At 69.2% G+C, this 56,870-nt stretch carries 43 protein-coding genes, 1 tRNA gene, 1 rRNA gene and 1 pseudogene (1 of these 46 running past the window's edge); 14 read left to right on the plus strand and 32 right to left on the minus strand.

Going from position 1 to position 56,870, the window contains the following annotated elements:
• The 5 genes in view from PV679_RS15325 to PV679_RS15345 are tightly spaced (at most 60 nt apart) and all read right to left on the minus strand, a layout consistent with a single transcriptional unit that may run on beyond the window.
• Nucleotides 1-127 carry the 5' end (the start) of an ATP-dependent DNA helicase gene (locus PV679_RS15325; RefSeq protein ID WP_319680775.1) on the minus strand. 1,844 nt of this gene lie to the left of the window's left edge, so only the first 127 of its 1,971 coding nucleotides appear in the window; the start codon lies at nt 125-127; its stop codon lies off the left edge, out of view.
• A gap of 38 nt (nt 128-165) precedes the next feature.
• Nucleotides 166-1,995 (minus strand): IucA/IucC family siderophore biosynthesis protein, encoded by a 1,830-nt coding sequence (locus tag PV679_RS15330; protein WP_319680776.1) that lies wholly within the window; start codon nt 1,993-1,995, stop codon nt 166-168.
• 60 nt (nt 1,996-2,055) lie between these two features.
• Nucleotides 2,056-2,790: a GNAT family N-acetyltransferase gene (locus PV679_RS15335; RefSeq protein ID WP_319680777.1), complete on the minus strand. Its 735-nt coding sequence runs from the start codon at nt 2,788-2,790 to the stop codon at nt 2,056-2,058.
• Between the two features lie 40 nt (nt 2,791-2,830).
• Entirely contained in the window at nt 2,831-4,744 is a 1,914-nt protein-coding gene (locus tag PV679_RS15340; RefSeq protein WP_319680778.1) for an IucA/IucC family protein, read from the minus strand.
• A gap of 28 nt (nt 4,745-4,772) precedes the next feature.
• Complete coding sequence (locus PV679_RS15345; protein ID WP_319680779.1) at nt 4,773-6,137, minus strand: diaminobutyrate--2-oxoglutarate transaminase family protein; 1,365 nt, start codon at nt 6,135-6,137, stop codon at nt 4,773-4,775.
• Between the two features lie 294 nt (nt 6,138-6,431).
• On the opposite strand from PV679_RS15345, the gene PV679_RS15350 reads away from it, so the two are divergent.
• A complete protein-coding gene (locus PV679_RS15350) occupies nt 6,432-7,652 on the plus strand; it encodes a hypothetical protein (protein ID WP_319680780.1) in 1,221 nt (406 codons plus the stop codon).
• 195 nt (nt 7,653-7,847) lie between these two features.
• On the opposite strand, the gene hflX is transcribed toward PV679_RS15350, so the two are convergent.
• The 6 genes from hflX to miaA all read right to left on the minus strand — a co-directional run bounded on the left by hflX (nt 7,848) and on the right by miaA (nt 15,822).
• On the minus strand, nt 7,848-9,338 hold the full coding sequence (gene hflX / locus PV679_RS15355; RefSeq protein ID WP_319680781.1) for a GTPase HflX: 1,491 nt from the start codon (nt 9,336-9,338) through the stop codon (nt 7,848-7,850).
• 124 nt (nt 9,339-9,462) lie between these two features.
• Entirely contained in the window at nt 9,463-10,998 is a 1,536-nt protein-coding gene (locus PV679_RS15360) for a M1 family metallopeptidase (protein WP_319680782.1), read from the minus strand.
• A 133-nt stretch (nt 10,999-11,131) separates the two neighbouring features.
• Nucleotides 11,132-13,207 carry a RelA/SpoT family protein gene (locus tag PV679_RS15365; RefSeq protein ID WP_319680783.1) on the minus strand — a complete coding sequence of 692 codons (2,076 nt, stop codon included), beginning with the start codon at nt 13,205-13,207 and terminating at the stop codon, nt 11,132-11,134.
• Between the two features lie 138 nt (nt 13,208-13,345).
• Nucleotides 13,346-14,257, minus strand: a complete 912-nt coding sequence (gene dapF / locus PV679_RS15370; protein WP_319680784.1) for a diaminopimelate epimerase — start codon at nt 14,255-14,257, stop codon at nt 13,346-13,348.
• 63 nt (nt 14,258-14,320) lie between these two features.
• The gene (locus PV679_RS15375) at nt 14,321-14,758 is read right to left on the minus strand and encodes a hypothetical protein (RefSeq protein ID WP_319680819.1); all 438 of its coding nucleotides are present in this window, start codon (nt 14,756-14,758) and stop codon (nt 14,321-14,323) included.
• Nucleotides 14,759-14,883: 125 nt separating this feature from the next.
• On the minus strand, nt 14,884-15,822 hold the full coding sequence (gene miaA, locus PV679_RS15380) for a tRNA (adenosine(37)-N6)-dimethylallyltransferase MiaA (RefSeq protein WP_319680785.1): 939 nt from the start codon (nt 15,820-15,822) through the stop codon (nt 14,884-14,886).
• Between the two features lie 463 nt (nt 15,823-16,285).
• On the opposite strand from miaA, the gene PV679_RS15385 reads away from it, so the two are divergent.
• Nucleotides 16,286-16,528, plus strand: a complete 243-nt coding sequence (locus tag PV679_RS15385) for an antitoxin (RefSeq protein ID WP_319680786.1) — start codon at nt 16,286-16,288, stop codon at nt 16,526-16,528.
• A gap of 114 nt (nt 16,529-16,642) precedes the next feature.
• Here the strand turns inward: PV679_RS15385 and PV679_RS15390 are convergent, their stop codons facing one another.
• Both PV679_RS15390 and miaB read right to left on the minus strand, forming a co-directional pair.
• Nucleotides 16,643-17,383 carry a class III extradiol dioxygenase subunit B-like domain-containing protein gene (locus tag PV679_RS15390; RefSeq protein WP_319680787.1) on the minus strand — a complete coding sequence of 247 codons (741 nt, stop codon included), beginning with the start codon at nt 17,381-17,383 and terminating at the stop codon, nt 16,643-16,645.
• Between the two features lie 64 nt (nt 17,384-17,447).
• On the minus strand, nt 17,448-18,935 hold the full coding sequence (gene miaB / locus PV679_RS15395) for a tRNA (N6-isopentenyl adenosine(37)-C2)-methylthiotransferase MiaB (protein ID WP_319680788.1): 1,488 nt from the start codon (nt 18,933-18,935) through the stop codon (nt 17,448-17,450).
• Between the two features lie 98 nt (nt 18,936-19,033).
• Here miaB and PV679_RS15400 point away from each other — a divergent pair, with 98 nt between their 5' ends.
• The gene (locus PV679_RS15400) at nt 19,034-20,032 is read left to right on the plus strand and encodes a TAXI family TRAP transporter solute-binding subunit (protein WP_319680789.1); all 999 of its coding nucleotides are present in this window, start codon (nt 19,034-19,036) and stop codon (nt 20,030-20,032) included.
• A gap of 14 nt (nt 20,033-20,046) precedes the next feature.
• Here PV679_RS15400 and PV679_RS15405 read toward each other — a convergent pair whose 3' ends face one another.
• Both PV679_RS15405 and PV679_RS15410 read right to left on the minus strand, forming a co-directional pair.
• On the minus strand, nt 20,047-21,438 hold the full coding sequence (locus PV679_RS15405) for a HAMP domain-containing sensor histidine kinase (RefSeq protein ID WP_319680790.1): 1,392 nt from the start codon (nt 21,436-21,438) through the stop codon (nt 20,047-20,049).
• A gap of 6 nt (nt 21,439-21,444) precedes the next feature.
• Complete coding sequence (locus PV679_RS15410) at nt 21,445-22,158, minus strand: response regulator transcription factor (protein WP_319680791.1); 714 nt, start codon at nt 22,156-22,158, stop codon at nt 21,445-21,447.
• Between the two features lie 249 nt (nt 22,159-22,407).
• Here PV679_RS15410 and PV679_RS15415 point away from each other — a divergent pair, with 249 nt between their 5' ends.
• The 8 genes from PV679_RS15415 to PV679_RS15450 all read left to right on the plus strand — a co-directional run bounded on the left by PV679_RS15415 (nt 22,408) and on the right by PV679_RS15450 (nt 28,682).
• Nucleotides 22,408-23,193: an amino acid ABC transporter ATP-binding protein gene (locus PV679_RS15415; RefSeq protein WP_319680792.1), complete on the plus strand. Its 786-nt coding sequence runs from the start codon at nt 22,408-22,410 to the stop codon at nt 23,191-23,193.
• Nucleotides 23,194-23,279: 86 nt separating this feature from the next.
• On the plus strand, nt 23,280-24,119 hold the full coding sequence (locus PV679_RS15420; RefSeq protein ID WP_319680793.1) for a glutamate ABC transporter substrate-binding protein: 840 nt from the start codon (nt 23,280-23,282) through the stop codon (nt 24,117-24,119).
• Nucleotides 24,120-24,193: 74 nt separating this feature from the next.
• Complete coding sequence (locus tag PV679_RS15425) at nt 24,194-24,868, plus strand: amino acid ABC transporter permease (RefSeq protein ID WP_319680794.1); 675 nt, start codon at nt 24,194-24,196, stop codon at nt 24,866-24,868.
• Nucleotides 24,865-25,770, plus strand: coding sequence for an amino acid ABC transporter permease (locus tag PV679_RS15430; protein ID WP_319680795.1), 906 nt, complete (start codon nt 24,865-24,867; stop codon nt 25,768-25,770). The genes PV679_RS15425 and PV679_RS15430 overlap by 4 nt, the downstream gene beginning before the upstream one ends.
• A gap of 143 nt (nt 25,771-25,913) precedes the next feature.
• Nucleotides 25,914-27,521: an FAD-dependent monooxygenase gene (locus PV679_RS15435; protein WP_319680796.1), complete on the plus strand. Its 1,608-nt coding sequence runs from the start codon at nt 25,914-25,916 to the stop codon at nt 27,519-27,521.
• 71 nt (nt 27,522-27,592) lie between these two features.
• Entirely contained in the window at nt 27,593-27,640 is a 48-nt protein-coding gene (locus PV679_RS15440; RefSeq protein WP_311314449.1) for a hypothetical protein, read from the plus strand.
• A 74-nt stretch (nt 27,641-27,714) separates the two neighbouring features.
• Nucleotides 27,715-28,284, plus strand: a complete 570-nt coding sequence (locus PV679_RS15445) for a cysteine dioxygenase (RefSeq protein WP_319680797.1) — start codon at nt 27,715-27,717, stop codon at nt 28,282-28,284.
• Nucleotides 28,281-28,682 (plus strand): rhodanese-like domain-containing protein, encoded by a 402-nt coding sequence (locus PV679_RS15450; protein ID WP_319680798.1) that lies wholly within the window; start codon nt 28,281-28,283, stop codon nt 28,680-28,682. Before PV679_RS15445 ends, PV679_RS15450 begins: the two co-directional genes overlap by 4 nt.
• 52 nt (nt 28,683-28,734) lie before the next feature.
• Here the strand turns inward: PV679_RS15450 and recX are convergent.
• The 5 genes and pseudogenes from recX to PV679_RS15475 all read right to left on the minus strand — a co-directional run.
• Nucleotides 28,735-29,382, minus strand: a pseudogene (gene recX, locus PV679_RS15455) (recombination regulator RecX); the annotation flags it as partial.
• Nucleotides 29,325-30,446, minus strand: coding sequence for a recombinase RecA (recA, locus tag PV679_RS15460; RefSeq protein ID WP_319680799.1), 1,122 nt, complete (start codon nt 30,444-30,446; stop codon nt 29,325-29,327). The gene recA and the pseudogene recX, both read right to left, overlap by 58 nt.
• A gap of 266 nt (nt 30,447-30,712) precedes the next feature.
• Nucleotides 30,713-31,867, minus strand: a complete 1,155-nt coding sequence (locus PV679_RS15465) for an AI-2E family transporter (protein ID WP_319680820.1) — start codon at nt 31,865-31,867, stop codon at nt 30,713-30,715.
• 195 nt (nt 31,868-32,062) lie between these two features.
• Complete coding sequence (locus PV679_RS15470) at nt 32,063-32,257, minus strand: DUF3046 domain-containing protein (RefSeq protein WP_319680800.1); 195 nt, start codon at nt 32,255-32,257, stop codon at nt 32,063-32,065.
• 49 nt (nt 32,258-32,306) lie between these two features.
• Nucleotides 32,307-32,519 carry a hypothetical protein gene (locus PV679_RS15475; protein WP_416069729.1) on the minus strand — a complete coding sequence of 71 codons (213 nt, stop codon included), beginning with the start codon at nt 32,517-32,519 and terminating at the stop codon, nt 32,307-32,309.
• Nucleotides 32,520-32,609: 90 nt separating this feature from the next.
• Between PV679_RS15475 and PV679_RS15480 the strand changes: the two genes are divergently transcribed.
• Nucleotides 32,610-37,229, plus strand: a complete 4,620-nt coding sequence (locus PV679_RS15480; protein WP_319680801.1) for an ATP-dependent helicase — start codon at nt 32,610-32,612, stop codon at nt 37,227-37,229.
• Nucleotides 37,230-37,287: 58 nt separating this feature from the next.
• Nucleotides 37,288-38,064, plus strand: coding sequence for an Fpg/Nei family DNA glycosylase (locus PV679_RS15485; RefSeq protein WP_319680802.1), 777 nt, complete (start codon nt 37,288-37,290; stop codon nt 38,062-38,064).
• Here the strand turns inward: PV679_RS15485 and PV679_RS15490 are convergent.
• From PV679_RS15490 to PV679_RS15535, 10 genes are all read right to left on the minus strand, one after another.
• Nucleotides 38,047-38,289 carry a hypothetical protein gene (locus tag PV679_RS15490; RefSeq protein WP_319680803.1) on the minus strand — a complete coding sequence of 81 codons (243 nt, stop codon included), beginning with the start codon at nt 38,287-38,289 and terminating at the stop codon, nt 38,047-38,049. The two genes, PV679_RS15485 and PV679_RS15490, sit on opposite strands and share 18 nt — an antisense overlap.
• A gap of 756 nt (nt 38,290-39,045) precedes the next feature.
• On the minus strand, nt 39,046-39,516 hold the full coding sequence (locus PV679_RS15495; protein WP_319680804.1) for a DNA starvation/stationary phase protection protein: 471 nt from the start codon (nt 39,514-39,516) through the stop codon (nt 39,046-39,048).
• A 137-nt stretch (nt 39,517-39,653) separates the two neighbouring features.
• A complete protein-coding gene (locus PV679_RS15500) occupies nt 39,654-40,037 on the minus strand; it encodes a helix-turn-helix domain-containing protein (RefSeq protein ID WP_319680805.1) in 384 nt (127 codons plus the stop codon).
• A gap of 109 nt (nt 40,038-40,146) precedes the next feature.
• Nucleotides 40,147-40,671, minus strand: a complete 525-nt coding sequence (locus tag PV679_RS15505; protein WP_319680821.1) for a nicotinamide-nucleotide amidohydrolase family protein — start codon at nt 40,669-40,671, stop codon at nt 40,147-40,149.
• Nucleotides 40,672-40,709: 38 nt separating this feature from the next.
• A complete protein-coding gene (pgsA, locus tag PV679_RS15510; protein WP_319680806.1) occupies nt 40,710-41,378 on the minus strand; it encodes a CDP-diacylglycerol--glycerol-3-phosphate 3-phosphatidyltransferase in 669 nt (222 codons plus the stop codon).
• Nucleotides 41,375-42,928 (minus strand): 30S ribosomal protein S12 methylthiotransferase RimO, encoded by a 1,554-nt coding sequence (rimO, locus tag PV679_RS15515; RefSeq protein ID WP_319680807.1) that lies wholly within the window; start codon nt 42,926-42,928, stop codon nt 41,375-41,377. Before rimO ends, pgsA begins: the two co-directional genes overlap by 4 nt.
• 49 nt (nt 42,929-42,977) lie before the next feature.
• The gene (locus PV679_RS15520; protein ID WP_319680808.1) at nt 42,978-43,928 is read right to left on the minus strand and encodes a helix-turn-helix domain-containing protein; all 951 of its coding nucleotides are present in this window, start codon (nt 43,926-43,928) and stop codon (nt 42,978-42,980) included.
• A gap of 242 nt (nt 43,929-44,170) precedes the next feature.
• Nucleotides 44,171-46,975, minus strand: a complete 2,805-nt coding sequence (locus PV679_RS15525) for a DNA translocase FtsK (RefSeq protein WP_319680809.1) — start codon at nt 46,973-46,975, stop codon at nt 44,171-44,173.
• Nucleotides 46,976-47,079: 104 nt separating this feature from the next.
• Nucleotides 47,080-47,748 carry a two-component system response regulator gene (locus tag PV679_RS15530; protein WP_319680822.1) on the minus strand — a complete coding sequence of 223 codons (669 nt, stop codon included), beginning with the start codon at nt 47,746-47,748 and terminating at the stop codon, nt 47,080-47,082.
• A 277-nt stretch (nt 47,749-48,025) separates the two neighbouring features.
• Nucleotides 48,026-53,533 carry a HAMP domain-containing protein gene (locus PV679_RS15535; protein ID WP_319680810.1) on the minus strand — a complete coding sequence of 1,836 codons (5,508 nt, stop codon included), beginning with the start codon at nt 53,531-53,533 and terminating at the stop codon, nt 48,026-48,028.
• A 281-nt stretch (nt 53,534-53,814) separates the two neighbouring features.
• On the opposite strand from PV679_RS15535, the gene PV679_RS15540 reads away from it, so the two are divergent.
• Complete coding sequence (locus tag PV679_RS15540) at nt 53,815-56,463, plus strand: SpoIIE family protein phosphatase (protein WP_319680811.1); 2,649 nt, start codon at nt 53,815-53,817, stop codon at nt 56,461-56,463.
• A 70-nt stretch (nt 56,464-56,533) separates the two neighbouring features.
• On the opposite strand, the gene PV679_RS15545 is transcribed toward PV679_RS15540, so the two are convergent.
• Both PV679_RS15545 and rrf read right to left on the minus strand, forming a co-directional pair.
• Nucleotides 56,534-56,606: transfer RNA gene (locus PV679_RS15545), tRNA-Thr, on the minus strand.
• A 157-nt stretch (nt 56,607-56,763) separates the two neighbouring features.
• A 5S ribosomal RNA gene (gene rrf, locus PV679_RS15550) occupies nt 56,764-56,870 on the minus strand; the annotation flags it as partial.

Genomic DNA, 56,870 nt, shown 5'->3' on the forward strand with positions numbered 1-56,870 from the left:
GCAGATGGGACGGGGCGTCGATGGCTTCGGCCACGGCCTCGGCCATGGTGACCTGGCCTGGCCGTTCCACACCGCCGACAGAGGCGACAGCGGCATGGAGGAGCTCGGGAAGTGATGGCTTCGTCATAGCCCGACCACCCTACGGGGCGACACTGACAACGGCGATCACTCTCCCGTCCGCACCACGGCCAGCGGGTTGGGAACCGTACCGTGCACAGCGGCGTGCGGCCGCTCGGAGCGGTCTCGGTATCCGTCGAGATGGAGGCGGTTGCGATTGAGACAGAGACGCTCGATACGCGGTGTGAGCAGGTCGAATGTCTCGAAGCGCTCCTTGGAGTCAGGAAAGCGGGCCTGATACCGCAGAATCTCCGCCTGGACGAGGGCCCAGAACTCCTCCTCCGGCACATCCAGCTGGTCCTGGCACAGCGGCGCGAGAAAGCGGAAGACACCGACGAAGAGCCCCGAATGGATGAACTGGGTGAGGAAGGCCGGCTCCTCGGTGAGAAGGATGTCCTTCACGGCTCTGGGCATCGTGTCGTGCTCGGGAAGCGGGCGGGCGCTGACATTCACGTCGTCGACGAAATCCTTGATCGCCAGGCGGACCGGCACGTCCTGGCCGTCGAAGACAACGATGGCGTTCTCGCCGTGCGGCGAGAAAACGGTCCCGTAGCGGTAGAGAAAATGCAGCAGGGAAGGCAGCAGGGCCGAGAAGAGGCGCTGGAGCCACACCGTGGGTGCGAGGCCCGAACGGGCGACGAGTTCCGCGGTGAAGGAACGTCCCTGCGGATCGGTGTGAAGCAGGGAGGCGAGCGTACGGGCGCGCTCGTCCGGGCCCAGCCGGGTCTGGAGCGGCTCGCGCCAGATCGCGCCGAGCAGCTCCTTGTACTGGTACGGGACCTCTGGGAGGTGGTCGTAGAGAGGGTGCTCGACCGTCACGGAGGCGACTTCGCCGAGCAGGATCACCCCGCACTCGTCCCGGAGAAACGGGTCCGCGTCGCGCAGTCCCTGGACCCACGCGGTGACGGCGGGAGCGGCGAGCGTGCGCTCGGTGGGGAGTCCGCGCCAGACCAGTGTGTTGAGGATGGACAGCGGGAGTTTGACCGTGTGCCGCTCGGGTCTCTCGATGTTGAGGAAGGTGCGGATGGACTGCTGTGGCAGCCGGAGGTCACCGTCGGTGGGGAGCGGAATGATCGCTCCCTTGGCTATGGCCGGTGCGTAGAGCCGCAGCAGCACCTCGTCCCACTGCCAGGGGTGCACGGGGAGGTAGAGGTAGGTGGCGGGATCGAGGCCCCGGTCACGGAGCACGGTGTCGAAGCGCTCACGTACCGGGGCGTCGAGCTCCAGGGCGTAGAGCGAGTCGGGGGCTTCCAGGGTGGCGACGCCCCGGTAGGTGGCGAGGGAGGTGCTGACCGCGATCCAGGGAAGCCTGGCCGGCGTGCGGGCCTCGGGTGACCAGCGGGCGGCGTCGGCGGCGGAGAACCCGATCCGGCCCTTGTTCAGGACGATCCAGGGATGTCCGGTCTGGTGTCCTTCGAGTGTGGCGTAGTCGAGATCGGCCAGGTGGGCGGCGGTGAGCGCGGTGTGGTCGAGCCGGGCGTCGGCGGCAAGGGTGATGGTGAGTTCACGGAGCAGATGGCCAAGGGTCTCGCCGTCGAGCGCCAGCAGACGGCGGGACATCAGCAGGAAACGCAAGGGGTCCGTGAAGGGTTCGCTCCGGCTCTCCATGGAGTCGGGATCGACGCGCCAACTGCCGTAGGCGCCGCGCGAGGCCCGGAAGGTGAGCGATTCGCCGTCGTCGAGCGTGAGGGCGTAGAGCCCGTCGGCAGCTCTCCGTACGGGCTCGATGACCTCCTCGTACGCGAATTCTCCGAGCAGTTTGGCGAGGAGGCGACCGGCCGCGCGGTCCCAGGCTCGCGGGTTCAGCTCGGGCGGGCAGAACAGCGCTGTCGGCTCGGCGGAGCCGGTGGAGTCATGGGCGGCGGCGGATTTCGGCACGAGGACTCCTCGGGATGGAACCGATGTGGATCGAGCGGTGTATGTAAGGCAGCGGATCGTTCACAGCAGGTCGCGAAGGGCGCGTTCGCGGACCAGGAGGGCGGCTCGCTTGTCGGGCAGGTCGACTTCCGCGGAGAGGCGGAAGCCGGCGCTGAGAAAGGCGGACACGGAGGGGGTGTTGCGCAGGTCGGGTTCGGCGATGACGCGTCCGCAGCGGGGACGGTGGTCGAGGACGAGGTCGGACACGGCTCTCAGCAGGGTGGTCCCGACTCCGCGGCCTCGGTCGGCGACACCGCCGACGAGGAGGTGGATCCCGGTGTCATGAGGGCGGGAGGGGTAGTGACGGGCGAGGGGATCGAGGTCGGCGCGGTAGATCTCCCAGTAGCTCATGGGAGTCCCGCCCAGTACACCGAGGCAGGGGACGCTGCGTCCGTCGCCGTCGAGCTGGGGACGCAGATGCGCGGCGGTGACGGCTTCCGGGCCCGCCAGTTCCCAGAAGGCGGCGACCGCCGGATCGTTCATCCAGCGGCTGATCAGCGGCAGATCACGCTCGATGCGTACGGGAACGAGCTGGAAGACACCGACGGAGGTGGTGACCGGCCCCCAGCCGGCGAGGGCGTCGAGCAGATCACCGTCGGGGGCGTCGCGGGGCATTGGCGGGAGAGCCGCGACGCCCTCTCCGAACAGCGCGCTGAGCTCCTCGGGCAGCCGCAGATCCAGGGTGTCCTCGGTGCCCCCTGCGCTATGCGGGGGGTGGCTCGTTCCGGTGCCGGTGCTCGCTTCGGCGGGAGGCATGCGGCGCTCTCCTCTCAGCAGTTCTGGCGATCGTGTTCGTTCAATGGCGAAGGGGATTGGTGATGGTGACGTAGACGGACTGGGTGTCGACGGGGCCGACGAGTTCATCGAGGCCGTGCAGCCGGGTGAGCAGGTTGGCCTTGCAGCGCAGGGTGGGGGCCTCCAGAAGCTGTCCGGGCAGTGGGGAGCCGAGTTCGGACGCGTTGGAGAGGAACTGACGGAAGGCGGCGATGAGGACGCGTTCGTCAGCGAGGTCCTGGGCGCCGAACGCCCCGATCAGGCCGAAGACGTTGTTGATGCCGAGGTAGTAGGCGAAGCGTTCGTCGGTCACCTCGTCGGAGACGAAGGTGTCGCTGGCCGAGCCGATACCGGGGAGGCGGCGTTGCAGGGAAGGACGGTGGGATTCACGGAAGTAGTAGCCCTGGTTGTCGCGGTAGCGGCCACCGACCGGCCAGCCATGAGCGTCGAGAACCACCAGGGTGTTCTGCTGGTGGGCCTCAAGGGCGATACCTGCCGTGCCGTCCAGCCAGAGTACTGGGCGTACGACATGGTCGAGATAGCGCAGAAACCACTCGGCGGCCACGGCGCCGGTGGGACGGCCGGTGTGGGCCGCGAGCCGGGAAATGATCTCGGCCAGGCGCGAATACACGCCGGCGCGGCCGGGATAGGGACGCGGAGCGGTCAGTGCGGCGATGCAGACGGCGTCGTCGCCGGGAGCGAACGGGTTGTGGCGCAGCATGACGTCGAGTCCGCTCACCGCTTCGCCGTCCGGGGTGTCCACGGCGAGCCAGGCGGGGTCGCGGACGATGTCGAAGGCCGGGTGTGCGGCCTGCCATTCCTTGGCGAGGCCGCTGCGCAGCAGCCGGTGGACCTCGACGCCCCTGTGGAGCTCCTTGCGGAGGTTCTCGCGACGGGAGTTGGTGATGCGCACGCCGAGGGAGAGTTTGAGCATGGCGGGGGCGCCGGAGCAGTGCACCGTACGGACCGAGGAGGTGGGTTGCCAGGGGGCTCCGTGGGGCCCGAGGTCGTGCAGGAGGCCGGCGTCGAGCAGTTCGGTGACAGCGGGGCGGTGCCTCAACTCACGGGCCTGCCAGGGATGAAGGGGCAGCGGGACCGTGTGTTCGGGAAGAGGGAGGTCTCCGAGGAGACGCGTCGTGAGGTGATCGGCGGGCACGACACGGCCCTGCTCGGTCCAGGCCGAGTCGGTGGCGAGTACGGACCGGTCGACGGCCATCCAGTGCAGCGGGAAGGAGCCGCGCAACTCGGGTGAGTACAGGCGGGCTTCCGCCTCGGAGAGTCCTTCCCGGCTCTTGGGTGTGGGATGGAGCGGGTGCCCGAGAAGGAGCGACTGCTCGGCGGTGAGGAAGAGGTCCGCACCCTGGGCCGCGTCGGGGTGGCGCCGGCGGTCGGTGATGAAGTCGGCCGTGTGGGCGACCGAGTTGGCGACTCTGCCGACGAGATCGGCGCCCTGGTGGCGGCCCGACTCGCGGCCGAGGAGCGCGGCGACGGTGACGGCGTCGGCCGCGGGAGCGTCCTGAGGGGCGCTCTCCAGGAGCGGCATGCCGAAGCGGTGCCAGCCCGTGGCCGACCAGTACCGGACGGGGACAAGGAGTGCGTTGCCGCTGGCGTCGAGCGGAATGCGCAGTACGCTGCCGCCGGGCCGGGGCAGGTTGTTCTCCCTGACCCAGCAGCGCAGCAGGTTCTCCACGGTTGCGGCGTCGGCCGCCCTGCTCGGATCCGGATGGTCGAGGTGGTCCTCCGCCGGGAGGCCGGCGGGTGGGTCCATGGCGGTCGCGACCTGTTCGTCGAGGCTGCTCGCGGGCTGCCGCGGCACTGTCACCCGCGCGACGGAGCGAGGGACGTGCGCCGGGTCCTGGCCCTGGTCGCGTCCTCGGACAGGGGTGGAGGAAAGACCGTCGGCCTTGGGCTCATCTGGTGCGGGTGTGGGGTTCACGGAAGGATTCCTCGCGGGGTGTCCGGGGTCAGATCGAGGGGCCGGTTTCTTTCCGGCTGAGCCTGGCGGCCTCGGCGGCGGCCAAGGCGTCGGCGAAGCGGTCGAGGACCGCCATGGCCTGTTCATCGGTGAGGGTGAGAGGAGGGAGGAGACGCACAACGGCGGACTGGCGCCCGCCGAGTTCGACGATGAGACCGCGGCTGAGGCATTGCTGCTGCACGGCCATGGCGAGAGCGGGATCGGGCGGCGCGGGGTCGCCGGCTTCCGGGGCGACGAGTTCCACGCCGATCATGAGGCCACGGCCGCGTACGTCTCCGATGCAGGCGTGATTCGCCGCGAGGCCCTGGAGCTGTCCCAGCATGCGCGCGCCGAGGATCGCGGCGCGGTCGGCGAGCTGGTTCTCCCTGACGTACGCGAGAGTGGCCGCGCCCGCCGCCATCGCGAGCTGATTGCCGCGGAAGGTGCCCGCGTGCGCTCCAGGACCCCAGCAGTCGAGGTCCGAGTGGTAGACGATCACGGCAAGCGGAAGGGAGCCGCCGATCGCCTTGGAGAGAACCATGACGTCAGGGGTGATCCCACTGTGCTCCACGGCCCAGAAGGTACCGGTCCGTCCAACTCCTGTCTGCACCTCGTCGGCGATGAGCGGGATCGACCGGTCGGCGGTGATCTCACGCATCCTGCGCAGCCAGCTGTCGGGGGCGGGGATCACACCGCCCTCGCCCTGTACCGGTTCGAGGATCATTCCGGCAGGGGCGGGCAGACCACCCTTGGGGTCGTCGAGCAGGTTCTCGGTCCAGCGGGCGGAGAGTTCCGCGCCACGCTCCCCGCCGATACCGAAGGGGCACCGGTAGTCGTACGGATACGGCAGCCGGGTCACCCGGACGTCCTCGGCACCGCCGGAGACGGCGAGGGCTCCGGCCGTCATCCCGTGGTAGGCGCCGGTGAAGGAGAGGAGTCCGCTGCGGCCGGTGGCGGTGCGGACGAGCTTGAGGGCCGCTTCAACCGCGTCGGTGCCCGCGGGGCCACAGAACTGCACTCGGGCGTTTTCGGCGAACTGCCGTGGCAGGGTGGCGAACAGCTCGGTGGTGAAGGCGTCCTTGACAGGTGTGGCCAGGTCGAGGACATGGAGCGGTGCACCCGAGTCGAGGACCTTTCTGATGGCTTCAAGGACCACGGGATGATTGTGTCCGAGCGCAAGCGTCCCCGCGCCGGAGAGACAGTCCAGATACCGTCGCCCGTCCGCTCCTTCGATGGTCAGGCCACGCGCGCGCACGGGCACGATGGGCAGTGACCTCGCGTACGTACGGGCCGCCGATTCGCGCAGGGCCTGGCGCCGGAGAATGCCTTCATGCGCGACGGTCGGCGCGCCCGGGGCTGGTTCGGTCAGGGCCACGTCTGTAGGTCCTCCCGCTGTCACAGGGTCAACTGCATGTCAGTACGGCGCTCAGCCGTCGAATGTTCGACGGTGAGCGGCAGCCTTGTCCCCCGTAGGTACAAACGACGCGGAGCGCCGCGAATCACGGGTACTCGGAAGATCGTTGAGCGCCGGAACCGCGGCCCTGCCGTGCGCCGTCCCCATCGGCAACGGCATAGTGGAGGCCGCGTCCCGCTCCGGGCACCGTGGCCGGGACGCGTCGAACCAGCTCTCCGTTCCCACCAGTTCCGATGTCCCCAGGGGGATCACGCCATGCGACCCATTCGTCCCACGCTCGCCGCACGCCGTGGGAGGAGCACCCGGCGCGGAATATCCCCCGCCCTTGCCGCGGCCTCGATCGCGGCGGCCCTCGCCCTGACCGCGACCGCCTGCGGGACGGGCGAGGACGTGTCGGCCAACTCAAGCGCGACGCCGGGCGGTTCGTACGACGGCAAGATCACGATTCCCGACGATCTCAAGGACCGGCTCAAGGATCGCGGGATCGATCTGGACAAGTGGCGCGGCGGCGAGTGGAAGAACTGGGACCGGGACAAATGGCTGCGTGAGGCGAGGGACTTCGTCAATCCGATCATCGAGGGCCTCTGGGACCAGGACCGGATGCGGGGCGCGGAGGAACCCGACAAGCCGGTGGCGGACCAGGACATCTCGGGTGATGAGGGAGTGACCGACCCGACCCCGTCACCGGTTGACGCGCAGGCGGTGACAACGCCGTACGGCGACAACGCGGCCGAGGCGGGGAAGCTGTTCTTCGACGGCCCCGAAGGGTCGATGGTCTGCTCGGCGACCGTGGTCGAGGACCCGGCCCACCCCGGCAAGTCCAACATGGTCTGGACCGCGGGCCACTGTGTGCACGCGGGCAAGAGCGGTGGCTGGTTCCGGAACCTCGCCTTCGTCCCCTCGTACAACAACAACGGCCTGTCGATGGCCGAGTTGGAAGGCGCGGCCAAGGACCAGGTCGCTCCGCACGGGGTGTGGTGGGCCGACTGGGCGCAGACCTCCGAGCAGTGGATCTCCCAGGGCGCCTCGACCGGCGGCCAGGGCGCTCCGTACGACTTCGCGGTGATCCATGTCACGCCGGAGAAGGGCAGCGGCGGCAAGTCGCTGGAGGAGATGGTCGGTTCGGCTCTGCCGGTGGACTTCAACGCTCCGGCCGCCCCCAAGATCGACAGCATGACCGCGACGGGTTATCCGGCGGCGCCGCCCTTCGACGGTCAGAAGCTCTTCCAGTGCCAGGACACGCCGGGCCGGCTGTCGCTGAATGCCGAAGACCCGACGATGTACCGCGTCGGCTGCACCATGACCGGCGGTGCGTCCGGCGGCGGCTGGGTCGCGAACGGCCGGGACGGCAGGCCCGTTCTGGTGTCCAATACCTCCATCGGCCCGGTCACGGCCGGCTGGCTGGCCGGACCCCGTCTCGGCGAGGTGGCCAAGAGCGTCTACGACGGCGTCAGCAAGAGGTTCGCGGGCCGGTAGTCCACCGGGGCCGCCACGTGCGGATGCCGTGGGGCCTCCGGCGCATCGCCGGAGGCTTCCGACACGAGATCCGTATGTCCACCGCCGGCCTCCCGGCAACGGCCCGGTCCGGCACAAGCGGCACAGCGCGACGGCCCGCCCCTCACATGGAGAGGCGGGCCGTCGCGTCATACGTACGGTCTGCGAACGCGCCGGTCAGCGGGCCACCGGCACATACGGAGCGAGCGCCGCGGCCAGCTCCTCATGGACACGCGCCTTGAGCACCGTGCCCTCCGGAGTGTGTTCCTCGGACAGCACCTCACCCTCGGCATGCACCCGCGAGACCAGCCCGCCCTGCGTGTAGGGCAGAAGCACCTCGACCTCCACCTCGGGCCGGGGCAGCTCCTCGTCGATGAGCGCGAGCAGCTCGCCGATGCCCTTGCCCGTACGCGCGGAGACGGCGATCGCGTACCGCTCCGCGCGCAGCAGCCGCTGCAGGACCAGCGGGTCCGCCGCGTCCGCCTTGTTGATCACAACGATCTCGCGTACGTTCACCGCGCCGACGTCGCGAATCACCTCGCGTACAGCGGCCAGCTGCTCCTCCGGCGCGGGATGCGAGCCGTCCACCACATGCAGGATCAGATCGGAGTCACCGACCTCTTCCATCGTCGAGCGGAACGCCTCGACGAGATGGTGCGGCAGATGGCGGACGAAGCCGACCGTGTCCGCCAGCGTGTAGAGACGGCCGCCCGGTGTCTCGGCCCGGCGGACGGTGGGATCGAGCGTCGCGAACAGCGCGTTCTCCACCAGCACGCCCGCGCCGGTGAGCCTGTTGAGCAGAGACGACTTGCCGGCGTTGGTGTATCCGGCGATCGCGACGGACGGCACCTTGTGTCGCCGCCGCTCCTGCCGCTTGATCTCGCGGCCGGTCTTCATCTCCGCGATCTCCCGGCGCATCTTCGCCATCTTCTCGCGGATCCGCCGACGGTCCGTCTCGATCTTTGTCTCACCGGGACCACGGGTGGCCATGCCGCCACCGCCGCCGCCACCCATCTGCCGGGACAGCGACTGACCCCAGCCGCGCAGCCTCGGCAGCATGTACTGCATCTGGGCCAGCGCGACCTGGGCCTTGCCCTCCCGGGACTTGGCGTGCTGGGCAAAGATGTCCAGGATCAGGGCCGTACGGTCGACCACCTTGACCTTGACGACGTCTTCGAGGTGGATCAACTGGCCGGGGCTCAGCTCACCGTCGCAGACGACGGTGTCGGCGCCGCTCTCCAGCACGATGTCCCGCAGCTCCTGTGCCTTGCCGGAGCCGATATAGGTGGCCGGATCGGGCTTGTCACGGCGCTGGATCACACCGTCGAGCACCAGCGCGCCCGCCGTCTCGGCGAGCGCCGCCAGCTCCGCGAGGGAGTTCTCCGCGTCCTGCACGGTACCCGAGGTCCATACGCCGACCAGCACCACGCGCTCAAGGCGCAACTGCCGGTACTCGACCTCGGTGACGTCTTCGAGCTCGGTGGACAGTCCCACCACACGCCGCAGCGCGGCTCGCTCGGAGCGGTCGAACTGGTCGCCGTCCCGCTCTCCGTCGATCTCGTGGCTCCAGGCGACGTCCTCTTCCATCAGGGCATCGGCCCGAAGGCTTTCCGTGCGGGGTTCCGCGAAGTGCTGCGCGTCCTGGGAAGGGGAGGAAGAGGAGGTCATTGGATCCTTACGTCGAAGAGATTTCCGATACAGCAGTCACAACGCGTGACGGCCGGAATTGATTCCCGGCCGCGTTGCCGACTTGTCGATGGTGACATGGTTCGGACCGGCCGTCACTCGGGTTTCATCCTCCGTTCCCGGGGCGTGTCACGGCCTCCGGCCGAGGCTGCGGCTCCCGGGCTGCGGGGTGGTGCGGGGCCTTCTGTGCCGGGCCCTGCTTCGCGGGCACCGGGTCGCTCCGCCAGTCCGCGTGGCCTGGCATCGGCGGCGTTTTCCGACCGTACAGCCATGCCGTGAAGAAAGCGGACAAGTCACGGCCGGTGATGTCCGACGCCAGTGAGGTGAACTCCGCGGTGGTCGCCGTCCCGTCACGGTGATCCCGCACCCAGTCCCGTTCCAGCCGCTGGAAGGCCGCCTCTCCCATCTCCTCCCGCAGCGCGTACAGCACCAGAGCGCTGCCGTCGTACACCACGGGCCGGAAGAGGCTGATCTGGTGCCCGGGCGTCGGCGGCTCGGGAGCCGCCGGAGGACCGCCGGCGGCCCGCCAGCCGTCGGACCGGCGATATGCCTCCCGCATCCGCGTCTCCATCGGCTTCTTGGCGTGCTCCTGCGCGTACTGCGCCTCGTACCAGGTGGCATGTCCTTCGTTGAGCCAGAGATCGGACCAGTTACGTGGCGAGACGCTGTTGCCGAACCACTGGTGGGCCAGCTCGTGGACCATGACCGAGTCGACGTACCACTCGGGATACTCGGGACGGGTGAACAGCGAGCGCTCGAAGAGTGAGAGCGTCTGTGTCTCCAGTTCGAAGCCCGTGTCGGCGCCGGCGATCAGCACGCCATATGTCTCGAAGGGATACGGGCCCACCTGCTGCTTCATCCACCGTAGCTGCGCGGGTGTCTTCTTGAGCCAGCGCTCCAGCTTCTCGCGGTCCGCGGCCGGCACCACGTCGCGGACGGGCAGGCCGTCCGGCCCCGCACGGTGGACCACGGCCGAATGGCCGATGGAGACCTGTGCCAGTTCGGTGGCCATGGGATGACGGCCGCGATAGGTCCAGGTGGTCGTTCCACCGTTGCTGGTTCTCGCCTCCGGCAGGCCGTTGGCGACCACGGTCAGGGCGTCGGGCGCGGTGACGCGAAAGGTGAAGTACGCCTTGTCGGCCGGATGGTCGTTGCCGGGGAAGACACGGTGCGCCGCGTCGGCCTGATTGGCCATCGCCAGCCCGTCGGCGGTCCGCAGCCAGCCGCCGCCCCGTCCGGTCGGGTCGCTGGTGTGCGTGACGGTGATCCGCATCCGCGTTCCCGCGTCGACCGCCGCGGCCGGAGTGACCACCAGGTCCTCACCGGCCGTCGCGAACCGTGCCGGTGCGCCGTTGACCTCGACCGACCGGACCACACCGTGCGTGAAGTCGAGGTTGATCCGCTCCAGCCGCTCGGTCGTCAGAGCGTTGATCTTGGTGATGGCGTCCAGCGGTTTGCTGTTGGCACCGTGATAGGTGAAATCGAGGTCATACGTGAGGACGTCGTAGCCGGGATTGCCCAGCTGCGGAAAGAGCGGATCGCCGATGCCGAGTGGCACGGGCGCGGGCAGAGTCGCGGCGACAAGGGTGGCCGAGGCGGCGGCCAGCAGTGCGGCGCGCAGTCGGCGGGACGTGAGCAGCATGAGCCACCGCTACCAGCGTCTGCCCCGCCCAGTGCGGCGGCGCGCTCCGTTCCCACTCGAAAGGCGCAGGTCCGGGCATCCGACAGCCGCCGGACGCCGGGACCGCACCAGGTTGACGAACGGCGCGCGGGCCTCAGGCGGTAGCCGGATGCTGCGCGCGGCTCACGTCGTACACACCCGGCACGTCGCGCATGGCGCGGATGAGTCCGGGCAGGCCCTCCGCGTCGGGGAGCTGCAGCGTGTACGTGTGCCGCACACGCTGTTGGCTGGGCGGCTCCACGACGGCCGAGACGATCGCCGCGCCCGCGGTGGCGATGGCCTCCGTGAGATCGGCGAGCAGCCGGCGGCGTCCGAATGACTCGGCGTACAGCGTCACCCGGCAGCCCGGTGTCTCTCCCCAGCGCACCGTGACCGGAGCCCGGTCGAGAGCTCGCATACGAGCCACCGCGGGACATTCCTCGCGGTGCACCGTGACGGCACCGCCCCGGACCGAGAAACCGGTGACGGCGTCCGGCGGTACGGGCCTGCAGCAGCCGGCGAGCCGTACGGTCGCCCCGGGCACATCCACCACGGCGTTGGCGACGCCGCGCCGGTCCGCCGTGACCGGGTGCGGCGCGCGGGGCGCGACGGCGGGAAGCCGGCCGCCCTCCGGGTGCGCCGCGAGCCATCCGGCGATCGCGATCCTGGCGGCGGCCGTGCGGGCATGGGAAAGCCATTCGGGCGAGGGCCCGGATGCCGCGTCCTGGGCCAGCAGTAGCTGGACCGTGTCGCCGTCGCGCAGGACCGTGCTCAGCGGCGCCAGCCGGCCGTTGACCCGCGCCCCGAGGCAGCTATGGGCTCCTTCGCCGTACTGGGCGTACGCGGCGTCCACGCAGGTCGCCCCGGCCGGCAGCCCGAGCATGCCGCCCTCGGCGCGGAAGACGGTGATCTCCCGGTCCTGTGCCAGATCGTCCCGGAGCGTCGTCCAGAAGGTGTCCGGGTCGGGCGCGGCCTGCTGCCACTCCAGGAGGCGGGAGAGCCAGCCGGGCCTGGTCGGGTCGGCGCGCTCGCCGTCCTGCGGTTCCGCTATGTCGACCGAGGCGTAGGGATTGCCGAGGGCGACGACTCCGGCTTCCGCGACCTTGTGCATCTGATGCGTACGGATGAGGACTTCGGCCACCGCGCCGTCCGGTCCCGCGACCGCCGTGTGCAGCGACTGGTACAGGTTGAACTTCGGTGCCGCGATGAAGTCCTTGAACTCGGAGATCACCGGCGTGAAACAGGTGTGCAGTTCACCGAGAACGGCGTAGCAGTCCGCGTCCTCGCCGACCAGCACCAGCAGTCTGCCGAAGTCCGTGCCGCGCAGCTCTCCGCGTTTGAGTCTGGACCGGTGCACGGAGACGAAGTGCCGCGGCCTGACGAGCACTTCAGCGGTGATGCCCGCCTCCCGCAGCACCCGCCTGACATCCTCGGAGATGGCCGCGAGGGCGTCCCCCGAGGTGGCGTTGTCCGCGATCAGCGCGCTGGTGTGTGCGTACTCCTCCGGATGGAGGATGGCGAAGACCAGATCCTCCAGCTCGGTCTTGAGGGCCTGGACGCCGAGGCGTTCGGCCAGTGGGATGAGGACATCGCGGGTGACCTTGGCGATGCGGGCCTGCTTCTCGGGGCGCATCACACCGAGGGTGCGCATGTTGTGCAGGCGGTCCGCGAGCTTGATCGACATCACCCGGACGTCATTGCCCGTGGCGACGAGCATCTTGCGGAAGGTCTCCGGCTCGGCCGCGGCCCCGTAGTCGACCTTCTCCAGCTTGGTCACACCGTCGACCAGATAGCAGACCTCCGCTCCGAACTCCGCGCGCACCTGTTCGAGCGTCACATCGGTGTCCTCGACGGTGTCATGGAGGAGAGAGGCGGTCAGTGTCGTGGTCTCTGCACCCAGTTCGGCGAGGATCAGCGTCACCGCCAGCGGATGCGTGATGTACGGCTCGCCGCTCTTGCGGAACTGCCCGCGGTGCGACGTCTCGGCGAGGACATACGCCTTGTGCAGCACGGCGAGGTCGGCGTCCGGGTAGTGCGCGCGGTGGGCGTCCGCGACATGGCCCATGGCGTCCGGCAGCCGGTCTCTGGAGGCCGGACCGAGTAACGCGGCCCGGCCGATCCGACGGAGGTCGATCCTGGGAATGCCGCGTCTGCGACTGTGGGCACCAGGGCTGGTGGCCTCTGCACTCATGGGCACCTCCGGCAGCTTCGACCGGCGGTGGAAAAGCAGGAATGCCCTCCGGGCCGGTGCTTGATGCTATCGAGCCCACCACGTGGAGCAGTCCGGCTCCGGCCCAGCGTGAAACGGATCACCCATTCGAGCGAAGCTTCAGACCGTGGCCGTTTCGAGCCAAGCCGGGTCGATACGGCCCTCCGCGACAATCACGGCCGGACCGGTCATCTCGATCTCACCGTCCTGATGCTCCGTGATGACCAGCCGTCCGCCGGGGAGATCGACGGTGTACGTGACGGAGGCGCCGGTCACCGCCGGGTCGAGGCCGTCTCTGCGGGCCGCCGCGACGGCCACGGCGCAGGCGCCCGTGCCGCAGGAGCGCGTCTCACCGGATCCGCGTTCATGGACGCGCATGGCGACATGCCGCGGGCCCCGGTCGACGACGAATTCGACGTTGACGCCTTCGGGATAGACGGACGCGGGGGTCACGGGCGGCTCGGAGAAAAGATTCCCGGCGTGCGCCAGATCCTCGACGAATACGACGGCGTGCGGATTGCCCATATTGACGTTACGGGCGGCCCAGCTCCGGCCGTCCACGGCCACCGTCACCCCGTCCTCGGGAAGTACGGCACGGCCCATGCGCACCGTGATGTCACCGTCCGCGGCCTCGCCGTCCCCGCCGGCCGCGTTCTTGGCGAGGTGCACCTTCTTCACCCCGCCGCGGGTGGCCACGGCCAGGTCACCCGCCTCCACATGTCCGGCGCGCCGGAGATAGCGGGCGAAGACCCGGACGCCGTTCCCGCACATCTCGGCGTGGGATCCGTCCGCGTTGCGATAGTCCATGAACCACTCGGCTTCGCCGGCCATGGCACGCGCCTCGGGATGTGCCGCGGACCGCACGACGTGCAGCAGACCGTCGCCGCCGACTCCGGCCCGGCGGTCACAGAGGACGGCCACGGTCTCGGCGGACAGGTCGATGGTGTTGTCCGGGTCCGGGACGATCACGAAGTCGTTCTCGGTCCCGTGGCCCTTGAGGAAGGCGATCGGCGCGGTCTGCGAGGTGCTCACCTGACCATCGTACGAGCAGCCACCGGCAAATCCGCCACCCGGCCCGCCGAGCGTCCGCCGAGGTCAGCGCAGTCGGGCGACGCGCCAGACGGCGAGGGCGACCAAGGCGGCGGCCACGGTCACATAGAGCGCGATGACCCGCCAGTCGGGGCGTTCGCCGGAGGACCGGGACGGCAGCCCCGGCCAGGTGTGGCCCACCCGGCGGGCGGCCATCATGCCCCAGCCCGCGGCGCAGCAACTGATCAGCAGTCCCAGCATGGCGACGACCGCGCCGCCGTCGCCGGTGCCGAAGGCCAGCGGGAAGGCGAACATCAGCGAGCCCACACCGGCGAGCATCACGATCGGCGCGAGCTGCCAGATCCGCAGTCGACGCTGCGGGCGGAGCTCGACCTCGACCTCGGGTGCGGCGGTCTCTTCCTCCGGCCCGTCAGGACTCAGCCGCGGAGCGTCTTCCCGCGCGTCCGGCGCCAGGGGTTCTCTGTTACGAGGGCCGGCCTCCATCGCCACGCGCCCTCCCAAGTCGGACTCCACTGGTCGATCGATGCCCGATGGTCGACCGATGCTCGATGATGGCACGCTCGCGGGTACCGGAATGACGGGCTGAGCGTCCCGATGCCATCACGTGATCAGGCTGTAACCGCCCGTTCGACCAACGCCAGCGCCCGATGCGGGAGTTCCCCGCGCTGGTCCGTTCCGCCGTCCAGCCAGTGCACTCGCGCGTCGCGACGGAACCAGGAGTCCTGGCGGCGCGCGAACCGCTTGGTGGCGCGTACGGTCTCGGCCCGCGCCTCGTCGTCGGTGCACTCTCCCGCCAGCGCGGAGAGCACCTGCTGGTATCCGAGCGCGCGTGAGGCGGTACGGCCCTCGCGCAGGCCCAGGCCCTCCAGGGCGCGCACCTCGTCCACGAGTCCCGCGTCCCACATCCGGTCCACCCGCTGCGAGATGCGCAGGTCCAGCTCGGGACGGCCGACGTCGACGCCGATCTGCACCGTGTCGTATACCGCGTCATGGCCCGGCAGATTGGCGGTGAAGGGCTTGCCGGTGATCTCGATCACCTCAAGCGCCCGGACGATACGCCGGCCGTTGCTGGGGAGGATGGCGCGGCCGGCCTGAGGGTCCGCGGCGGACAGCCGGGCGTGCAGGGCGCCGGACCCGCGCAGGGCGAGCTCCTCTTCGAGCCTGGCGCGTACCTCGGGATCGGTACCGGGGAATTCAAGGGCGTCGATGGCCCCTCGTACATAGAGCCCCGAGCCGCCCACGAGGACGGGCGTACGGCCATCGGCGAGCAGTCGGTCGATCTCCGTCCTGGCGAGCTTCTGGTACTCGGCGACGCTGGCCGCTTCGGTGACATCCCAGATGTCCAGGAGACGGTGCGGAACACCGGCGCGCTCTTCGGTCGTCAGCTTCGCCGTTCCGATGTCCATTCCGCGATAGAGCTGCATGGAGTCGGCGTTGATGACCTCACCGTCGAGTTGCCGGGCGAGATGAACGCCCAGGTCGGACTTGCCGGCCGCGGTGGGTCCGACGACGGCGATGACCCGCGGTGCGGGAGCTGCGCTTCTCACTGCCCCAGTCTCGCAAACTCGCGGGCCCGCACCCGAACGAGTTAAGTGATGGCACCCGGGCACGTTCGCTCTCCGTCGCGAGCCGTCGCACACACCGGCCCCCGGCCAGGTGCCGGACGCGGCGCGATGGAGCACTCCGAGCGGTGCGGAATTGCGACCTTACGAGTACGCTATGAAGTTGATATAGGTGTTTTCTCACGATTTCGCCACAACTCGGCTCGCCATAAGTCGGCAGTGTTGTTCGAGTCGCCGTTGTTCGAGTCGCCGTGGTTTGAGTCGCCAAAGGTGTCGGACGCCGAGGGAAACGAGCCGAATGGGCCGGACCGGCTGAGACCGCCAGGCCGAGGCACCAAGGGCGTGGACTCTCCGAAGCGGCGGTCGGCGCGGGTGGCGGCAGCCAAGAGGCGAGGCCGGTGAGAGCACCTCCAAGTAGGCTGTTGGTTCCTACGAGGGAAGGTGGCCCATGGGCTTCCTGGACGCATTGAAGGCCAAGATCTCTCCGGCCAGGGACAAGGTCTCTGATCTGGCGCAGCAGCATGGCGGCAAGATCGAGCAGGGGCTGGACAAGGCCGCCCGCGCGGTCGATCAGAAGACCAAGGGCAAGTACAGCGACAAGATCGATTCCGGAACGGGCAAGGCCAAGGACGCCCTGGGAAGGCTCTCCCACAAGGACGGCGGCACTCCCCCGCCGCCTCCCGCGCCCTGACCCTCGTCACATCCCGGCCACGGCCGCGGGGCCGCTTTCAGCGCTCCGCGGCCGTGGCGTTGTGCCGACTCGCCGGAGTTCATCGCCGGCCCCGGGGCGATGAGCTGGAAGGCCTCAGCTCCACGCCGCGACGAGATAGCCGACGCCGTACGGCGCGTCCTCGTACAGCAGCTCGCCACTCAGCCCCGCTTCCTCGGCCGCACCCGCGAGCACCTGCCACGGCGCCCGGCCCGCGGCCTTCAGCTCGTACGCCAGCTCCGCGTCCAGCGCCTTCAGCGCCGCCACATCGGCCGACTTCAGCGCTCGCGCCACCTCTTCGTCGAATCCGGCCGCCCGCTCGTCGAGATATCCCGGCGCCTTGAGCGTGCGGCACGCGCTGGCGTCGCCCATCACCAGCAGTGCCACCCGGTCGGAGCGCCTCGCGATCTCCTGTCCGGCATGAATACACCGCTCGGCGGCGAGAGGTTCCCCCACGCCGAGTCCGGTCACCGGGGCGGCGGACCAGTGGACGAGCTCCAGCAGCCAGGCACCGACCGCGAGGGAGGCCGGCAGCTCGCGCGCGGGGCGTTCTCCCGCGTCGGGCGCGGGGCTCTCCTCCGAGCCGGCCGCGCCCAGTACGACGTCGACGTCCACTCCGAAGCCACGGAAGGATCCGGTGGCGCCCTGCGGATGCGGCCCCCGGCCGTCCTGCCCGGCGGGCCCGACGACGACCAGGCGGTCGGGCCGGGCGGCGGCCAGCACTCCGAGCGCATCGGCGCACGCGGCACGCGCGGCGTCCATTTCGGGTGCCGCTCCTCCGGCCACGGCGGGCACGAGCAGCGGTGGGCAGGGACAGACGGCAGCGGCGACCAGCATCTCCGCACCTTAACGCGGGCGCAGGTCCGGACGGTTCGGCCCCCGGCCGTCCGGGCTCAGCCCCTCACTGGACGCTGCAACCGCCCGTCGTCTCCGGAAGCGGGGCCGGCACTCCGACCGTGGGAAGTCCCAGCAGCACACCCGCGGGCTTCGCCGCCGGGGCCGCGTTCCGCCGCTCCCAGGCGTCTCCGGCGCGCGTACGGCGCACCTTCGTGGTGGGTCCCTCGGCGAGCAGATGATGCGGAGCCGCGTAGGAAATCTCGACGGTCACCACATCGCCCGGACGCACGTCCTCGTCGGGCCTGGTGAAGTGGACGAGGCGACTGTCCGGTGCGCGTCCCGAGAGCCGGTGGGTCGCGCCGTCCTTGCGGCCCTCGCCCTCGGCGACCATGACCTCCAGCGTCCGGCCCACCTGCTTCTTGTTCTCCTCCCAGGAGATCTCCTCCTGGAGTGCGGACAGCCGCATATAGCGCTCCTGCACGACCTCCTTGGGGATCTGCCCGTCCATCTCGGCGGCAGGTGTCCCCGGGCGCTTGGAGTACTGGAAGGTGAAGGCCTGCGCGAAGCGCGCCTCGCGCACCACCCGCATGGTCTGCTGGAAGTCCTCCTCGGTCTCGCCGGGGAAGCCCACGATGATGTCGGTGGAGATGGCGGCGTGCGGGATGGCGGCGCGCACCTTGTCGATGATGCCGAGGTAACGGTCCTGCCGGTACGAGCGGCGCATCGCCTTCAGGATGGTGTCCGAGCCTGACTGCATCGGCATATGGAGCTGTGGCATCACATTCGGCGTCTCGGCCATCGCCGCGATCACGTCGTCCGTGAAGTCGCGCGGATGCGGCGAGGTGAAACGGACCCGCTCCAGACCCTCCACCGCGCCGCAGGCCCGCAGCAGCTTGGAGAACGCCTCCCGGTCACCGATGTCGGAACCGTACGCGTTGACGTTCTGGCCCAGCAGCGTGATCTCGGAGACTCCCTCCGCGACCAGCGCCTCGACCTCGGCCAGGATGTCGCCGGGACGGCGGTCCTTCTCCTTGCCGCGCAGCGCGGGGACGATACAGAAGGTGCAGGTGTTGTTGCAGCCGACGGAGATGGAGACCCACGCGGCATAGGCGGACTCGCGGCGGGTCGGCAGTGTGGAGGGAAACGCCTCCAGCGACTCGGCGATCTCGACCTGTGCCTCCTCCTGGACACGCGCGCGCTCCAGGAGGACCGGCAGCTTGCCGATGTTGTGCGTGCCGAAGACGACGTCGACCCAGGGTGCGCGCCGCACGATGGTCTCGCGGTCCTTCTGCGCCAGACAGCCGCCGACGGCGATCTGCATACCCGGTCGCCTGGTCTTCATCGGCGCGAGCCGGCCGAGATTGCCGTACAGCTTGTTGTCGGCGTTCTCCCGCACCGCGCAGGTGTTGAAGACGACGACATCGGCGTCGCCGTCGGAGCCCTCGGGCGCGCGGACGTATCCGGCTCCCTCCAGCAGGCCCGACAGCCGCTCGGAGTCGTGAACATTCATCTGGCACCCGTAGGTGCGCACCTCGTAAGTCTTCGCGCTCATCTCGCCCACCAGGGTACGGGGTCGTTCAGGGACCTTGTCCGTGGCTACCTCAAGACAGGGCCTGGCCACCGGATGGAGAGAGCTGGAAGGATCGCCTCATGTTCCCCGCTCTGTCCCGAATCGGCCGAGGCCGTGTCCAGGCCGCCGCAGCGCTGCTGGTGGTGGCCGGGCTGCTGCTGTGGTGGCTGCTGCCGATCGGGGCGTCGACACCGAGCGGCTCGATCACGTTCAGCACGGGTGCGGCGAAGGGGGTCTATCAGACATATGGAGCGATGCTCAAGGACGATCTCAACCGCGATCTGCCGGATGTGTCGATAGAGCTGCAGAACAGCGAGGGCTCACAGCAGAACATCGCGCGGGTGGCGACCGGTGAGGCCGATTTCACCATCGCCACCGCCGACGCCGTCGGCAAGTACCAGAAGGACGGGAAACCGGGCGCCGACCGGCTGCGCGGATGCGCGCGGTTGTACGACGACTACGTGCAACTGGTCGTGGCGAGGGACTCGGCCATCCGCTCCGTCGGCGATCTGGCGGGGAGGAAAGTGGGTGTGGGACAGGAGGGCTCGGGGGTCCGGCTGATCGCCGACCGGATCATGACGGCCGCGGGGCTCGACCCGCGCAACGACATCACCCCGGTCCCAGCCGGAATCGACACCATGCCCGGCCTTCTCGAACAGGGCGGCCTGGAAGCCTTCTTCTGGTCGGGCGGGCTGCCCACCGGCACACTGGAGCGGCTGTCGGAGCGCTTCCACATCCGGCTGGTGCCCCTGGAGGCCGAGCTGATATCCAAGCTCCACGCCTCGAACGAGACCGCCTCCCGCTACTACCGGTCCGCGGAGATACCCGCCGATGCCTATGGCGAGGCGCAGAACGGCGCGGCCGTGCCGACTGTCGCGGTGGCCAATCTGCTGGTCACCACCGACCGGATGGATCCCAGGCTGACCGAGGGCTTCACCCGTACCGTGATCGACAGCCGGGACCGGATCGGGAATGTCGTGCACCCGGCACAGTTGGTGGATCTGCGGACCGCGATCTACACGGATCCGCTGCCACTGCATGAGGGCGCGAAGCGCTACTACCGGTCCGTCAAGCCGTAGAAACCTGCGCGGGCTCAGGTCGTGGGCGTCGACCTCGGGACGCTCAGCGTGACCCGCAGACCGCGCGGCTCACCGTGTGCGTACGCGATCGAGCCGCCGCCGGCCGCGAGCAGCGCCCGCGAGATGGACAGGCCGAGGCCCGATCCCTTGATGTTCTGATGGCGGTTGCTGCGCCAGAACCGGTCGCCGATCCGGACGAGCTCCTCATCCGTCAGGCCGGGACCGCCATCATTGACGACGACCGTGGACGTGGTGCCGTTGCGGGCGACCGTGACCGTGACCTCTTCACCTGCCGGAGTGAACTTGAGCGCGTTGTCGATCACGGCGTCCAGGGCGCTGGAGAGCGCGATGGGATCGGCCCAGGCGGTGACCGCCGCGCGCTGCTCGGTGAGCCGTACGCCCTTCTCCTCGGCGACGGCCCGCCAGGCGGCGACCCGCTCGGCCGCCACCTCACCGATGTCGGTGAGCCTCAGATCGGCGTCGGCGTGCTCGGCCAGTGCCAGATCGAGGAGGTCGTCGAGAACCTCGGCGAGTCGTCTGCCCTCGGTACGCACCGACGCGATCTCCTCATTTCCGTCGGGCAGTTCCAGGGCGAGCAGTTCGATTCGGAGCAGCAGTGCCTGGAGGGGGTTGCGCAACTGGTGGGAGGCGTCGGCGACAAAGGCGCGCTGCTGTTCCAGCACATCTTCGACGTTGTCGGCCATCTCGTTGAACGAGCCGGCCAGGCGGCGCAGTTCCGGCGGCCCGCCGGCCGCCGCGACGCGGGAGTTCATCCGGCCGGTGGCGATGTCATGGGTGACCGCGTCCAGTATCCGTACCGGCCGGAGCACCCAGCCCGTCAGGCGGAAAGCGGCTCCGACGGCGAGCAGCATCGCCGCCGCCTCGCCCGCGACGATGAACAGCCACCCCTTGAGGATGCGCGAACGCATCTGGCCGGTCGGCGAGTCGGTCACCACGACCGCGACGACATCTCCGTCCCGTACGACCGGCGAATCGACGATGAGCCGGCCGGTCTGCCAGGGCCAGACCTGTTCGGGATCGTCGCTGCGGCGGCCCAGCAGGGCCTCCTGGAAGGCCTGGCGTCCCTCGCCGTCCTCGGGCACACTCCAGATCTCCGGGGCGCGGGCCATGGCGTCGTCGTCACGGTAGAAGACACCGGCTCTGATCCCGTACACCTCGTAGTACCTGGTGAGTTCCTCCTCCAGCATCGCGCGCCGCTCGTCGGCGCCGGAGCGGTCCTCGGCCACGAACTGGGCGAGCGCGGCGACCCGCGCGGTGTCGTCGATCCGGTCGACGACGACGCGCTGCTGCTGCGCGGCGGCGAGACTCACCGCGAGCGGAAAGCCGAGAGCGAGGAGCACGCCCGCCATGAGGATGATGAGCAGGGGCAGAAGTCTGGTGCGCACGAGGCGTTACGGCCCTTGATGTGCGGCCGGTACGACCAGGCGGTAGCCCACGCCCCGCACGGTCTCGATCAGCGCCGGCATCCCGAGCTTGCCGCGCAGGGACGCCACATGCACTTCGAGCGTGCGGCCCGTCCCTTCCCAACTGGTGCGCCACACCTCGCTGATGATCTGTTCACGGCCGAAGACAACTCCGGGACGCTGCGCGAGCAGCGCCAGCAGATCGAACTCCTTGCGGGTGAGCTGGACGGCCGTACCGTCCACGCTGACCCTGCGGGTGGGCAGTTCAAGAGTGAGGCGGCCGAAACGCTGGGCCGTCTCGACGGCCTGTCCTGACTCTTCGCCGCTCGTGGTGCGACGGCTGACGGCATGGATACGGGCAAGCAGTTCGCCGGTGTCGTACGGCTTGACGACATAGTCGTCGGCACCGAGGTTGAGGCCGTGGATCCTGGAGCGGACATCGGCCCGCGCCGTCACCATGATCACCGGAGTCGAGGTGATCTTCCGGATCTTGCCGCAGACTTGGTAGCCGTCCTGGTCGGGCAGACCGAGGTCGAGCAGGATGACCGCGAAGGGCGCCTTCCCGGCACTGACCGCGGGCAGCAGGGCGCGCAGCGCCTCCTCGCCGCTGCGGGCGTGCACAACCTCAAGACCGTGCTTGGCCAGCACGGCCGACAGCGCGGCCGCGACATGGTTGTCATCCTCCACGAGCAGCAGTCTCATGGGCCCCCTCAGCGATCGCGGTCGCACAACGTACCTGGGCATCCACGCGGATGGCGTGGCGCCAGTCAAGAGCCTTCCCGTTACGCCAAGGTTTCCGTTACCCACCCGGTACTCCCTCCACCGCCCTCTTCACGCGGAGTGTCCGGTTGCGGCCGGATCGTTATGCTCAATTCCAGCTCAGATGTAATGACTCTGATCGCAGCGCGTGACTAAGGTCCTCCCAACCGAGGAGGACGGAGCAATAGGGCGATGAGCGAAGTGTCAGCGACCAAGGGCACCGAGGACGCGATACCGGCCACGGATGAACTGGTCGTACTGAGCAACGTCAACAAGCACTTCGGCGCGCTGCATGTGCTCCAGGACATCGACTTGACGATCGCCCGTGGCGAGGTCGTGGTCGTCATCGGGCCCTCCGGGTCCGGCAAGTCCACACTGTGCCGCACCATCAACCGTCTGGAGACGATCGATTCGGGCGCGATCTCGATCGACGCCAAGCCGCTGCCGCAGGAGGGCAAGGAACTCGCCCGGCTGCGCGCCGATGTCGGCATGGTCTTCCAGTCGTTCAACCTCTTCGCGCACAAGACCGTGCTGGAGAACGTCACGCTGGGCCAGATAAAGGTCCGCAAGACGGACAAGAAGGCCGCCGAGGAGAAGGCGCGCTCTCTTCTGGACCGCGTGGGTGTCGGCTCCCAGGCCGACAAGTACCCGGCCCAGCTCTCCGGCGGCCAGCAGCAACGCGTCGCCATCGCACGGGCGTTGGCGATGGGCCCCAAGGTCATGCTCTTCGACGAGCCGACGTCCGCGCTCGACCCCGAGATGATCAACGAGGTTCTTGAGGTCATGCAGCAACTGGCGCGCGACGGCATGACGATGGTCGTCGTCACCCATGAGATGGGTTTCGCGCGCTCCGCCGCGAACCGGGTCGTCTTCATGGCGGACGGCCGGATCGTCGAAGAGGCCACACCCGACGAGTTCTTCAGCAATCCGCGCAGCGACCGTGCCAAGGACTTCCTGTCGAAGATCCTGCATCACTGATCACGGCTCTTCTTACGGCTCTTCCGAGTTCGGCAGAACCTGTCGGCGGAACCTGTTCATCCACGTCTCACGAGGGAAGTTCACGCATGAAGCTTCACAAGGCAACCGCGGCCGCCGCTGCGGCACTCGTCCTCTCCCTGACCGCCACCGCCTGCGGCGGCGACAGCGCGGACGACGGTGACAGCGGTGACGGCGGTGGCAAGATCACCATTGGTATCAAGTTCGACCAGCCCGGTCTGGGACTCAAGACACCGGACGGTACCTTCGCGGGCTTCGATGTCGACGTCGCCACCTATGTGGCCAAGGAACTGGGCTACGACGCCAAGGACATCGTCTGGAAGGAGTCTCCCAGCGCCGAGCGCGAGAACCTGATCTCCAACGGTGATGTCAAGTTCGTCGTCGCCAGCTACTCGATCACCGACGAGCGCAAGCAGAAGGTCGACTTCGCCGGCCCGTACTTCCTCGCTCACCAGGACCTTCTGGTCCGCGCGGACGACAGCTCCATCACCAAGGTGGAGGACCTGAACTCCAAGAAGCTCTGTTCGGTCACGGGTTCCACCTCGGCGCAGAACGTCAAGGAGAAGCTCGCGCCCAAGGCCGACCTCCTGGAGAACGGCGGCTACTCGGAGTGCCTCACCGGTCTGGAGAACAAGGCCGTTGACGCGCTGACCACGGACAACTCCATTCTCGCCGGCTACGCGGCGCAGAAGGAGCACCAGGGCAAGTTCAAGCTCGTGGGCCTCAAGCTCAGCGACGAGAACTACGGCATCGGCCTCAAGAAGGGCGACACCGAGCTGCAGAGCAAGATCAACGCCGCTCTGACGAAGATGGAGTCGGACGGCTCCTGGCAGAAGGCAGTGACGGCGAACTTCGGCCCGGCCAACTACGAGAACGAGCCTGCCCCGAAGATCACCGAAGGCAGCTGAGACAGCAGTGACGCGCCGCCGGCCCGGCCGGCGGCGCGGACCAACCAGCCAACCAGGGGAGAGCGCGGGGCATCGTGTTCGATTTTCTTGATTCCGGGCAGTATGACCTGCTCGGCGCCTTCTGGGTGACGGTGCAGCTCACCCTCTACTCGGCCGTTGGTTCTCTGATCTGGGGAACACTGCTGGCCGGGATGCGTGTCAGTCCCGTGCCACTGATGCGCGCCTTCAGTACCGCCTACATCAATCTGGTCCGTAACACGCCGCTGACCGTGATCATCGTCGGCTGCTCACTCGGTCTCGGCCAGACCCTCCAGTTCAAGCTCGGCGGCGAGGACTTCAAGTCCACCGGTTTCCGGCTGGCCGTACTGGGCCTGATCGCCTATACCGGCACCTTCGTCTGTGAGTCGCTGCGCTCCGGCATCAACACGGTGCCCGTCGGCCAGGCGGAAGCCGCCCGCGCCATGGGCCTGAGCTTCATCCAGGTACTGACGCTCGTGGTGCTTCCTCAGGCGTTCCGTTCCGTCGTGGCGCCGCTGGCCAACGTACTGATCGCGCTGACCAAGAACACCACGGTGGCCTCGGCGATCGGTGTCGCGGAGGCCTCGGCGCTGATGAAGACAATGATCGAGAACGAAAGCGACGCGCTCTTCGCCGTCTTCGCGGTGTTCGCCTTCGGATTCATCGTTCTCACCCTTCCGACCGGTCTGATCCTGGGCTGGGTCAGCAAGCGAGTGGCGGTGAAGCGATGAGTGCCACGTCCGTTCTCTACGACGCGCCCGGCGTACGCGCCAAGCGGCGCAACATCCTCTACACGATCGTGTTCCTGGTTCTCTTCGTGCTCGCCGCCTGGTGGGTGCTGGCCGCGATGGCCGACAAGAACCAGCTCGCGTCCGAGAAGTGGAGTCCGTTCGTCACGGACTCCGAGGTGTGGACCACCTATCTTCTGCCGGGACTCGGCGAGACCCTGAAGGCCTCGGGCCTGGCCATCGTGATAGCCCTGCCGCTGGGCGCGCTGCTCGGTATCGGCCGGCTCTCCGACCACACGTGGGTACGCATACCGGTCGGCGTGGTGGTCGAGTTCTTCCGCTCCATCCCGGTCCTGCTGATGATGGTGTTCGCCAGCCAGGCCTACGCGCAGTTCACCGATGTCTCCTCCGACCTGCGGCCGTTGTACGCGGTCGTGACGGGCCTGGTGCTCTACAACGCCTCGGTCATCGCCGAGATCGTCCGGGCCGGCATCCTCTCGCTGCCGTTCGGCCAGACCGATGCCGCGAAGGCGATCGGGATGCGCAAGGGCCAGACCATGTCGTACGTCCTGCTGCCGCAGGCGGTGACCGCGATGCTGCCGGCCCTGGTCAGCCAGGTCGTGGTGATCGTCAAGGACACCGCGCTGGGTGGCGCGATCCTCGGTCTGTCCGAACTGCTCGCGCAGAACCGCTCGATCACCGCCAACTACGGCGCGAACACCATCGCCGCGCTCACCGTCATCGCCCTGATCTACATCGCCCTGAACTACCTGCTCACCACCTTCGCGGGATGGCTGGAGCGACGGCTCCGCCAGGCGAAGAGGAGCACAGGCGCGGTTCTGAGCGCCGACGATGTCCAGCAGGTGGGTACTCCGGGACGCGCCGCGGACGGCAGCGGCTCCTGAGGCCGGCGGGACGAGGGGTGTACGCGCCGCTCAGGCCGTCGCTTGACGCGGGCACCCCCAGTGGGTTGCATACGTTCTGTGATCACGCACCGGGCTCCTACTGCCACTGACCGCTCTACCGCACGGGCCGGAGGGATCGCTCCGTGGACCCGGTGATCGTCGTCGGCGCGGGCCCCGTCGGGCTCGCGCTCTCCCTGGCCCTCGCGGCGCAGGGTGTTCCCTCCGTCGTCCTGGACGAAGGGCCCGGTACGGACGATCCCCGGCCGGCCCGCACCGCCATACTGCGGCCCGACACCGCCTCGCTGGTGGCCCGGCTGGGCTGTACGACCCTCCGTGACGAGGGGATGGTGTGGGTCGGCTGGCGCTCGATGCGGCGCAAGCAGCTCATGCGGCGGCTGCCGCTCGGTGAGGACGGCGCACCCGCCCCGCTGCACATTCCGCAGCACGCTCTGTCGCGCGGGCTGCGGGAGGCCATCGCCGGGCAGGACCTGGTGCGGGTGGTCACCGGCAGCCGGCTCGACTCGCTGGAGCAGGACGCCGGCGGCGTCACCGCGCACACCCGCGGCGCCTCGGCGACCTGGTGGCGCGGCAGCCATCTGGTGGGCTGCGACGGTGCCAGGTCCACGGTCCGCAAGCTGCTCGGTGTCCGCTTTCCGGGGCGTACGGCGGTGGAACGACACGCCGTCGCCGCGCTCCGCGCCGAACTGCCCTGGCCCGGTGAGGCGATGCTGCACCGGCTGCCACCGTGGCACGGAGGCGGTGAGGAGGTCTCCGCCAGGCCACTCGCCGACGGCGTGTGGCGGCTCGACTGGCTACTGCCCGCCCGTGGCGATTTGGTCACGCCCGATGCGCTGGTCACGCGTTTACGGGACACGCTGGCCGGCTGGTGCGGTGAGACACCTCCGTACGAGCTGCTCGACACCGGCGTCTACACGCTGCACCACCGGCTGGCCAGGCGATGGCGCGTGGGACGGGCCTTCCTCGCGGGAGACGCCGCCCATCTGCTGGGCGCGGTGGGCACCCAGGGGCTCGACGAGGGACTGCGGGACGTCGGCAACCTCGCGTGGAAGGTGGCCGAGGACTGGCACCGCGGCGCGTCGGACACGCTGCTGGACAGCTATCAGGCGGAGCGGCGCACCGCCGTCGCCGCGCGGCTGCGCGCGGCCGACCAGTCGCTGCCGATACTGCGGGGCGGCGGCGGGCTGCGGACCTATCTGGGAGGCGGCGCGCGCGGACACGACACGATGCTCGCCGACGGCCATTTGGGGCACGGGCCATTGGGAGCACCGCCCTCCTATCCGCACTCCCCCCTCGCGCCTCCGTACGCCGAGGCGCAGACGGCCGTCGGCACGCCGCCCGGCGCTCCGGTCGCCGATGTGCGGGTGACCGCGCCCGACGGGACGACCGTGCGGCTGCGAGACCGGCTCGGGCAGGGCCAGCTCCTGGTGGTGCTGGTCGCGCCGGGGACGGGTGTGTGGGACCGGCGGCACTGGATGACCGCGGGAGTGATGCCGCGGCTGGCCGCCGCGGTGGACGCCCTGCCGGTACGGGCCGAGCTGCTGGTCACGGAGGCATATCCGGGCGCTTCGGCGCACAGTGTGCTGCTGGTGAGGCCGGACGGGCATCTGGTGGCGGCCTTCGGTGGAGTGCGCCCCGCCGACCTCTACGCGGCGGCGGACGCGGCGCGCGGAGGCACCCCGTCGGAGGAGTCTCCACCGACGACACCTGACCGCACTGCGAACATCAATTGACCGTCGCGGGCGCGCATGGTGTACTCCGGAACGTGACTGACACCGATGTGCGCCTGTGGCGGAGGGTCCATATGGACCTGCTCCGCTACGCGGGCTGCGTGTGTCGCCCGTCCTGCTGATTCGCCTTCCCTCCACGCGTTCGCCGTGCCCGGTCACGGCGGCGCACCCTCGCGAACTTCTCAGGACGGTCACCATGTCTGCCTCGGTACGCACTTCCGCACAAACCACCTCCGCGCCCTCTCCCGCTTCCGATTCCACGTCTTCGGGCTCCGGTCCCACCCCGGCCGAACTGCTCGACTTCGTCCGCCGGACCGCCACCGAGGCCGAGCTGATCGCCTCGCTGCCGCTCGACCCCGAGGGCCGCACCTGGATCCGGCTCGACGGTCCCGCCGGCAGTGAGGCTTGGCTGATCGGCTGGCCACCGGGCACGGGCACCGGCTGGCACGACCACGGCGGCTCGCACGGCGCGTTCGCCACGGCGGCGGGCACGCTCAAGGAGGATTCCCTGGCGGCCCGGCTGCCCACCGAAGGCTGGAAGACCCTGGAGCTGGCCGAAGGCGTGGACCGCGAACGGCACCTGCCGGCGGGCGAGGGCCGGGCGTTCGGAAAGCACCATGTACACGAGGTGCGCAACGAGTCCGGGACCGAGCATGCCGTGTCCGTACACGCGTACTATCCGCCGCTGCCGCTGATGCGGCGCTACAGCCGTACCGGGCCGGTGCTCCGCCTCGAACAGGTCGAGCGTCCCGAGGAGTGGCAGTGAGCGAGCGGTCCGGAACCGAGCGGATAGGGATCGACGACCTGCTGGAGCGGGTCCGCGAGAGCCTGGACCGGATATCTCCGCCGGAGGCCTTCGAGGCCGCCGCGAACGGCGCGCTGCTGGTGGACATCCGGTACGCGGCACTGCGGGAGCGCGACGGACTGATCCCGGGAGCCCTGGTCGTGGAGCGCAACGAGCTGGAGTGGCGGCTCGATCCATGGGGCAGTCATCGCGCCGCGGAGGCCACCGGGCACGACCTGCGGGTGATCGTGATCTGCAACGAGGGATACGCGTCGAGCCTGGCCGCGGTGTCCTTGCGGCAGCTTGGACTGCACCGCGCGACCGACCTCACCGGAGGCTTCCAGGCGTGGAAGGCCGCGGGCCTTCCGGTCACTCGGTGAGCCGGGCACCCGGTCGATTCCGAGTCCGCGAAGATCCTGCACGCCCGGGGCCCTAGTAGAGGCTCTCGTCCAGCCCCTCGGTGTCCTCTCCCTCCTCTTCCAGAGCCTGCTTGACCACCCGTAGCGCCACACCCTCCGCGTAACCCTTGCGAGCCAGCATGCCCGCGAGCCGGCGCAGCCGTCTGTCAAGCTCCAGGCCACGAGTGGCCCGGAGCTTGCGGACGACCAGCTCGCGGGCGGTCGCCTCCTCCTGATCCGAGTCGAGTTGCCCGACCGCCTCTTCGATCAGGACGGAGTCCACCCCCTTCGTACGCAGCTCACGCGCGAGGGCACGCCTGGCGAGCCCCCGGCCGTGGTGCCGGGACTCCACCCAGGCGTCCGCGAACGCCGCGTCGTCGATCAGTCCCACGTCCTCGAAGCGGGAGAGCACCTCCGCCGCGACGTCCTCGGGGATCTCCCGCTTCTCCAGCGCGTCCGCCAGTTGTTTACGGGTCCGCGGAGTCCCGGTGAGCAGGCGCAGGCAGATCGCCCGCGCCCGCTCCGCCGGATCCTGGGGCGGCAGCTCCTGCTCGGCCCTCGACGAGTCGGAGCTGCCGCCCTGCCATTCCGTTCGCCGTCTCTTCGCGTAAGACACGGTACGAACTAGCTCTTGACCGTCGCCGCCTTGGCCGTCTTGGCCTTGGTGGCAGGAGCGGGCACCGACTTCACCGGGTCTTCGGCCGTGCTCGGAGCGCCGGCCGTGTCCGCTCCGGCCGCCGGGGTCTCCGGCCTGACACCGATGCCCAGCTTCTCCAGGATCTTCTTCTCGATCTCATTGGCGAGATCGGGATTGTCCTTGAGGAAGTTACGGGCGTTCTCCTTGCCCTGGCCGAGCTGGTCGCCCTCGTACGTGTACCAGGCGCCGGCCTTCCGTACGAAGCCGTGCTCCACGCCCATGTCGATCAGGCCGCCCTCGCGGCTGATGCCATGGCCGTAGAGGATGTCGAACTCGGCCTGCTTGAAGGGCGGCGCGACCTTGTTCTTGACGACCTTGACGCGGGTGCGGTTGCCGACGGCGTCGGTACCGTCCTTCAGGGTCTCGATACGGCGGATGTCGAGGCGCACCGAGGCGTAGAACTTGAGCGCGCGGCCACCGGTCGTGGTCTCCGGCGAACCGAACATCACACCGATCTTCTCGCGGAGCTGGTTGATGAAGATCGCGGTGGTCTTGGACTGGTTGAGCGCGCTGGTGATCTTCCGGAGCGCCTGGCTCATCAGCCGCGCCTGCAGACCGACGTGCGAATCGCCCATCTCACCCTCGATCTCCGCACGCGGCACCAGTGCGGCGACGGAGTCGATGACGATCAGATCGAGCGCGCCCGAGCGGACCAGCATGTCCACGATTTCGAGCGCCTGCTCGCCGTTGTCCGGCTGGGACAGGATCAGGTTGTCGATGTCGACGCCGAGCTTTTTCGCGTACTCGGGGTCGAGGGCGTGCTCGGCGTCCACGAACGCCACCGCACCGCCGGCCTTCTGCGCGTTCGCCACCGCGTGCAGCGTCAGGGTCGTCTTGCCGGAGGACTCCGGTCCGTACACCTCCACCACTCTGCCGCGCGGCAGGCCGCCGACGCCGAGCGCGACGTCGAGCGCGGTCGATCCGGTGGGGATGACCTCGATGGGCTCGTTCGGCCGCTCGCCGAGACGCATCACCGCGCCCTTGCCGAATTGCCGTTCAATTTGTGCGAGAGCGGCGTCGAGCGCCTTCTCGCGGTCGGTTCCTGCCATGGGTTCCACCCGATTTGCTTGAGTCGATCGCTTCACGTCGAAGACGCTATCCCCTGCCACTGACAACGCGCTCCGACGCCCTCCCGGCCTGTGGACAACTCGACTGGGCTGCTCGGCGGGCCGGCCCCGGGAAACACCGGCCGCCACCCCATAAGAATGGATGTTCGATTTTAGTGTCAAGCGCTCCCGGGCGCACACATGGCTGACCGCCCAGTCGGCGTCCTCCGGCCACTGTCGCGCTTCCCGGCACGCCGACCCGAGTACCGCTACCGGCCGGACTCCCGGGATTCGTCCGGAGCCGGCGGCCTGCCCACACCGGCGCGCACGGAGCGCCGTACCTGTCTCAGGAGCGGACTCCCGGCACGCGGTGCCGGACCGTGCATACGCGGGTCGTCCGTCACGGCGTACCGCTTCACGTACACGCCGAGGAACGCCTGCAGCGTGGCGACCGCCGGAATCGCGATGAGCGCGCCGACCGCGCCCAGCAGCGCCGTACCCGCGATGACCGAGCCGAAGGCCACCGCGGGATGGATGTCGACGGTCCTGGCGGTGAGCTTGGGCTGGAGCACGTAGTTCTCGAACTGCTGGTAGATCACCACGAATCCGAGCACCCAGAGCGCGTACCAGGGAGCCACGGTGAAGGCGATCAGCATCGGCAGCGCCCCCGCCAGATAGGTGCCGATGGTCGGGATGAACTGGGAGACCAGCCCCACCCACACGGCGAGCGCCGGCGCGTACGGCACGCCCAGGATCTCCAGCAGGATGTAGTGCGCGACACCGGAGATCAGAGCCATCAGTCCGCGCGAGTAGAGATAGCCGCCGGTCTTGTCGACCGCGATCTCCCACGCGCGCAGCACCTCGGCCTGCTTGGCCGGAGGCAGGATGGAGCAGAGCGCGCGCCGCAGCCGGGGACCGTCGGCCGCGAAGTAGAACGAGAACAGGAAGATCGTCAGCAGCCGGAACAGCCCGCCGAGCACGGTGGCGGAGATGTCGAGGACTCCGGTCGCGCTGTTCTGCACATACCTCTGGAGCCAGTCGGAGTGCAGCAGGCTGTCCTGGACGGCGACGCGGGACAGCTTCGTACGGAAGGTCTCATTGATCCAGTTGATCAGTGAGTCGAGGTACTGGGGAAAGGACTCGACGATGTCGATGATCTGGCTCGCCAGTATCGAGCCGAGCATCACGACAAAGCCGACGCTCGCGATGAGCACCGCGAAGAAGACCAGGAATGTGGCGAGTCCACGCCGCATACCGCGAGCCGCCATCGCGCTGACGGCGGGCTCGACCGCCAGCGCCAGGAAGAAGGCGATCAGCACGTTGATCAGCAGCCCGATGAGCTGGTGGAACGCCCAGTCGCCGAGCTGGAAGCAGGCGACGAGCGCCAGCGCGAGGATCATGGCGCGCGGCAGCCAGCGGGGCATGTGTCCCCGGCCGCCGACTCCGGCGTCCCAGGACGCATGCCTGCTCGGAGCCGCGGCCGAAGCCGTGTCCGTCGGATTGACCGGCGGTTGTACGTCCGGTGCGGTCTTGTCAGTCGCTGCCACTGAGCCAGTCTCGCCTACTCGCGGAGCGGCCGGTCGCACGGCGCACTTTTCGGCCGGCCCTCGACACGCCTGTCATCGCTTGTCGGCCGGGACGCCCATGGCGGCGCAGACCCCGCGCCAGACGTCCTTCGCCTCCCAGCCGGCCTCAAGTGCCTCGTGCACCGTACGGCCGCCCAGTTCGGCCATCACATGGTCACGGGCGAAGGAATCGGCGGAGGCCGCGCCGAAGTGCTCCGCCATCCGCTCCCAGAAAATCGTCAACCGCATGCCGCCATTATCCCGCCCGTATCCCGCCCGGCCGAGTGTGGCCGGGCCCTCACCCGCCCCGGCCGAGCCCGCCCTCATCAGCCGCCCACGGCCCGCACTCCGGCCGTGAGGCCGTGACGAGCACGGCGACCGCCACGACGACCAGGAACGGCGCGCGCAGAACCCGTACGAGCGCCGCCGCCGCAAGCCCCGCGCCGCGGGCGTCCAGGACAAGCGCGCCGCCGCGACCGACCCCGGGCAGCACCGTGCCATGCGTGCTCACGGGATGCCATGCCCTCATTCCGCGCGGTCTCTATTGAGGTGTTTTCCCAGGTCCGGGCGTTTGTCAGTGGGCGGGTGCACGATGGGGGACATGGCACGAACCGCGCTCGACTCCTTCTCCCCCGCGACCCGCGGCTGGTTCACGGGGGCTTTCTCCGCGCCCACCCCGGCGCAGGAGGGGGCCTGGCGTGCCATCGAGGAGGGCTCGGACGTCCTGGTCGTGGCTCCGACCGGGTCCGGCAAGACGCTCGCCGCCTTTCTCGCCGCCCTGGACCAGCTCGCGTCGACACCTCCGCCCGCCGAGGCGAAGAAGCGCTGCCGGGTGCTCTACGTATCGCCGCTCAAGGCGCTCGCGGTCGATGTGGAGCGCAATCTGCGCAGCCCGCTCACGGGCATCCGGCAGGAGTCCGTGCGGCGCGGACTGCCGGAGCCCGAGGTACGGGTCGGTATCCGCTCGGGCGACACTCCGGCCGCCGAGCGCCGGTCGATGGCCCTCAAGCCGCCGGACATCCTGATCACCACTCCCGAGTCGCTGTTCCTGATGCTCACGTCATCGGCGCGGGACGCGCTCGCCGGTGTCGAGACGGTGATCCTGGACGAGGTGCACGCCGTCGCCGGGACAAAGCGCGGCGCCCATCTCGCGCTGTCCCTGGAGCGGCTCGACGAGCTGCTGCCCCGCCCGGCCCGCCGGATCGGACTGTCGGCGACCGTGCGTCCGGTGGAGGAGGTCGCCCGCTATCTGTCGCCACAGCGCAGAGTGGAGATCGTCCAGCCGCCCTCCGGCAAGGAGTTCGACCTCTCCGTCGTGGTCCCGGTGGAGGATCTGGCCGAGTTGGGCGGCTCTCCGGCGTCGGAGTCGGGCAGCGGTGAGAAGCCGTCGATCTGGCCGCATGTGGAGGAGCGGATCGCCGATCTCGTCCAGGCACACCGCTCCACCATCGTCTTCGCCAACTCCCGCCGGCTGGCCGAGCGACTCTGCAACCGGCTGAACGAGATCGCGTACGAACGCGCCACCGGGGAAACCATGCCCGAGGCGCACTCCCCGGCCGAGATCATGGCCGAGTCGGGTGCGGCCAAGGGAGCGCCTCCTCTGCTCGCCCGGGCACACCACGGCTCGGTCTCCAAGGAGCAGCGTGCCCAGGTCGAGGAGGACCTCAAGGCGGGCCGGCTGCCGGCCGTCGTGGCCACCTCCAGCCTGGAGCTGGGCATCGACATGGGCGCGGTGGATCTGGTCATCCAGGTCGAGTCACCGCCCTCGGTCGCCTCGGGGCTCCAGCGGGTCGGCCGCGCCGGCCACCAGGTGGGCGCGGTCTCCACGGGTGTCGTCTTCCCCAAGTACCGCGGCGATCTCGTGCAGGCGGCGGTGGTCACCGAACGGATGCGCAGCGGGTCGATCGAGGCACTGCGCGTCCCCGCCAATCCGCTGGACGTGCTGGCCCAGCAGCTCGTCGCGATGGTCGCTCTGGACGTCAGGCAGGCCGACGATCTGCTCGCGCTGGCGCGCCGCGCCGCGCCTTTCGCCTCACTGCCCGAGTCGGCCTTCACCGCCGTGCTCGACATGCTCGCCGGCCGCTATCCCTCCGACGCCTTCGCCGAGCTGCGTCCACGGGTGGTGTGGGACCGCGTCACCGGTACGGTCACGGGCCGGCCGGGCGCGCAGCGCCTCGCCGTCACCTCCGGAGGCACCATCCCCGACCGGGGTCTCTTCGGCGTCTTCCTCGCCGGGGCCGATCCCAAGAAGGGCGGCGGCCGGGTCGGCGAGCTGGACGAGGAGATGGTGTACGAGTCGCGGGTGGGCGATGTCTTCACGCTGGGCACCTCGTCCTGGCGGATCGAGGACATCACCCGGGACCGTGTGCTGGTCACACCCGCTCCCGGCACGCCGGGCCGGCTGCCCTTCTGGAAGGGCGACCAGTTGGGCCGCCCGCTGGAGCTGGGCCGCGCGGTCGGCGCGTTCCTGCGCGAGGTCGGCTCGCTCACCGAGGAGGACGCCCGGCTGCGGCTGCTGACGGCGGGTCTGGACGCCTGGGCCGCCGACAATGTGATCTCGTACCTGGACGAGCAGCGCCGGGCCTGCGGCCACATTCCCGACGACAGGACGATCCTCGTCGAGCGGTTCCGCGACGAGCTCGGCGACTGGCGAGTGGTGATCCACTCCCCGTTCGGAGCCCAGGTGCACGCGCCGTGGGCGCTGGCCCTCAGCGCCCGGCTCTCCGAGCGGTACGGCATGGACGCACAGGTCATGCACGCGGACGACGGCATCGTGCTGCGGCTTCCGGACGCCGATCTGATGGGCCTGGACCTCCTCGACGACGAGCCGGACCGCCTCGGCACGGCCTTCGACAGCGAACAGGCGCCCATCGGGGCCGCCGATGTCGCCTTCGACCGGGGAGACATCAGCGGCATCGTCACGAACCAGGTGGGCGGTTCCGCGCTGTTCGCCTCCCGTTTCCGGGAGTGCGCCGCACGGGCTCTGCTGCTTCCGCGACGCAGTCCCGGCAAGCGCACTCCGCTGTGGCAGCAGCGTCAGCGCGCCGCTCAGCTCCTCCAGGTGGCGAGTGAGTTCGGCTCGTTCCCGATCGTGCTGGAGGCGGTGCGGGAGTGTCTCCAGGATGTCTTCGACGTCCCCGGTCTCACCGAACTCATGGGCGACATCGAGTCCCGTCGGGTCCGGCTCATCGAGGTCACCACCTCCGAGCCCTCGCCCTTCGCCAGGTCCCTGCTCTTCGGCTATGTCGCGCAGTTCCTGTACGAGGGCGACTCACCTCTCGCGGAGCGGCGGGCCGCCGCGCTGTCCCTGGACTCACGGCTGCTGGCCGAACTGCTGGGCCAGGCCGAGCTGCGAGAGCTGCTCGACCCGGAGATCCTGACCGAGCTGGAGCAGGAGCTTCAGTGGCTCACGGAGGACCGGCGAGTCAAGGACATCGAAGGCGTCGCCGACCTGCTGCGGGTCCTCGGTCCGCTCACCGACGGAGAGTTGGCGGAGCGTGGCGCGCGGACGCCATGGGCCGAGGAACTCGCCACGGCCCGCCGCGCCATCAAGGTGCGGATCGGCGGCACCGATCACTGGGCCGCGATCGAGGACGCGGGCCGGCTGCGGGACGCACTGGGCACGGCGCTGCCGGTGGGCGTTCCCGAGGCGTTCACCGAACCGGTCAAGGACCCTCTCGGTGATCTCCTCGCCCGCTACGCCCGTACGCACGGCCCCTTCACCTCGACCGCCGCCGCCGCGCGCTTCGGCCTGGGCTCGGCGGTCACGGACGGCGCCCTGCAGCGCCTGGCCGCGGGCGGCCGAGTCGTCCAGGGCGAGTTCCATCCGTCCGGCATCGGCCAGGAATGGTGCGACGCCACAGTGCTCCGCCGGCTGCGTCGGCGCTCCCTGGCCGCGCTGCGCGAGGAGCTGGAGCCGGTGGCTCCGGCAGCGCTCGCCCTGTTCCTCCCTCAGTGGCAGCATCTCGGCGGCAACAGCCTGCGCGGCATCGACGGACTCGCGCGCGCCGTCGAACAGTTGCAAGGTGCTCCCGTCCCCGCGTCGGCGCTGGAGAGGCTGATCCTCCCGTCCCGGATCTCCGGCTACACGCCCGCGCTGCTGGACGAACTGACCACCACCGGGGAGGTGCTGTGGGCCGGAGCGGGCGCGCTGCCCGGCAAGGACGGCTGGGTCTCCCTCTATCTCGCCGACGCGGCCCCGCTGTTGCTGCCTCCGCCGCATCCTCTGGAGCTGACCGCGCTGCACGAATCGGTCCTCACCACGCTCTCGGGCGGCTATGGGCTGTTCTTCCGGCAGATCGTCGACGAGGTCCGTGTCACGACCCATCCCGATGTGATGGAGCCTCAACTGGCCGAGGTGGTCTGGGATCTGGCCTGGTCGGGCCGGCTCACCAACGACACGCTGGCGCCGCTGCGTTCGCTGCTCGGCTCCGGCCGCACCGCCGGTTCCACGGCCCACCGGGCGCGGCGCCCAGTGCCGCGCGGCCGGTACGGCACTCTTACGGCCGCGGCGCGGCCCGCCTCGCGTGCGGCTCCGCCGACGGTCAGCGGCCGCTGGTCGTTGCTCCCGGGCCAGGAGCCGGACCCCACCCATCGCGCTCACGCGCTGGCGCGCACTCTTCTGGACCGCCATGGCGTGGTGACCCGGGGCGCGGTCGCGGCCGAGGGTGTGCAGGGCGGTTTCTCCGCGACCTACCGCGTGCTGTCGGCGTTCGAGGACAGCGGACAGGCCCGTCGCGGTTATGTCGTCGAGGGCCTGGGCGCGGCGCAGTTCGCGATGGACGGCGCGGTCGACCGGCTGCGCGCCGCCGCGACGGCCCGCGACCGCGCCGAATCCCGTCCCCGGCCACACGCCCTGGTGCTGGCCGCTGCCGACCCCGCCAACGCCTATGGCGCCGCGCTTCCCTGGCCGGAGCCTCCGGCCGGCGCCGGTCACAAGCCCGGCCGCAAGGCCGGCTCCCTGGTCGTCCTCGTCGACGGCGAGCTGACGCTCTACCTGGAGCGCGGCGGCAAGACACTGCTGGCGTGGCCGACGGATCCGGAGGATCCTTCGCTGCTGGCGGCGGCCGAGGCGCTGGCGGAAGCGGCCCGCGCGGGAGCCCTCGGCACGCTCACGGTGGAGCGGGCCAACGGCGCGGCGGCCCTGACCTCTCCTCTGGGCCGCACCCTGGAATCGGCGGGTTTCCACGCCACTCCCCGAGGGCTGCGGCTGCGAGCCTGATCGCCCGCACCGCGGCCGCGCCGCGCCCTCGCCCGTCCCGTCACGCATCATGGGAGGCATGCCCGAAGGAGATACGGTCTGGCAGGCTGCCCGCCGCCTGCACACAGCCCTCGCGGGGCGGCTGCTCACCCGGTCCGACCTACGGGTGCCCCGGTTCGCGACGGCCGATCTCACCGGGCGGACGGTCCTCGACGTCACTCCGCGCGGCAAGCATCTCCTCACCCATATCGAAGGCGGCCTCACCCTTCACTCACATCTGCGGATGGAGGGCGCCTGGAAGGTGTACGCGCCGGGTGAGCGCTGGCGCGGAGGCCCGGAGCATCAGATTCGCGCCATCCTCGGGACCGCCGAACACACCGCGGTCGGTTACCGTCTGCCTGTCCTGGAGCTTCTGCGCACAAGCGACGAGGAGCGGGTCGTCGGCCATCTCGGGCCGGATCTGCTCGGTCCCGACTGGGACGCCGCCACCGCGCTGCGCAATCTGCTGGCGGATCCCGCCCGGCCCATCGGCGAGGCACTGCTGGACCAGCGCAATCTCGCCGGAGTGGGAAATATCTTCAAGTCCGAGACATGCTTTCTCGTCCGTGCGACGCCATGGCTTGCCATCGGGGACCTTCCGTCGCCCGAGCGCCTCGTGGTCGCGGCGAAAAAGCTTCTCGAAGCCAATAGGGAGCGTCCTGGCGGCAGCCGCCGGATCTATGTCTACGGCCGCGCGGGCCGCCCCTGCGCGCGCTGCGGCACCTCAATCCGCGTGGCGGACCAGGATGATCGCCCCACCTACTGGTGCCCCCGGTGTCAGTCAGGTCCCGGGTGTCAGTCAGGTCCCGCTGGTTGACGCTCCGTCAGATATGGACTCCCGACCGGATTCCCCGCCGGGACGGCGCCGCCGCTGTCGCGAGGACGTGACATGCACAGGCAACAGGCTCAGCCCCCAGCCGCCGGCCGCCACCGCGCCCTCCACCAGCCCGGCGCGCTCGGGCGCGAGCGCGAGCCGGAGCACGGCCCACCACCACAATCCGCCCAGAACGAGCGCCCACGGAAGGACCCATCCCCTTCCCATGGCTGCCTCCTCCGGCCGACGCTAGACCCGCACATTCACCCGCCGGAAGGGCGCATCGGATGCACACCACGGCGCTCAGGTGCCCCCGGCAGGACCACCGCACCCAGGCCGTGACGCCCCGCCAGGCACACTCCGCCCGGGCCGCCGCACCTGATGACTCTGCGGACCGTCCTGACCTGCGGGCGATGCCTCTCTCCGCAGTCTCTCCCGACCGCGTCCGTGGCGCATCCAGAACGGGTCGCACATCCGGCCGCGCATACCTCGGCGACACGCGGCAGAAAGCCGAAAACCCCACCTTCGGGTGCGCCTAACCCAGGTGCCGCACAAGCTCAGGCACGGCGCCAAGCTCAGGCACAGCGCCAACACGATGGCCCCGTCGATCCACGTCCTCGGGAGGACCGTGCGCGGCCTCACCATCACGGTCACCGGGGCCGCGAGCACCGCAACGGTTCTTGTCGCACTGGCGGCGACCGGCCTCAGCGTCTGCTCACCCGACGCCGGGACACAGCACAGGGCCGGTGCCACCCGCACGGCCGAGGAGACTTCCTTCCTCCTCACCGCACAGGGCAGAACACCGGCCCCGCGAAACTCCCGGACGGACAGCTCATCGACCTCGGCCGGAGCGCCTGTGGCGCCCTCGACGCCGGCAGTCCTCCCGCCACCGTCGCGGTCACCGCCGGCCGTCAACTCAGACAGGCGCCACTAACAGCGCCGCAGGCAGGCCCCGGGACGAAGAGTCCAACCGTCATGACCAGGTCAGGCGCTCTCGGCCTGGAACATCCACGCGTGCTTCTCCAGGTCACCCGCCACCTGGATCAGCACATCCTGCGTCACCGGGTCCGGCTTGTCCGTCGCCTCGACGCGCTCACGCATCCGCGTGACCACCGCACCGAGCGCGTCCACCATGATCTGTACGGCGTCCGCGTCCTTGATCCAGCCATTGGGGACCGTGCCGATCGCGCTCGTCGCCGCGACCGTCCCGGCCCGCCCGTCCGGCGTCACGCCGATCGCCGAGGCCCGCTCCGCCACCGTGTCCGAGTGCTGCCGCGCCGTGGCCACGACCTCGTCCAGTTGCAGATGTACGGATCGGAAGCGCGGTCCGACGATGTTCCAGTGCACCTGCTTCGCGACCAGCGAGAGGTCCACCAGGTCCACGAGCGCGCCCTGCAGCGCCTCACCGACGAGCTTCAGATTCTCCTCGGACAGGGAACTCTTCACGACAGCCATGCCCGTCCTCCAGTTCCGTTGGCACGTTTCACACGTAACTTCCACCATGGCATAAATGCCATAAAGCGGGCTTTTGCGGAAAACAAAAACCCCGGTTGGTACTCGGGTACCAACCGGGGCTCAAGCCAAACCCGAAACTAGGCGGCGACGACGTCCACCGCTTCGGCAGGGGCCTTGATCGTCACCCGCTCCGTCGGCACTCCGGCCACCGACGTCACAGAGACGGAGTTGAGCATCGGGCGTACTGGCGCAGGCATCGGCTCATTCGCCGCTGCCGACGCGGCCAGCTCCGCCAACGACAGTTCGTCGCTCACTTCACGCATGAGCTCGGACATCCGTACGTCAAGCGCGTCACAGATCGCGGAGAGCAGCTCGGAGGAAGCCTCCTTCTGCCCCCGTTCCACCTCGGAGAGATAGCCGAGCGAGACTCGGGCGGAGGAGGAGACCTCGCGCAGAGTACGGCCCTGGCGCTGGCGCTGCCGACGCAGCACGTCACCCAGCAGGCGACGGAGCAGAATCATCGGTGGCTCCCTCCTCGGACCGCGTAGCCGCATCCTTCACGCCCCACCGTACCGCCTCGCGCTGCGGCCGTGCGGGGAGCGATGTCGTGTTCACTCAGGGCTGCAAACATCAATTCCCCCCGTTCTGTTCCGTATCCTGTGCCCGCCCGTTCCCGGAGAGTTCGCCGAGGAGGAGTGCGAGCACCCTCCGTGCACTCTCCTTACGGATTTCCGTACGGTCGCCGTTCAACCGCAAGGCGCTCACTTTCCCGGCGCCCGCCGGCCCCACGACCGCCACATACACGGTCCCCACGGGCCGGCCGTCCTGCGGATCCGGACCCGCGACGCCGGTCGTCGCGATGCCCCAGCCGGCCCCCAGCAGACGACGTACGCCGGCCGCCATCTGACGCGCGACCTCCGCGTCCACAGCGCCGCGCTCGGCCAGCAGGGCCGCGTCGACGCCCAGCACATCCCGCTTGAGATCCGTGGCATAGGCCGTGACGGACCCGCGGAAGGTCCGGGAGGCACCTGGGACCGCCGTCAGCTCCGCGGCCACCAGACCGCCCGTCAGGGACTCCGCCACCGCCAGCGTCCCGCCACGCTCCGCGAGGACCTCCAGCACCCGCGCCGCACGGTCGTCCGCGGCGCCGGTCACGGCCCGGGTGACGCTCGCGCCTCCGGGCCCCGCGTCGGTCACCGCGCGGACTCCGCCGCCGCGCGCTCCGCAGCGAGCCCCTGGCGCCGCAGCACGACCGCCTGCCGCACATAGTCCAGCCCGGTGGCCACCGTCAGCACGACGGCCACCGCCATCACCCAGAAGCGCAGCGTCGCCAGTGGCCCGGTCAGCGCCAGTACGTACATCCCCACCGCCACACCCTGCGCCAGCGTCTTCACCTTGCCGCCGCGGCTGGCGGGAATGACACCATGCCTGATCACCCAGAACCGCAGCACCGTGATGCCGAGCTCACGGAAGAGGATGACGCCCGTCACCCACCACGGCAGATCGCCCAGCGCGGAGAGACAGAGCAGCGCCGCACCCATGATCGCCTTGTCCGCTATCGGGTCCGCGATCTTCCCGAAGTCCGTGACCAGGTTGTACGTACGGGCCAAGTGGCCGTCGAAGACGTCCGTGATCATGGCGACGGCGAACGCCGCCCACGCCCAGGCCCGCCAGGCGGGGTCGAATCCGCCCTCCTGCAGCATCAGCACCACGAAGCAGGGCACGAGCACCAGCCGGAGCATGGTGAGGATATTGGCGATGTTCCACAGACTGGCCTGATTGACCGCCGCCGCCCCCAGCTTGCCGCCGGGCGCCGGCTTCGCGCCGGTGCCGCCCGCCGCGGACGCCGGGACTCCGGTCATCTGCCCGCCTCCTCGCCCGGGGACCTGTCCTCGTCCCCCGGCAGGCCGAGGCACTCGGCCACGAGATCCACACCCTCGGTGCCGACCACCTTCGCGTGGACCATACGGCCGGGACGCAGACCCACGGCCGAGGTGAAGATCACCTGGCCGTCCGTCTCGGGCGCCTGGTGCGCCGCGCGGCCGACGGCAGCCTCATCGGTCCCGTCGTCGGCGCCGACCGATTCGACCAGCACCTCAAGCGTCTCGCCGAGCCGCTCCTCGGCCCGCTGCGCGGTCAGTTCCTCGGCCAGCCGCGACAGATGCGCCAGCCGCTCGGCGATGACGTCTCCGTCCAGCTTGTCGGCGTAGGTCGCGGCCTCGGTGCCGTCCTCGTCCGAGTAGCCGAAGACTCCGATGGCGTCGAGCCGCGCACTGGTGAGGAAGCGCTCCAGCTCGGCGAAGTCCGCCTCGCTCTCGCCGGGGAAGCCGACGATGAAGTTCGAGCGCACACCTGCCTGCGGGGCCTTGCTCCGGACCGTGTCCAGCAGCTCCAGGAAGCGGTCGGTGTCCCCGAACCGCCGCATGGCGCGCAGCACGCCCGGTGCCGAGTGCTGGAAGGACAGGTCGAAGTACGGGGCGACCTTGGGCGTCGATGTCAGCACGTCGATCAGACCGGGCCGCATCTCCGCGGGCTGGAGATAACTCACCCGTACCCGCTCGATGCCGTCCACGGCGGCCAGTTCCGGCAGCAGGGTCTCCAGCAGACGGATGTCGCCGAGGTCCTTGCCGTACGACGTGTTGTTCTCGGAGACGAGCATGACCTCCTTGACGCCCTGCTCGGCCAGCCAGCGCGTCTCGCCGAGGACATCGGAGGGGCGCCGGGAGATGAAGGAGCCGCGGAAGGACGGGATGGCGCAGAAGGAGCAGCGGCGGTCGCAGCCGGACGCGAGCTTCACGGAGGCGACGGGCCCCCGGTCGAGTCGCCGCCGCAGCGGTGCCCTCGGCCCGGAGGCCGGCGCGAGCCCCTCCGGCAGGTCCTCGGGGACCGGGACGCTGTCGACGCTGTTCACGGGGTTCACGGGCCCCGGCGCCGGAGAGAGGTCTCCGTGGCCCGGCAGGGCCACACCCGCGGCGCTCTGCCGCTCGACCGGGCTGAGCGGCAGCAGCTTGCGCCGGTCGCGCGGAGTGTGCGAGGCGTGGATGCCGCCGTTCAGGATGGTCCGGAGCCGGTCGGAGATGTCCGCGTAGTCGTCGAAGCCGAGTACGCCGTCCGCCTCGGGCAGGGCCTCCGCCAGCTCCTTGCCGTACCGCTCGGCCATGCAGCCGACGGCGACGACGGCCTGGGTTCTCCCCTGGTCCTTGAGATCGTTGGCTTCCAGCAGGGCGTCTACGGAGTCCTTCTTGGCGGCCTCGACGAATCCGCAGGTGTTGACGACGGCGACATCCGCGTCCGAGGCGTCCTGGACGAGCTCCCAGCCATCCGCTGCCAAGCGGCCTGCGAGCTCCTCCGAGTCCACCTCGTTACGGGCGCAGCCAAGAGTGACAAGGGCGACGGTGCGGCGTTCGGGCATGGGCTCAAGACTACTTTGTCCTGGCCCTGCCCCTGCCGTGCAGGGTTGCTCAGCCGACCTCTGGGTCGCCCTTGGTGTACGTGAGCCGCTCGACCTGCCCCGGCTCGAACTCGTCTTCGACCTTCTTGCCGTTCACGAAGAGCTCGATCGCTCCGGCGTTGCCGAGGATCAGATCGATCTGCTCATCGTCCTGGAAGGTCTTGGAAGCGCCCTTGAGGAGCAGTCCGTCGTACAGCAGCTTGCCGTTGTGCGCCTTGGCGGAGATCCAGCTCTTGTCATCTATGGCCGAGAGCTTCACCGTCACCTTGTCCTGCGGCGCGGCGGCGATGGCGCTGTCCGACGGATCGGGCTTGGGTGCGGCCGACCGGGAGGCACTGGGCTTGACGTTGATCTCCGCGGGCTTCGGGCCCTCGGCGGCCTGCTTGGCCTGCCCCGCGTCCTCACCGCCGCCGAACGCGGTGAAGCCGACGAAGCCGACCACCGCGACGATCGCGGCGACCATGGCCGCGGTCCAGTTGGGTCGGGGCCGTTCGGGCCGGATCCGCTCCGCCTCGAACATCGGCGCCGCCGGTGTCGGCACCGGGCGCCCGCCGTGCTCGGCGTCGAAACGCTCGATCAGGGGAAAGGGATCGAGCCCGACCGCACGGGCGAACATACGGACGTGTCCCCGGGCGTAGACGTCGCCGCCGCAGCGGGAAAAGTCGTCCTGTTCGATCGCGTGCACGATGGGGATGCGCACCCGGGTGGCGTTGCTGACCTGGTCGACCGTCAGATGTGCGGCAAGGCGCGCCTCATGAAGGAGCTGGCCGACCGAAGGCTGAGTGTCTTCGAAGTAGTTGTCTCCGTCGGAGACTTCGGCGTCGTCGGAAACTTTGCCTTTGCGAGCTTTACCGACGGGAACCGAGTCTTCGGGAGCCTTGTCGTAGGAGGTGTCGTCTGCTGAGGATTCTGCGGAATTTCCGTCGGCGGCGTTGCCGTCGGGGGATTTGCCGATGGACACGTGGGCGCCTTTCGAGCGTGTAGCCACCTGCTGGACGCTCAGTCTATGGGTGGTACGAAAGGGTGGGGCAACCGGGCGGATGCACTTTGTACGCCATCAGAATGGCCGGATGACTCGGTGAGAGGACAAGATGCTCCTCCTCTCACCACCTTGACGTCTCGCCCGTGGAAACGGTTGCCTTCCGATTCCCGGGAGTGTGCGTGCCGGGCACCGCACGGCGGACGGCGGTCCGACAACAGGCGTCAGGAAATGGACTCCCCGCGTATCACGGCGAGTACACCGTCCAGTTCGTCCGCCTTCACCAGGACATCGCGGGCCTTGGAGCCCTCGCTCGGACCGACGATGTTCCTCGATTCCATGAGGTCCATCAGCCGGCCGGCCTTGGCGAAGCCGACACGCAGTTTCCGCTGGAGCATCGAGGTCGAGCCGAACTGCGTGGAGACCACCAGCTCGGCGGCCTGGCAGAGCAGATCGAGATCGTCGCCGATGTCCTCGTCGATCTCCTTCTTCTTGGCCGTACCGACCACGACGTCGTCCCGGAAGACCGGTGCCATCTGATCCTTGCAGTGCTGGACGACCGCCGCGACCTCGTCCTCGGTGACAAAGGCCCCCTGCATACGGGTCGGCTTGTTCGCGCCCATCGGCAGAAACAGGCCGTCTCCCTTGCCGATCAGCTTCTCCGCACCCGGCTGATCGAGGATGACCCGGCTGTCCGCCAGCGAGGACGTGGCGAACGCGAGCCGCGACGGCACATTCGCCTTGATCAGGCCGGTCACGACATCGACCGAGGGACGCTGGGTCGCGAGCACCAGATGAATACCGGCGGCGCGGGCCAACTGGGTGATGCGGACGATGGCGTCCTCGACATCACGCGGCGCGACCATCATCAGGTCGGCCAGCTCGTCCACGATCACCAGCAGATACGGATACGGCGACAGTTCGCGCTCGCTGCCCTCCGGCGCGCTGACCTTGCCGTCCCGCACGGCCCGGTTGAAGTCGTCGATGTGCCGGTAGCCGTACGCGGCGAGGTCGTCGTAACGCAGATCCATTTCCCGTACGACCCACTGGAGCGCCTCGGCGGCCCGTTTGGGGTTGGTGATGATCGGCGTGATCAGATGCGGGATGCCCTCGTACGCGGTCAGCTCGACCCGCTTGGGGTCGACGAGGACCATCCGGACATCCTCCGGGGTCGCGCGCACCATCACCGAGGTGATCAGGCAGTTGATGCAGGACGACTTTCCCGAGCCGGTGGCGCCGGCGACCAGCAGGTGCGGCATCTTCGCGAGGTTGGCCATCACATAGCCGCCCTCGACGTCCTTGCCGAGCGCGACCAGCATCGGGTGATCGTCCTCGGCGGCGTTCGCGAGCCGCAGGACATCACCGAGTTTGACCATTTCGCGGTCGGTGTTCGGGATCTCGATACCGACCGCGGACTTACCGGGGATCGGCGAGATGATCCGCACATCGGGACTGGCCACGGCGTACGCGATGTTCTTGGTCAGCGCCGTGATGCGCTCGACCTTCACGGCCGGGCCCAGCTCCACCTCGTAGCGGGTGACCGTCGGGCCCCGGGTGAAGCCGGTGACGGCGGCGTCGACCTTGAACTCCATGAAGACATTGGAGAGTGAGGCGACCACCGCGTCATTGGCGGCGCTGCGCGTCTTGCCGGGACCGCCACGCTCCAGCAGGTCCAGCGAGGGCAGCGCGTAGGTGATGTCACCGCGGAGCTGGAGCTGCTCGGCACGCGGCGGCAGCGGCTTGTCCGCCCGGGGTGCCGGCTTGGTCAGATCCGCGACGGCCGCGGTCGGTTTCTCGGGCTCACGCGGGGTCGGCTTCTCGGGCTCACGCGCGGTCGGCACGGGTACGGAGCGCTCAGCCGGGACATCGTCCGTCCGCTCACCGGGCTCCCGCGCGCCTTCCGCGGAGACGCCCTGGGTGAGGTCCGCGACGATCGGCGAGGGCGGCATCCCGTTGAGGACGGCGCCGTCCAGCGCCGCCGCCGCGGCCGCCGCCACATCCACGGCGTCCATGGGCCGGCCCAGGTCCGGATGGACGGAGGACCGGCGCGGCCTGCGCCGTCTGGAGAGCGCCTCCGACTCGGCCGATTCCGGGTCGTACACCGCCGGCCCGCCACTCCGGCGCGGGACCGGACGGCGCGCGCCGCCGGGCAGCGCCGAGCGCCACTGCTCCTCGTACAGCTCGTCGTCGAAGTCGTCCTGCTCCGGCTCAGGGACCGGTTCGATGATCCGCAGCCGGATGCCGAGCAGCCGCAGCCGCTGCGGGATGGCGTTGACCGGTGTCGCGGTGACGACCAGCAGCCCGAAGATGGTGAGCAGCAGGAGCAGCGGTACGGCGAGTACCTCGCCCATGGTGAAGATCAGCGGCTTGGAGGCGGCCCAGCCGATGAGCCCGCCGGCGTCCTGCATCGCCTCGGTGCCCTCGCCGCGGCCCGGAGCGCCGCAGGCGATGTGGACGAGTCCGAGGACGCCGATGGCGAGCGCGGACAGCCCGATGACGATCCGCCCGTTGGCCTCCGGCTTCTCGGGATAGAGGATCAGCCGTACGGCGACGGCGCCGAGCAGTATCGGCACCAGCAGATCGAGCCGGCCGAAGGCTCCGGTGACCAGCATCTCGACGAGATCGCCCACCGGGCCCCGCAGATTGGACCAGGTACCGGCCGCGACGACGAGAGCGATACCGAGGAGCAGCAGGGCCACCCCGTCCTTGCGGTGGGCCGGGTCCAGCCCCTTCGCACCACGCCCTATGCCGCGGAACATCGCCCCGACGCCGTGCGCGGCCCCGAGCCAGACGGCGCGCACCAGCCGGTAGACGCCTCCGGTCGGGGACGGCGCGGCTTTGGGTACGGGCCTGGGGACCGCTTTCTTCGCGGCTGTCTTCTTGGCCGGTGCTTTCCTCGCGGGCGCGGTCTTCTTCGCCGCCGCCTTTTTGACGGGCGCCGCCTTCGCCGCACCGGTCGTACGGCCGGCGCGCGGCTTCGCGGCGCCCGCCGTGTCCTGGGAACCCTTGCCGGACGTACGTGAGGCCATGCTGGTGAGGTTACCGGTGTGGACGTCCGCGGACACGCGTGCCCACAGCTTCACCCGTACGTGTCGCCCGGGAAACGGCCGGAAACTGACGCGGCCTCAGCTATTCAGCTCTGCGAGGGCAGTGTGGGCGAACCGCTGCCCGTGCCGGGCTCCAGCGCGTCCAGCGCCCGTCGCAGACCGGTGAGTTTGCGTTCCAGATGGGCGGCGGTGGCCACGGCGGAGGCATCCGCGGAATCGTCGTCGAGCTGCTTGGAGAGCGCTTCCGCCTGTTCCTCAACGGCCGCGAGTCTCGCGGACAGTTCGGCCAGCAGCCCGGTGGGCTCCTTGGCCTCGCCCGCTCCCGCGAGCTGGAGTCTGAGCAGTTCCGCCTGATCCTTGAGCTGGCAGTTCTTCATGTACAACTCGACGAAGACCGAGACCTTGGCGCGCAGCACCCAGGGATCGAAAGGCTTCGAGATGTAGTCGACCGCACCCGCCGCGTAACCCCGGAAGGTGTGATGCGGCCCGTGGTTGATGGCCGTGAGAAAGATGATCGGGATATCGCGCGTCCGCTCCCGCCGCTTGATGTGCGCGGCGGTCTCGAAACCGTCCATCCCCGGCATCTGGACGTCCAGCAGAATGACCGCGAAGTCGTCCGTCAGCAGCGCTTTGAGCGCTTCCTCCCCTGACGATGCCCGCACCAGCGTCTGATCGAGCGCAGAGAGGATGGCCTCCAGCGCCAGCAGATTCTCCGGCCGGTCATCGACCAGGAGGATCTTGGCCTTCTGCACCATGGCCACCCGCCCTCCTCGCCCCGGCATGGGGCGCCCCCTGCTCACGAGACCCGGTGAACCACCGAGCGCCGCCCCAGGGGACGACTCCCTTACGCCGTCCGTCCTTGTGCCGGTCATCGTAGCCGCACCCCGCCTGTCGCCACACCCTGTCACCGTGATGTCACTGTGCACGAAACTGAAACGCCGCGGGAGACCAGAAGGTTCCCCGAATACCGGTCCCTCACACGCCGTCGGGCGCAGTCGCTCAGGACATCACGCTGATTCACGCACTCGTTGATCATTTCTCGCGCATCCACTGCTCCATCACCGTGAGCAGATGGTCGGGGTCGACCGGCTTCGTCACATAGTCCGAGGCACCGGACTCGATGGCCTTCTCCCGGTCGCCCTTCATCGCCTTGGCGGTGAGCGCGATGATCGGCAACCCGGCGAACTGCGGCATCCTGCGGATGGCGGTCGTCGTGGCGTATCCGTCCATCTCCGGCATCATGATGTCCATCAGAACGACCGTCACATTGTCGTGCTGCTCCAGGACTTCGATGCCCTCCCGGCCGTTCTCGGCGTAGAGCACCGACAGGCCATGCTGCTCCAGCACGCTGGTGAGCGCGAACACATTGCGGATGTCGTCGTCGACGATCAGCACCTTCTCACCGCCGAACGTGAAGGTACGACGCTCCTGGGGCGCCTCCTGGCGTCCCGTCCCGGCCGCGCCGACACCGAAGGACTCCTGGCCACCGAGGCCGCTCGAAGACCTGTCGGCCGGAACGGAGCCCGACGGCGCCTGGACGCCCTGTCCCGGCCGCCCGGTGCCCTGCTCCAGGGCCTCGGCGTTGCGGCGCCGGCGCCGGAACAGCGCGGCGGGACCCGGCAGCTCGGCGGGAGGCTGCCCCTGTCCCACCGCCTTGTCCGTCACACCGTCGCCCGGCACCCGTCCCAGCGGCTGCATACCGGCCGGCGTCAGTTGCGGATAGCCCTGCGGCGGCAGTTCGCTCGGATGCAGCGGCAGATAGAGCGTGAAGGTCGAACCACGCCCCGGCTCGCTCGCCGCGTGGATCTCACCACCGAGCAGCCGCGCGATCTCCCGGCTGATGGACAGGCCGAGCCCCGTACCGCCGTACTTCCGGCTGGTCGTGCCGTCCGCCTGCTTGAACGCCTCGAAGATCACCCGCATCTTGCTCGCCGCGATACCGATTCCGGTGTCGGTGACCGAGAACGCGATCAGATCGCCGTCGGCGTCACGCAGCGAACCCGCCTCCAGCAGTTGCTCCCTGATGGCATGCGGCACATCCGTACCGGCCGGCCGGATCACCAGCTCCACCGCGCCGGTGTCGGTGAACTTCACCGCGTTGGACAGGAGGTTGCGCAGCACCTGCAGCAGCCGCTGCTCATCGGTGTGCAGGGTCGCGGGCAGCTCCGGTGACACCCGTACGGAGAAGTCGAGCCCCTTCTCCGCGGTGAGCGGCCGGAAGGTCGCCTCCACATAGTCGACGAGCTGGACCAGCGCGATACGGGTCGGACTGACATCCATCTTGCCCGCCTCGACCTTCGACAGATCGAGGATGTCGTTGATCAGTTGGAGCAGGTCGGAACCCGCGCCGTGGATCGTCTCCGCGAACTCCACCTGCTTCGGAGAGAGATTCGACTCGGCGTTGTCCGCGAGCAGCTTGGCGAGGATGAGCAGCGAGTTGAGCGGCGTACGCAGCTCGTGCGACATGTTCGCCAGGAACTCCGACTTGTAGCGCATGGAGACCGCGAGCTGCTCGGCCCGCTCCTCCAGCACCTGCCTGGCCTCTTCGATCTCGGTGTTCTTCACTTCGATGTCGCGGTTCTGCTGGGCCAGCAGCTCGGCCTTCTCCTCCAGCTCCTCGTTGGACTCCTGAAGGGCCTTCTGCCGGTTCTCCAGCTCCGCCGAGCGCTCACGCAACTGCTCGGTCAGCTCCTGCGACTGCTTCAGCAGCACCTCGGTCTTGGAATTGACGCTGATGGTGTTGACGCTCGTCGCGATCATCTCGGCGATCTGGTTCAGGAAGTCCCGCTGGATGTGCGTGAACGGCTGGAACGACGCCAGCTCGATCACACCGAGGACCTTCCCCTCGAAGAGCACCGGAAGCACGATCACATGAGCCGGCGACGCCTCACCGAGCCCGGACGAGATCTTGAGATAGCCCGGCGGCACATTGACCTGAATGGTCCGCTTCTCCTCGGCGGCCGTGCCGATCAAGGTCTCACCCGGCCGGAAGGCCGTCGGCATCGCACCGGCCGTGTAGCCGTAACTGCCGCGCATGCACAGCTCGTACGAGGCGTCCCTGCCGACATCCGTACCAACCTGCGGCACCGCGCCGGTCTGCATCGCCAGGAAGAACGCGCCGTGCTGCGCCGAGACCACCGGAGTCAGCTCGCTCATGATCAGCGAGGCCACGTCGTCGAGATCACGGCGGCCCTGCATCAGACCCGAGATACGGGCGAGGTTGCCCTTCAGCCAGTCCTGCTCCTCGTTGGCGAGAGTGGTGTCACGCAGGTTGGCGATCATCGTGTTGATGTTGTCCTGGAGGACCTGGATCTCACCCGCCGCGTCCACGTCGATCTTGAGATTGAGATCGCCACGGGTCACCGCGGTGGCGACGGCCGCGATCGCCCGCACCTGTCGGGTCAGATTGCCGGCCATCTCGTTCACCGACTCGGTGAGGTCGCGCCAGGTGCCGTCGACATCCCTCACCCGCGCCTGGCCGCCGAGCTGCCCGTCCGTGCCCACCTCACGGGCCACCCGGGTCACCTCCTCCGCGAAGGAGGAGAGCTGGTCGACCATGGTGTTGATGGTGTTCTTCAGCTCCTGGATCTCACCGCGGGCATCAATGTCGATCTTCTTGGTGAGATCGCCCTTGGCGATGGCGGTGGTGACCGTGGCGATCTGACGCACCTGACCGGTCAGGTTGGACGCCATCGAGTTCACGGACTCGGTCAGGTCCTTCCACGTACCGGACACACCGGGGACCCTGGCCTGGCCGCCCAGTTCGCCCTCCGTGCCCACCTCGCGGGCGACTCGCGTCACCTCGTCCGCGAAGGAGGACAGCGTCGTCACCATGGTGTTGACGGTCTCGGCGAGTTCCGCGACCTCGCCGCGCGCCTCGACCGTCACCTTCTTCGTCAGATCGCCGTTGGCGACCGCCGACGAGACCCGCGAGATGTTGCGCACCTGACTGGTCAGGTTGTTGGCCATGGTGTTGACGTTGTCGCTGAGGTCCTTCCAGATGCCGGTGACACCCCGGACCCGCGCCTGGCCGCCCAGAATCCCTTCCGTGCCCACCTCACGAGCGACTCGCGTCACCTCGTCCGCGAAGTTCGAGAGCTGATCGACCATCGTATTGACGGTCGTGACCAGGTCGAGGATCTCGCCCTTGGCATCGACCGTGATCTTCTTTGACAGATCGCCCATCGCGACCGCCGTCGTCACCTCGGCGATATTGCGGACCTGTGACGTCAGGTTGTTCGCCATGAAGTTGACCGACTGGGTGAGGTCCTTCCATGTCCCCGAGACACCCTGGACCTCGGCCTGGCCGCCGAGCATGCCCTCGGTGCCCACCTCGCGGGCCACCCTGGTCACCTGCTCGGCGAAGTTGGAGAGCTGGTCCACCATCGTGTTCAGGGTGTTCTTCAGTTCCAGGATCTCGCCGCGCGCGTCCACATCGATCTTCTGCGACAAGTCACCCCGGGCGACGGCCGTGGCGACGCCCGCGATGTTCCGCACCTGGTCGGTGAGGTTTCCCGCCATGCCGTTCACCGAGTCGGTCAGATCACGCCAGACACCGGCCACGCCGGGCACCTGCGCCTGACCGCCGAGGCGCCCGTCCGTACCCACCTCACGGGCGACCCGCGTCACCTGCTCCGCGAACGCCGAGAGCTGGTCGACCATCGTGTTGATGGTGTTCTTCAGCTCAAGGATCTCGCCGCGCGCGTCCACATCGATCTTCTGCGACAGATCACCACGCGCCACCGCCGTGGTGACCTGTGCGATCTGCCGCACCTGATCGGTCAGATTCCCCGCCATGAAGTTGACGGAGTCCGTGAGTTCCTTCCACGTACCGCTGACACCGTCCACCCGCGCCTGGCCGCCCAGCCGGCCCTCCGTACCCACGTCCCGCGCCATACGCGTCACCTGGTCGGCGAAGGACGAAAGCTGCGCCACCATCGTGTTGACGGTGTTCTTCAACTCCATCATCTCGCCCGCGACATCGACCGTGACCTTCTGCGACAGATCGCCGTTCGCCACCGCGGTCGTCACCTGCGCGATGTCCCGCACCTGGCCGGTGAGGTTACGGAAAGCCGTGTTCACCGAATCGGTGAGGTCCTTCCACGTCCCGGCCGCACCGGGCACCTCGGCCTGACCGCCGAGCCGGCCCTCGACACCGACCTCCCGCGCGACCCGCGTCACTTCGGAACCGAACGACTTGAGCTGACCCACCATCGTGTTGACGGTGTTCTTCAGTTCCAGCATCTCGCCCGCGACATCGACGGTGACCTTCTGCGACAGATCGCCGTTCGCCACCGCCGTGGTCACCTGCGCGATGTCCCGCACCTGAGTGGTCAGATTGCGGAAGACCGTGTTGACCGAGTCCGTCAGGTCCTTCCATGTCCCCGCCGCACCCGGTACCTGCGCCTGACCGCCGAGCAGCCCCTCCGCGCCGACCTCGCTCGCCACCCGGGTCACCTCGTCGGCGAAGGTACGGAGCGTCTCGGTCATCTGGTTGATCGTCTCGGCGAGCTGCGCCACTTCGCCGCGTGCGCTGACAGTGACCTTCTGCGACAGATCGCCATTGGCGACGGCCGTGGTGACCTCGGCGATGCCACGCACCTGGTTGGTCAGGTTGCCGGCCATCGTGTTCACCGAGTCGGTGAGGTCCTTCCACACGCCGGCCACCCCGGGCACGGTCGCCTGGCCGCCCAGTTCGCCCTCGGTGCCGACCTCCCGGGCCACGCGCGTGACCTCGGACGAGAACGACGAGAGCTGGTCCACCATCGTGTTCACGGTGTTCTTGAGCTGGAGCATCTCGCCGGCCACATGGACCGTGACCTTGCGCGAAAGATCACCCTTGGCGACCGCGGTCGTAACGAGAGCAATGTCACGTACCTGAGCGGTCAATCGGTACGCCATCGTGTTGACCGAATCCGTGAGGTCCTTCCACGATCCGGACATACCGCGCACCTTGGCCTGGCCGCCGAGCTTGCCCTCGGTACCGACCTCCAGCGCCACCCGGGTCACCTCGTCGGTGAACGCCGACAACTGGTCGACCAGATTGTTGACCGTACGGGCGACCTTCAGGAACTCGCCCCGCAGCGGCCGCTCCGCGCCGTCGGCGGACTGCGAACGCAGCTCCATCCGCTGCTCCAGGTCACCCTCGGCGACCGCGGACAGCACCCGCCCGACCTCGGAGACAGGCCGCGCCAGATCGTCCACCAGCGCGTTCGACGCGTCGATGGCCGCGGCCCAGGAGCCCTCGCAGGCCCCTGTCTCCAGCCGTTCGGTGAGCTTTCCCTCACGTCCGACCATGCGCCGCACCCGGGCCAGCTCACCCGTGAGATGGAGATTACGGTCGGCCACCTCGTTGAAGACGGCCGCGATCTCCGCCATCACGTCGTCGCCGGAGACGGTCAGGCGTTTACGGAAATTGCCGTCCCGCATCGACACCAAGGCCGTCAGCAGTCTGTTGAGCTCCGCCGCGTCCACCTCGATCGTCCCGTTGCTCCGGGACCGTCCGCCTTTCGCGCGTGTGCCGATGCCACGCGCCGCCATGCCAGACTCCACCGTGTCCCTCCCGCAGGGGTTGACCGAACCGCCAGGGCCGTCTCCGACAGCCTGCCCAGTGTTTCACCACGTCCGAACCAGGCCATAACAGTTCGGCAGCTTCGCTAAGCGTCCCCGTCCCCGGAGGGCGGAAACTGTGGTGACTGGCATCCGCCCGGACAGCGAAGGTAAGTAACCTGGCATCCGGCTGTCCAACCGCCCCGGTCCGCCCGGAAGGGGCGATGTGGCGAAGGTACTCCCACCGGGCACCTGAAGGGGCGGGGCCGAACATGGCGGAGCCGGTCGTCAAAACGCGTACGAGGAGTTCTGTGATCACCGCGCGGGCGGCTGCCAGTTTCGATCCTGTAGGGCGGTCCGTCGCGACCGCTCGCGCTTTTGTGCGAGACACACTCCAGGGGTGGGGCTATTCCGACATCGTCGATGACGCCGTCGTCCTCACCAGCGAACTCGTCACCAATGCCGTGATCCACGCCGGCACCTCCGCCGATGTTCTCTGTCTGCGTACGGAGGACGGCGTCCGGGTCGAGGTCGCCGACCACTACCCGGAGCGCGAGGTCCCCATCCAGGGCACCGGCCGGTCGTTCGGCAGCCCGGACCGCGAGAACGGCCGGGGCCTGCTGCTCTGCGCCGCGCTGGCCTCCCGCTGGGGCGTCGAATACACCTCGACACAGAAGCAGGTGTGGTTCCAGCTCGACCTGCCGCAGCGGCCGGTCGGCACCCGCTCCGCGGGACCGGTGCTGCCGACCGGTCTGCTCCCCATCGCGGACGAACGCGTACGGGTCGCCGTCATCCAGATCGACCAGACCAGCACCATCGCCAACTGGAACGAGGACGCGCAGCGCATCTTCGGATACGCCGCGGAGCAGGTCGTCGGCAAGCCCCTCGCCGACATCGCGGCCTGGCCGCACACGCCGGGCATCGGCACGGGCATCGCCGAAGCGCTGCGACTCTCCCGCTGGGAGGGCAGCTACGGCATCCGCGGAGCCGACGGCAGGGTCATCCCGGTCTACGCCTCACACCTGCGGGTGCGCGACACCCACGGCGAGCCGTCCACGGTCTGCCTCCTCGTACACGATTACGAACGCGCGGTGATCCAGACGCCGCTGCGCGCACCCGTCACCGAAACCGGCGCCGAGCACCGCAGCGCCGACCCGTTCGAGGTCTTCATCGGCTCTCCCGCGCCGGACGATCTCGACGGTCTCCTCCAGCGAACGGTGGAGCGCGCCCGCGACATGCTCGACGGCGACTCCGCCTTCCTCCTCCTCGCCACGGACGACGAGACGGAGCTGGAGGTGCGGGCCACGACCGGACTGCCCTCCACCCGCCAGCGCTTCGCCCGTGTCCCCGTGGAGTCAGGCACGGGACGCTACAGCTCCGCGCGGATGCCCACCGTGCACGACGACCTCATGGCCGTCCCCGGCGCGGTTCCCTTGCTCAACGACACCGGGATGCGCTCCGTCGTGACCGTCCCGCTGAAAGTCGAGGGCCGGCTCACCGGGTCCCTCGGCGTCGCCGCGGAAGGCGCGGGCCGCTACTCCAACGAGGAGGCGCTGCGCCTCCAGTTCGCCGCGGACCGTATCGCGCTGGCCGTCGAATCCGCCCGCCTCGGCGAGCTGGAACGCCTCCGCCGCGGCTCGCTCTCCTTCCTCGTCGAGGCGTCCGATCTGCTCGCCGGCACCCTGGACCGCGACCAGACACTGGCCCTCATGGCGCAGATGACCGTGCCCACCCTCGCCACCTGGTGCGCGGTCTACACGATCGCCGACCAGTCGTCGGATCCCTTTCTCTCCTATGTGCTGCACGAGGACGAGGAACGCATCGACGGCCTCAAGGCCCTGCTCTCCAAGATCGACCCGCCGGAACCGGTCCCAACCCCGGGCGCCCGTATCTGGAGCGCTCCTTCGGAGGCGGCCCACCAGGCGGCGCTTCGCACCTCCATGCGCGAGCTGGGAGCCGGCTCCGCCGCTGGTTCCAGCGTCGGCACAACGCTGGCAACGGCCTCCGCGGTGGGCGGCGAAACCGTGGTACTGCCGCTGGTGGCCCGTAACCGCGTCATCGGCATGCTGACCCTCGGCAAGCCGTCGGACGATCACTTCCGCCAGGAAATCCTGGAGTTGGCCGAGGACCTTTCCCGACGCGCGGCACTGGCCCTCGACAACGCGCGTCTCTACTCCGAGCGCACGGCCATCAGCCAGGCCCTGCAACGCAGCCTGCTGCCCCCGGGGCTCCCGCAGGTGCCCGGTGTCGAGGTCGAGGTCATCTACCGCGCCGCGGGTGAAGGCAACGAAGTCGGCGGCGACTTCTACGATCTCTTCCCGATCCGTGACGGCGCCTACGGCTTCGCCATCGGCGACGTCTGCGGCACGGGCCCGGAAGCCGCGGCCGTCACCGGCCTGGCCCGGCACGCCCTGCGCCTGCTGGCCCGAGAGGGCTTCGGCGGGCCCGCTGTCCTTGAGCGGCTCAACGCGGCGATCCTCGACGAGGGAGCCCGCAGCCGCTTTCTCACCTTGCTCTACGGCGAGTTGTGGCCCCAGGAGGACGGCAGCGCGATCCTCAAGGTGGTCTGCGCCGGTCATCCACTCCCTCTGCGCCTGCGCCAGGACGGCACGGTCGAACCGGCGGCCGACCCGCAGCCGCTGCTCGGCGTGATGGAGGATCTGGAGCTGTACGAGCAGGTGGTCACCCTGGACCCGGGAGATGTCCTGCTGTGCGTCACCGACGGTGTCACGGAACGCCGTGAGGGCACGCGCATGCTGGGCGACGACGGCCTGGCCGATGTCCTGACGACCTGTACGGGGCTTACGGCCGGCGCGGTCGCCTCGCGTGTCCTGCGAGCGGTCGAGCGCTTCGCCGCCGAACCCGCCTCGGACGACATGGCCATCCTCGCCATGCGCGTTCCGGAGCCACATCTGACCTGACTAAGGGCTGTCCCGTAGACAAAACAGAAAGGCCCCCACCAGTGGTGGGGGCCTTTCCTCTCTTCAGCGGAGCCCCAATACGGAATCGAACCGTAGACCTTCTCCTTACCATGGAGACGCTCTACCGACTGAGCTATTGGGGCGCGGCAACGAGGTAGAGCATACCCGATGTTCGGCGTACTCAAAACCCGTCGACGGCGATGTCGAGCTTGAACCGGTTCACGCATGGACCGATCCATTCCATGCCCTGAACGCAGGAATGCCCTGTACCTAAAGGCACAGGGCATTCCCACAACAATTGTTCGGCGGCGTCCTACTCTCCCACAGGGTCCCCCCTGCAGTACCATCGGCGCTGTGAGGCTTAGCTTCCGGGTTCGGAATGTAACCGGGCGTTTCCCTCACGCAAT

Source organism: Streptomyces sp. AK02-01A (assembly GCF_033795305.1).
In the GTDB taxonomy this organism is placed as follows: Bacteria; Actinomycetota; Actinomycetes; order Streptomycetales; family Streptomycetaceae; genus Streptomyces.

Bases quoted from the DNA above. Each gene is read 5' to 3' on its own strand.
- PV679_RS15335 (WP_319680777.1), bottom strand. From the start codon at position 2,790: ATGCCTCCCGCCGAAGCGAGCACCGGCACCGGAACGAGCCACCCCCCG.
- PV679_RS15350 (WP_319680780.1), top strand. From the start codon at position 6,432: ATGCGACCCATTCGTCCCACGCTCGCCGCACGCCGTGGGAGGAGCACC.
- hflX (WP_319680781.1), bottom strand. From the start codon at position 9,338: ATGACCTCCTCTTCCTCCCCTTCCCAGGACGCGCAGCACTTCGCGGAA.
- PV679_RS15360 (WP_319680782.1), bottom strand. From the start codon at position 10,998: ATGCTGCTCACGTCCCGCCGACTGCGCGCCGCACTGCTGGCCGCCGCC.
- PV679_RS15365 (WP_319680783.1), bottom strand. From the start codon at position 13,207: ATGAGTGCAGAGGCCACCAGCCCTGGTGCCCACAGTCGCAGACGCGGC.
- PV679_RS15375 (WP_319680819.1), bottom strand. From the start codon at position 14,758: ATGGAGGCCGGCCCTCGTAACAGAGAACCCCTGGCGCCGGACGCGCGG.
- PV679_RS15385 (WP_319680786.1), top strand. From the start codon at position 16,286: ATGGGCTTCCTGGACGCATTGAAGGCCAAGATCTCTCCGGCCAGGGAC.
- PV679_RS15390 (WP_319680787.1), bottom strand. From the start codon at position 17,383: ATGCTGGTCGCCGCTGCCGTCTGTCCCTGCCCACCGCTGCTCGTGCCC.
- miaB (WP_319680788.1), bottom strand. From the start codon at position 18,935: ATGAGCGCGAAGACTTACGAGGTGCGCACCTACGGGTGCCAGATGAAT.
- PV679_RS15400 (WP_319680789.1), top strand. From the start codon at position 19,034: ATGTTCCCCGCTCTGTCCCGAATCGGCCGAGGCCGTGTCCAGGCCGCC.
- PV679_RS15410 (WP_319680791.1), bottom strand. From the start codon at position 22,158: ATGAGACTGCTGCTCGTGGAGGATGACAACCATGTCGCGGCCGCGCTG.
- PV679_RS15415 (WP_319680792.1), top strand. From the start codon at position 22,408: ATGAGCGAAGTGTCAGCGACCAAGGGCACCGAGGACGCGATACCGGCC.
- PV679_RS15420 (WP_319680793.1), top strand. From the start codon at position 23,280: ATGAAGCTTCACAAGGCAACCGCGGCCGCCGCTGCGGCACTCGTCCTC.
- PV679_RS15430 (WP_319680795.1), top strand. From the start codon at position 24,865: ATGAGTGCCACGTCCGTTCTCTACGACGCGCCCGGCGTACGCGCCAAG.
- PV679_RS15445 (WP_319680797.1), top strand. From the start codon at position 27,715: ATGTCTGCCTCGGTACGCACTTCCGCACAAACCACCTCCGCGCCCTCT.
- recA (WP_319680799.1), bottom strand. From the start codon at position 30,446: ATGGCAGGAACCGACCGCGAGAAGGCGCTCGACGCCGCTCTCGCACAA.
- PV679_RS15465 (WP_319680820.1), bottom strand. From the start codon at position 31,867: ATGCCCCGCTGGCTGCCGCGCGCCATGATCCTCGCGCTGGCGCTCGTC.
- PV679_RS15470 (WP_319680800.1), bottom strand. From the start codon at position 32,257: ATGCGGTTGACGATTTTCTGGGAGCGGATGGCGGAGCACTTCGGCGCG.
- PV679_RS15480 (WP_319680801.1), top strand. From the start codon at position 32,610: ATGGCACGAACCGCGCTCGACTCCTTCTCCCCCGCGACCCGCGGCTGG.
- PV679_RS15485 (WP_319680802.1), top strand. From the start codon at position 37,288: ATGCCCGAAGGAGATACGGTCTGGCAGGCTGCCCGCCGCCTGCACACA.
- PV679_RS15490 (WP_319680803.1), bottom strand. From the start codon at position 38,289: ATGGGAAGGGGATGGGTCCTTCCGTGGGCGCTCGTTCTGGGCGGATTG.
- PV679_RS15495 (WP_319680804.1), bottom strand. From the start codon at position 39,516: ATGGCTGTCGTGAAGAGTTCCCTGTCCGAGGAGAATCTGAAGCTCGTC.
- PV679_RS15500 (WP_319680805.1), bottom strand. From the start codon at position 40,037: ATGATTCTGCTCCGTCGCCTGCTGGGTGACGTGCTGCGTCGGCAGCGC.
- pgsA (WP_319680806.1), bottom strand. From the start codon at position 41,378: ATGACCGGAGTCCCGGCGTCCGCGGCGGGCGGCACCGGCGCGAAGCCG.
- rimO (WP_319680807.1), bottom strand. From the start codon at position 42,928: ATGCCCGAACGCCGCACCGTCGCCCTTGTCACTCTTGGCTGCGCCCGT.
- PV679_RS15525 (WP_319680809.1), bottom strand. From the start codon at position 46,975: ATGGCCTCACGTACGTCCGGCAAGGGTTCCCAGGACACGGCGGGCGCC.
- PV679_RS15530 (WP_319680822.1), bottom strand. From the start codon at position 47,748: ATGGTGCAGAAGGCCAAGATCCTCCTGGTCGATGACCGGCCGGAGAAT.
- PV679_RS15535 (WP_319680810.1), bottom strand. From the start codon at position 53,533: ATGGCGGCGCGTGGCATCGGCACACGCGCGAAAGGCGGACGGTCCCGG.
- PV679_RS15540 (WP_319680811.1), top strand. From the start codon at position 53,815: ATGGCGGAGCCGGTCGTCAAAACGCGTACGAGGAGTTCTGTGATCACC.